The organism is Occallatibacter sp., assembly GCF_049510455.1.
GTDB lineage: Bacteria > Acidobacteriota > Terriglobia > Terriglobales > Acidobacteriaceae > Telmatobacter.
This window is the reverse complement of record NZ_JBEKYX010000011.1, coordinates 1-56,463: the sequence shown is the minus strand read 5'-3', so window position 1 is coordinate 56,463 and position 56,463 is coordinate 1. Positions and strand designations below refer to the sequence as shown.

Annotated in this window: 48 protein-coding genes; 20 read left to right on the top strand and 28 right to left on the bottom strand. The window is 59.1% G+C overall.

The features are described 5' to 3' along the window. Nucleotides 1-221: 221 nt before the first annotated feature. The 5 genes from ABSG47_RS03710 to ABSG47_RS03690 all read right to left on the bottom strand — a co-directional run bounded on the left by ABSG47_RS03710 (nt 222) and on the right by ABSG47_RS03690 (nt 4,191). The gene (locus ABSG47_RS03710; RefSeq protein ID WP_424166544.1) at nt 222-1,208 is read right to left on the bottom strand and encodes a threonine ammonia-lyase; all 987 of its coding nucleotides are present in this window, start codon (nt 1,206-1,208) and stop codon (nt 222-224) included. Then, nucleotides 1,208-1,657, bottom strand: coding sequence for a type II toxin-antitoxin system VapC family toxin (locus tag ABSG47_RS03705; RefSeq protein ID WP_424166541.1), 450 nt, complete (start codon nt 1,655-1,657; stop codon nt 1,208-1,210). Before ABSG47_RS03705 ends, ABSG47_RS03710 begins: the two co-directional genes overlap by 1 nt. Continuing rightward, nucleotides 1,658-1,915: a hypothetical protein gene (locus ABSG47_RS03700; protein ID WP_424166538.1), complete on the bottom strand. Its 258-nt coding sequence runs from the start codon at nt 1,913-1,915 to the stop codon at nt 1,658-1,660. 68 nt (nt 1,916-1,983) lie between these two features. After that, on the bottom strand, nt 1,984-2,517 hold the full coding sequence (locus ABSG47_RS03695; protein ID WP_424166535.1) for a hypothetical protein: 534 nt from the start codon (nt 2,515-2,517) through the stop codon (nt 1,984-1,986). 18 nt (nt 2,518-2,535) lie between these two features. Then, a complete protein-coding gene (locus ABSG47_RS03690; protein WP_424166532.1) occupies nt 2,536-4,191 on the bottom strand; it encodes a ribonuclease J in 1,656 nt (551 codons plus the stop codon). An 83-nt stretch (nt 4,192-4,274) separates the two neighbouring features. On the opposite strand from ABSG47_RS03690, the gene ABSG47_RS03685 reads away from it, so the two are divergent. Next, entirely contained in the window at nt 4,275-5,198 is a 924-nt protein-coding gene (locus ABSG47_RS03685) for an alpha/beta hydrolase (RefSeq protein WP_424166529.1), read from the top strand. A gap of 16 nt (nt 5,199-5,214) precedes the next feature. Here the strand turns inward: ABSG47_RS03685 and ABSG47_RS03680 are convergent, their stop codons facing one another. Then, nucleotides 5,215-5,748, bottom strand: a complete 534-nt coding sequence (locus ABSG47_RS03680; RefSeq protein ID WP_424166526.1) for a hypothetical protein — start codon at nt 5,746-5,748, stop codon at nt 5,215-5,217. Nucleotides 5,749-5,815: 67 nt separating this feature from the next. After that, entirely contained in the window at nt 5,816-5,968 is a 153-nt protein-coding gene (locus ABSG47_RS03675; protein WP_424166523.1) for a hypothetical protein, read from the bottom strand. A gap of 198 nt (nt 5,969-6,166) precedes the next feature. Between ABSG47_RS03675 and ABSG47_RS03670 the strand changes: the two genes are divergently transcribed. From ABSG47_RS03670 to atpC, 8 genes are all read left to right on the top strand, one after another. After that, entirely contained in the window at nt 6,167-7,813 is a 1,647-nt protein-coding gene (locus ABSG47_RS03670; RefSeq protein WP_424166520.1) for a S10 family peptidase, read from the top strand. 313 nt (nt 7,814-8,126) lie between these two features. Beyond that, nucleotides 8,127-8,585, top strand: a complete 459-nt coding sequence (locus ABSG47_RS03665; RefSeq protein WP_424166517.1) for a F0F1 ATP synthase subunit B — start codon at nt 8,127-8,129, stop codon at nt 8,583-8,585. Continuing rightward, nucleotides 8,582-9,301, top strand: a complete 720-nt coding sequence (locus ABSG47_RS03660; protein WP_424166514.1) for a F0F1 ATP synthase subunit B — start codon at nt 8,582-8,584, stop codon at nt 9,299-9,301. The genes ABSG47_RS03665 and ABSG47_RS03660 overlap by 4 nt, the downstream gene beginning before the upstream one ends. Nucleotide 9,302: 1 nt before the next feature. Further along, nucleotides 9,303-9,845, top strand: coding sequence for an ATP synthase F1 subunit delta (gene atpH, locus ABSG47_RS03655; RefSeq protein WP_424166511.1), 543 nt, complete (start codon nt 9,303-9,305; stop codon nt 9,843-9,845). Between the two features lie 188 nt (nt 9,846-10,033). Further along, nucleotides 10,034-11,569, top strand: a complete 1,536-nt coding sequence (gene atpA / locus ABSG47_RS03650) for a F0F1 ATP synthase subunit alpha (protein WP_424166508.1) — start codon at nt 10,034-10,036, stop codon at nt 11,567-11,569. Between the two features lie 9 nt (nt 11,570-11,578). After that, complete coding sequence (locus ABSG47_RS03645) at nt 11,579-12,646, top strand: F0F1 ATP synthase subunit gamma (protein WP_424166506.1); 1,068 nt, start codon at nt 11,579-11,581, stop codon at nt 12,644-12,646. A gap of 333 nt (nt 12,647-12,979) precedes the next feature. After that, the gene (atpD, locus tag ABSG47_RS03640; RefSeq protein ID WP_424166502.1) at nt 12,980-14,422 is read left to right on the top strand and encodes a F0F1 ATP synthase subunit beta; all 1,443 of its coding nucleotides are present in this window, start codon (nt 12,980-12,982) and stop codon (nt 14,420-14,422) included. A 103-nt stretch (nt 14,423-14,525) separates the two neighbouring features. Continuing rightward, the gene (gene atpC, locus ABSG47_RS03635) at nt 14,526-14,948 is read left to right on the top strand and encodes an ATP synthase F1 subunit epsilon (protein ID WP_424166500.1); all 423 of its coding nucleotides are present in this window, start codon (nt 14,526-14,528) and stop codon (nt 14,946-14,948) included. A gap of 73 nt (nt 14,949-15,021) precedes the next feature. Here atpC and ABSG47_RS03630 read toward each other — a convergent pair whose 3' ends face one another. After that, nucleotides 15,022-16,464 carry an alpha/beta hydrolase family protein gene (locus ABSG47_RS03630; RefSeq protein ID WP_424166497.1) on the bottom strand — a complete coding sequence of 481 codons (1,443 nt, stop codon included), beginning with the start codon at nt 16,462-16,464 and terminating at the stop codon, nt 15,022-15,024. A gap of 111 nt (nt 16,465-16,575) precedes the next feature. Here ABSG47_RS03630 and ABSG47_RS03625 point away from each other — a divergent pair, with 111 nt between their 5' ends. Both ABSG47_RS03625 and ABSG47_RS03620 read left to right on the top strand, forming a co-directional pair. Then, the gene (locus ABSG47_RS03625; RefSeq protein ID WP_424166495.1) at nt 16,576-16,884 is read left to right on the top strand and encodes a hypothetical protein; all 309 of its coding nucleotides are present in this window, start codon (nt 16,576-16,578) and stop codon (nt 16,882-16,884) included. A 124-nt stretch (nt 16,885-17,008) separates the two neighbouring features. Further along, the gene (locus ABSG47_RS03620; protein ID WP_424166492.1) at nt 17,009-17,332 is read left to right on the top strand and encodes a hypothetical protein; all 324 of its coding nucleotides are present in this window, start codon (nt 17,009-17,011) and stop codon (nt 17,330-17,332) included. Nucleotides 17,333-17,380: 48 nt separating this feature from the next. On the opposite strand, the gene ABSG47_RS03615 is transcribed toward ABSG47_RS03620, so the two are convergent. The 4 genes from ABSG47_RS03615 to ABSG47_RS03600 form a co-directional block, all read right to left on the bottom strand. After that, the gene (locus ABSG47_RS03615) at nt 17,381-17,707 is read right to left on the bottom strand and encodes a metal-sulfur cluster assembly factor (protein ID WP_424166490.1); all 327 of its coding nucleotides are present in this window, start codon (nt 17,705-17,707) and stop codon (nt 17,381-17,383) included. Between the two features lie 5 nt (nt 17,708-17,712). Beyond that, nucleotides 17,713-18,591 (bottom strand): polyprenyl synthetase family protein, encoded by an 879-nt coding sequence (locus ABSG47_RS03610; protein ID WP_424166487.1) that lies wholly within the window; start codon nt 18,589-18,591, stop codon nt 17,713-17,715. 52 nt (nt 18,592-18,643) lie between these two features. Further along, nucleotides 18,644-20,329 carry a YfhO family protein gene (locus ABSG47_RS03605; protein ID WP_424166547.1) on the bottom strand — a complete coding sequence of 562 codons (1,686 nt, stop codon included), beginning with the start codon at nt 20,327-20,329 and terminating at the stop codon, nt 18,644-18,646. A 122-nt stretch (nt 20,330-20,451) separates the two neighbouring features. Then, a complete protein-coding gene (locus ABSG47_RS03600) occupies nt 20,452-22,923 on the bottom strand; it encodes a penicillin acylase family protein (protein ID WP_424166484.1) in 2,472 nt (823 codons plus the stop codon). A gap of 259 nt (nt 22,924-23,182) precedes the next feature. On the opposite strand from ABSG47_RS03600, the gene ABSG47_RS03595 reads away from it, so the two are divergent. After that, nucleotides 23,183-24,010, top strand: coding sequence for a hypothetical protein (locus tag ABSG47_RS03595; protein ID WP_424166481.1), 828 nt, complete (start codon nt 23,183-23,185; stop codon nt 24,008-24,010). A gap of 451 nt (nt 24,011-24,461) precedes the next feature. Here the strand turns inward: ABSG47_RS03595 and ABSG47_RS03590 are convergent, their stop codons facing one another. The 3 genes from ABSG47_RS03590 to ABSG47_RS03580 form a co-directional block, all read right to left on the bottom strand. After that, nucleotides 24,462-25,079 carry a hypothetical protein gene (locus tag ABSG47_RS03590; RefSeq protein WP_424166479.1) on the bottom strand — a complete coding sequence of 206 codons (618 nt, stop codon included), beginning with the start codon at nt 25,077-25,079 and terminating at the stop codon, nt 24,462-24,464. 142 nt (nt 25,080-25,221) lie between these two features. Continuing rightward, nucleotides 25,222-25,461 carry a cold shock domain-containing protein gene (locus ABSG47_RS03585; protein ID WP_424166477.1) on the bottom strand — a complete coding sequence of 80 codons (240 nt, stop codon included), beginning with the start codon at nt 25,459-25,461 and terminating at the stop codon, nt 25,222-25,224. 208 nt (nt 25,462-25,669) lie between these two features. Then, complete coding sequence (locus ABSG47_RS03580; RefSeq protein ID WP_424166475.1) at nt 25,670-26,269, bottom strand: NUDIX hydrolase; 600 nt, start codon at nt 26,267-26,269, stop codon at nt 25,670-25,672. A 296-nt stretch (nt 26,270-26,565) separates the two neighbouring features. Between ABSG47_RS03580 and bshC the strand changes: the two genes are divergently transcribed. Continuing rightward, nucleotides 26,566-28,188, top strand: coding sequence for a bacillithiol biosynthesis cysteine-adding enzyme BshC (gene bshC, locus ABSG47_RS03575; RefSeq protein ID WP_424166473.1), 1,623 nt, complete (start codon nt 26,566-26,568; stop codon nt 28,186-28,188). Between the two features lie 511 nt (nt 28,189-28,699). On the opposite strand, the gene ABSG47_RS03570 is transcribed toward bshC, so the two are convergent. From ABSG47_RS03570 to neuC, 5 genes are all read right to left on the bottom strand, one after another. Beyond that, nucleotides 28,700-29,179, bottom strand: a complete 480-nt coding sequence (locus tag ABSG47_RS03570) for a hypothetical protein (protein WP_424166470.1) — start codon at nt 29,177-29,179, stop codon at nt 28,700-28,702. 118 nt (nt 29,180-29,297) lie between these two features. After that, on the bottom strand, nt 29,298-30,122 hold the full coding sequence (locus tag ABSG47_RS03565) for a class I SAM-dependent methyltransferase (protein ID WP_424166467.1): 825 nt from the start codon (nt 30,120-30,122) through the stop codon (nt 29,298-29,300). Nucleotides 30,123-30,645: 523 nt separating this feature from the next. Next, nucleotides 30,646-31,518, bottom strand: coding sequence for a 2,3,4,5-tetrahydropyridine-2,6-dicarboxylate N-succinyltransferase (locus ABSG47_RS03560; RefSeq protein WP_424166465.1), 873 nt, complete (start codon nt 31,516-31,518; stop codon nt 30,646-30,648). 277 nt (nt 31,519-31,795) lie between these two features. After that, nucleotides 31,796-32,137: a hypothetical protein gene (locus tag ABSG47_RS03555; protein ID WP_424166463.1), complete on the bottom strand. Its 342-nt coding sequence runs from the start codon at nt 32,135-32,137 to the stop codon at nt 31,796-31,798. A 205-nt stretch (nt 32,138-32,342) separates the two neighbouring features. Next, the gene (gene neuC, locus ABSG47_RS03550) at nt 32,343-33,575 is read right to left on the bottom strand and encodes a UDP-N-acetylglucosamine 2-epimerase (protein WP_424166461.1); all 1,233 of its coding nucleotides are present in this window, start codon (nt 33,573-33,575) and stop codon (nt 32,343-32,345) included. A 108-nt stretch (nt 33,576-33,683) separates the two neighbouring features. Here neuC and ABSG47_RS03545 point away from each other — a divergent pair, with 108 nt between their 5' ends. Then, nucleotides 33,684-37,097, top strand: coding sequence for a CRTAC1 family protein (locus ABSG47_RS03545; protein WP_424166459.1), 3,414 nt, complete (start codon nt 33,684-33,686; stop codon nt 37,095-37,097). Further along, nucleotides 37,094-38,497 (top strand): amidase, encoded by a 1,404-nt coding sequence (locus tag ABSG47_RS03540; RefSeq protein ID WP_424166456.1) that lies wholly within the window; start codon nt 37,094-37,096, stop codon nt 38,495-38,497. The genes ABSG47_RS03545 and ABSG47_RS03540 overlap by 4 nt, the downstream gene beginning before the upstream one ends. A gap of 65 nt (nt 38,498-38,562) precedes the next feature. Here the strand turns inward: ABSG47_RS03540 and ABSG47_RS03535 are convergent, their stop codons facing one another. Both ABSG47_RS03535 and ABSG47_RS03530 read right to left on the bottom strand, forming a co-directional pair. Continuing rightward, nucleotides 38,563-40,428, bottom strand: a complete 1,866-nt coding sequence (locus tag ABSG47_RS03535) for a hypothetical protein (RefSeq protein WP_424166454.1) — start codon at nt 40,426-40,428, stop codon at nt 38,563-38,565. Between the two features lie 269 nt (nt 40,429-40,697). Then, entirely contained in the window at nt 40,698-43,472 is a 2,775-nt protein-coding gene (locus ABSG47_RS03530; RefSeq protein ID WP_424166452.1) for a PIG-L family deacetylase, read from the bottom strand. 202 nt (nt 43,473-43,674) lie between these two features. Here ABSG47_RS03530 and ABSG47_RS03525 point away from each other — a divergent pair, with 202 nt between their 5' ends. Beyond that, nucleotides 43,675-44,184, top strand: coding sequence for a hypothetical protein (locus ABSG47_RS03525; RefSeq protein ID WP_424166450.1), 510 nt, complete (start codon nt 43,675-43,677; stop codon nt 44,182-44,184). Between the two features lie 81 nt (nt 44,185-44,265). Here the strand turns inward: ABSG47_RS03525 and ABSG47_RS03520 are convergent, their stop codons facing one another. From ABSG47_RS03520 to ABSG47_RS03510, 3 genes are read right to left on the bottom strand one after another with little or no spacing between them, the layout of a single operon-like run. After that, nucleotides 44,266-45,549, bottom strand: coding sequence for a carboxypeptidase-like regulatory domain-containing protein (locus ABSG47_RS03520; RefSeq protein ID WP_424166448.1), 1,284 nt, complete (start codon nt 45,547-45,549; stop codon nt 44,266-44,268). An 8-nt stretch (nt 45,550-45,557) separates the two neighbouring features. After that, nucleotides 45,558-46,235 (bottom strand): ribonuclease HII, encoded by a 678-nt coding sequence (gene rnhB / locus ABSG47_RS03515; protein WP_424166446.1) that lies wholly within the window; start codon nt 46,233-46,235, stop codon nt 45,558-45,560. A 33-nt stretch (nt 46,236-46,268) separates the two neighbouring features. Continuing rightward, nucleotides 46,269-46,592 carry an antibiotic biosynthesis monooxygenase family protein gene (locus tag ABSG47_RS03510; RefSeq protein WP_424166444.1) on the bottom strand — a complete coding sequence of 108 codons (324 nt, stop codon included), beginning with the start codon at nt 46,590-46,592 and terminating at the stop codon, nt 46,269-46,271. A gap of 162 nt (nt 46,593-46,754) precedes the next feature. Here ABSG47_RS03510 and ABSG47_RS03505 point away from each other — a divergent pair, with 162 nt between their 5' ends. Next, nucleotides 46,755-47,210 carry a hypothetical protein gene (locus ABSG47_RS03505; protein WP_424166441.1) on the top strand — a complete coding sequence of 152 codons (456 nt, stop codon included), beginning with the start codon at nt 46,755-46,757 and terminating at the stop codon, nt 47,208-47,210. A gap of 85 nt (nt 47,211-47,295) precedes the next feature. Here the strand turns inward: ABSG47_RS03505 and rplS are convergent, their stop codons facing one another. Then, the gene (gene rplS / locus ABSG47_RS03500; protein WP_424166439.1) at nt 47,296-47,673 is read right to left on the bottom strand and encodes a 50S ribosomal protein L19; all 378 of its coding nucleotides are present in this window, start codon (nt 47,671-47,673) and stop codon (nt 47,296-47,298) included. Nucleotides 47,674-47,757: 84 nt separating this feature from the next. Between rplS and ABSG47_RS03495 the strand changes: the two genes are divergently transcribed. Continuing rightward, a complete protein-coding gene (locus ABSG47_RS03495) occupies nt 47,758-48,225 on the top strand; it encodes a hypothetical protein (protein ID WP_424166437.1) in 468 nt (155 codons plus the stop codon). Here the strand turns inward: ABSG47_RS03495 and ABSG47_RS03490 are convergent. Continuing rightward, nucleotides 48,215-49,297: a dienelactone hydrolase family protein gene (locus ABSG47_RS03490; protein WP_424166435.1), complete on the bottom strand. Its 1,083-nt coding sequence runs from the start codon at nt 49,295-49,297 to the stop codon at nt 48,215-48,217. The genes ABSG47_RS03495 and ABSG47_RS03490 overlap by 11 nt on opposite strands. 126 nt (nt 49,298-49,423) lie before the next feature. After that, the gene (locus ABSG47_RS03485) at nt 49,424-52,183 is read right to left on the bottom strand and encodes a glycosyl hydrolase 2 galactose-binding domain-containing protein (RefSeq protein ID WP_424166433.1); all 2,760 of its coding nucleotides are present in this window, start codon (nt 52,181-52,183) and stop codon (nt 49,424-49,426) included. A gap of 97 nt (nt 52,184-52,280) precedes the next feature. Between ABSG47_RS03485 and malQ the strand changes: the two genes are divergently transcribed. Both malQ and ABSG47_RS03475 read left to right on the top strand, forming a co-directional pair. Further along, the gene (gene malQ / locus ABSG47_RS03480) at nt 52,281-53,819 is read left to right on the top strand and encodes a 4-alpha-glucanotransferase (protein WP_424166431.1); all 1,539 of its coding nucleotides are present in this window, start codon (nt 52,281-52,283) and stop codon (nt 53,817-53,819) included. A gap of 75 nt (nt 53,820-53,894) precedes the next feature. Further along, on the top strand, nt 53,895-56,132 hold the full coding sequence (locus ABSG47_RS03475; RefSeq protein ID WP_424166428.1) for a hypothetical protein: 2,238 nt from the start codon (nt 53,895-53,897) through the stop codon (nt 56,130-56,132). Nucleotides 56,133-56,463: the final 331 nt, after the last annotated feature.

Genomic DNA, 56,463 nt, shown 5'->3' with positions numbered 1-56,463 from the left:
TCCAGCTTGCGGTCGCGTTCCGCGTGGATTTCCTGCTGACGCCCCGCCAGCACATCCTTCGGCGTGACGTAGCCGATGGCACTGTTCAGGCGGACGTTGTTGTAATGCTCGACGTAAGCCTGGCGGGTGGCCCCGATCCCGCTGCGCTCCAAGCGACACTGAGGGTGCCTCCGGTCCCTAGCCTTTGGGGACCGGGGATGGAAGCCATGGGACCGACGTGCTTACGGAGCTTCCGTAAGCACCTCAGCCAATTGCCTCGGGTCCACATTGCCGCCGCTCACCACCGCAACCGCCTTGTGGTACGCAGGCAGTTCCGCCGCATGAAAGAGCAGCGCCGCGGTCGTCACAGCTCCGCTCGGCTCAGGAACCAGCCGCGTCGTAGCCACAATCGCCCGCATCGCAGCGCGAATCTCCGCCTCAGTAACAGTAATGATCTTGTCCACGTACGCCTGAATGTGTGCAAAGTTCCTCACGCCCACGCTCTGCGTCCGCAGCCCATCCGCAATCGTCCGGCTGGTCAGCTCCGCGGGCCAGGTCACAATCTTTTTCGTCCGAAAGCTCTCCGCGGCATCGCCGGCCAGCTCCGGCTCCACGCCAATCACTATCGCCTTCGGGTTCAGCAGCTTCACCGACGTCGCCACGCCGCTCAGCAGGCCCCCGCCACTCACCGGCGCAAGCACCAGATCCACATCCGGCGCCGACTCCATAATCTCCAGCCCGCAGGTTGCCTGCCCGGCAATGATCGCCGGATCGTCATACGGCGGCACCACAACATACCCATGCTCGCGCACAAGTTCCTCGGCCTTCGCCAGCCGCTCGCTTGACGCCACACCCACATCGACAACCTCAGCCCCCAGCGCCAGCGTCGCCGCGCGTTTAATCGCAGGCGCATTCGACGGCATCACGATCACCGCCTTCGCACCCACCGCCCGCGCCGCATAAGCCACGCCCTGCGCATGATTGCCGCTCGAATAGGTAATCACGCCGCGCCGAACCTCTTCCGGCGTAAGCTGCAGAATCTTGTTCGCCGCTCCGCGCAGCTTAAAGCTGCCAATCGGCTGCAGGCTCTCGGCCTTCAGCCAGACATCAGCACCCGCGCCCTCAAACGGAGCGCGCACCAAAGGCGTCTTCACGGCGACATTAGCAATGTGCTCTGCCGCCGCATAAATCTCGTCAATCGAAACAAGCCGTTCCGTAATCATGTGCATTATTGAACCTCGGCTGGATGCAGCGCTTCAATGAGCGTATAGCGCGCAAAATCGCGTGTGTTGAAGGTGAGAATTTTTCTGACTCCGTGAACCTGCATCGCTGCCACAAGCCGTGCATCGTGTACCTGAACCCCACGGATGGAGTGCGCAACGAGAAGGTCACGCCAAACGCGGTATACATCGTGATTGTCGAGGAGCAATTGCAAACTGGTTTCGATGTATTTTGCTCTTGCATCTGCTTGTTCAATCGACAACTCGTAGCCGTTATTCTTAACTGGGCGAGTCAGAACATTCCAGAATTCGCTCAGATTCTGAGCCGTGTAGCAAGGCGCCCCGCCAGCATTCACGAGGTGTTGAATAGAGTTCTTGATGAGGCTGTATTCGGAGGCCTCGTGCTGTACCCAGCGAATAAGAACGTTAGTGTCCAGAAGAAAGAGCCCGCCTGCCATCTACAAGCGTTCCTCATAATAGCTGGCGCGGTCATTCACCTCGACAGGCAGAATCGGAAAATTCTCCGATCCTTCTGAAAGCCTCATGGACAACTGTTCTATGTCTTCCGCTGTCAGCTTCTGCGTTGCGGTTGGATCAAGCGGAAGATCATTCTGGATGAGCTTATGTACATAGTCTTCAGGCGCCATAGCATAGAGCCGGGCTTTTGCGGCAAGGTGTTCTTCCTCTTCCGGTCCCAGTTCAATCTGTAGTGTCATATTGCATCTTCTCCCGCTCCATTATCGGCGCATCTCCGCGGAAATAAAAGCGCAATCCGTAACTATGCTCATGGAAGATATTTTGCCGGAAGAGGCGTCTCCGGCGTCTCGGCCTGCCACAAAATCGCCTGCACCTTCCAGCGCGTACCGTCATAAACAGCCTGAATGCTGTTGATGCCGCGCGCAAACGGCGCGGGATCATTCAACGCATGCCGCGATTCATACGTGGACCAGATATGCGCCAGGCTTCCGTACTGTTCCACCTTGTTCACGGTGCCCTTCTCAAAGAAGTTGCCAGGCGCGCGCTTGGCGACCGCGCTGATCCAGTCCTCTACCGTAAGATTGCGCGCCGAGTAAGTCGGTCCATCCTTCGCCTTGCTGATCGGCGAAAGACGCGCATCCGGCAGAAACATCTCGCGGAAGCACGCGCGGTCTTGATCGTATGGCCCACTGACATTGGCGTAGACCGCTATGGCCAGATCGTCCAGCGTCTTGGTGGAAGGGCACGTCTTTGTTGGCGCAGAAGCCGTACCAGCCTGGGCAAAAGCGACCGGACAAAGCGCGGCAGCGGAGAGAGCAAGCAAAACCGCAATGCGTTTCATGCCGGGATTGTACAGCAGCTATATCTCCAGAATCACCGGCATAATCAGCGGCCTTCGTCCCGTCTGCTTCTGAATCAGCCGCTTCAGATCCACGCGCACTTTTTCCTTCACCATGCCGTAGTCGCTCTTCTGCTCGCCGCTCAGGCCATCCAGCGTCTTCAGCACCGTCTGGCGCGCCTCTTCGGTAATGTCCGCGCCGCCAAAACCGCGCATCACCACCTCCGGCGACTGCTCCACCTGTCCCGTGCGCTTGTTGATGGCCAGCACCGCAAGCACAATACCGCCTTCGCTCAGGATGCGCCTGTCGCGGATGACCACGTCCTCAACCACATCGATCGACGAGCCGGAATCGATCAGTACACGCCCCGCCGTCACCTTGTCGGCCTTGCGCGCGTCGTCTTTCGTCAGCTCCAGTACATCGCCGTCTTCAATGACAATGGCATGTTCCACAGCACCCGTCTCCATCGCAATCGCCGCGTGGCGCCGCAGGTAGCGGTAATCGCCATGCACCGGGATAAAGAACTTCGGCCTGACCAGATTGATCATCAGCCGCATCTCTTCCTGGCTGCCGTGGCCGCTCACATGAATCAACCCATGCGACCCATCGTCGTAAATCACATTCGCATCGCGCCGATACAGGTGGTCAATTACGCGGAAGATACCCTTCTCGTTGCCGGGAATAATCCGCGAGCTGAGAATGACCGTATCGCCCTTCTCAATGCGCGCATGCTTGTGATTGTCCACCGCGGCGCGGCTCAGCGCGCTCATCGGTTCGCCCTGCGTGCCGGAGATCAGAATCATGAGCTGGTCAACTGGGTAGTCTTTCATCTGTCCCGGATTGATAATCAGCCCATTCGGCACATCAATGTAGCCCAGGTCCTGCGCAATCTCCGTGCTCTCCACCATCGACCGCCCGATGATCGCCACCTTGCGTCCATGCGCCCGTGCCAACTCCATCGCAATCTGAATGCGGTAAATCGACGACGAAAAGCAGCTGAAAAACAGCTTCTTCTGCGTGCGCGAAAAAATCTCATCCAAACGCGGCCTTACCGCGCGCTCACTCGGCGTATAGCCCGGCCGCTCCACATTCGTCGAGTCCTGCAGCAGCGCCAGCACCCCGCGCTTGCCGTATTCGGCAAAGGTATGCAGATCGAACGCGTGGTTATCGAGCGGCGAAAGATCGATCTTGAAGTCGCCTGTGTGAATCACAACTCCCGCAGGCGTCTCAATCGCCAGCGCCACGCAGTCCACCAGCGAGTGCGTCACGCGAATCGGCTCAATCGTAAACGGCCCAATCGAGAACTTCGCCTTCGGCTCAATCTCGATCAGCTCCGTCTCGTCCAGCATGTGGTGTTCTTCCAGCTTGCCTTCCACGTATGCCAGCGTGAACTCCGTCGCATACACCGGAACCTTGATCTCGCTCAGGATCCAGGGCAGCCCGCCAATGTGGTCCTCGTGCCCGTGCGTCAAAATAATGCCGCGCACGCGCTGCTTGTTCTCCACCAGGTAGCTGATGTCGGGCACAACAATGTCCACGCCCAGCAGTTCCGATTCAGGGAACATCAGGCCGGCGTCGATCACGATAATGTGGTCTTCCCATTCGAGCGCCAGGCAGTTCATGCCAAACTCGCCCAGTCCGCCCAAGGGTATGATTTTTAACTTATTAGTCTGCATCTGTCAGATTTGATCCTATCACCAGAATCAATTTCGCTATTTCAACCGCCTATAATCGGCGTGCTATGAAAATCCCTCCCCGGTTGAAGCGTTTCCTTCCCGTGCTGCTCTTATGCTCGGCAGTTTATGCCCAAAAACAGCCTTGCACCACCGCCGGCACAGACAACGCCTTCCTCGGCATTCAAACCATCCGCCTGTGGACCGGTGACGCCCCCGAGGCCAAAGGCAAAGCCTGTGAAGATACGCCCACGCTGACGGTCTTTTTCCCCCGCTCCGGCGTCGCCAACGGCTCCTCGGTCATCATCCTGCCCGGCGGCTCCCACATGCGCCTTGCCGGAGACCTCGAAGGCCGGGAGATCGCGGACTGGTTCACCGCCCGCGGTATCACGGCATTCATCCTGCAATATCGCCTCGGCAGCAATGGCTATCTCTTTCCCGTTCCGCTCTACGATGCCCGCCGCGCCGTGCAACTCGTCCGCTCCCGCGCCGCTGACTACCATCTCGATCCGCATCGCGTCGTCATCATCGGCTTCTCCGCCGGCGGCCATCTCGCAGCTCTGGCTGCAACCAGGCCCATCGCGGGAAAAGAAGATGCTGCGGACCCCGTCGAGCGCGTCTCCAGCCGTCCCGATTTCCTCGTCCTCGGCTATCCCTGGATCGGCGCCATCTCCATGGATTATTCGCACCTCAACTACTGCAAGCTGATGAAAGTCGAAGACCGCTGCGAGGCCCTGACGAAGGAGTTCTCACCGGACCTCTTTGTCACCAAAGACACGCCGCCCACCTTCTGGTATCACACAGCGGACGACAACACTGTCCCCATCGAACAAGGCTTGCGTTTTTACGAAGCCCTCCTCAAGGCCGGTGTCTCCGCTGAAGCCCATATCTTCGCGCACGGCTCGCACGGCAGCGGCCTCGGCAAAGGCAATCCATCCCTCGACCAGTGGCCGCAGCTTCTGGAAACGTGGCTGCGCGCTCAGGGGATTATTTCAGAGATGAGACGCTGACTGATGGAATACTGAGCTACGTCCACGGATAGATATTTTCTTTGATTCCAAGAGACTTCTGTTGCCAGTCCGGGAGGCGAAAAACGCCTAGAATTTGGCGGAGGTCAATCACGCAAATCTGGACATGGGTTCGGTCGTGAAATCCGGCTTCTTCATAGAGTGGCTCACCCTCGGCAAATAAAGCACGCACAGTTTGATATGGCTGAACCGTAGGGTCTGATTCAGCCATCTTCTTACGGGCACGATGCAGATGCTTAATAACCGCACAATCCAGGTTACGCTTACCTTTCTCGACGCCTGTGTTGGCAGGAAGTTGCTCGCCAGTCAACTTGTGTAACTCACTCAGCCCTTCGTGGGCTGATCTAACCGCTTCGATTCCTTCTTGAGTTGTGAGGTCTAAGCATCGGCCAGGATCAATTACCGCACTTACAATTGAGGGTAGGTTGATTTTGCGCCAAGGGAGTTGAGCCCACCGGTATGCGCGAATGGGGTCGTTTTCCCAGAAGTAAACGCCGGGTCCCAACCAATCGTAGGAGTTATCTGCGGGCATAAACTCAGAACCGCCCAGAAGCTTCTGGGCGGTCTCAACACTGCAGCCATGAAAACCAAGTACGAGATTATTCAGGCTGACGGAACTCCTTGGCTAGTTTTCCACTCTTGTCGAAATAACCGTCGCTCATAAATAAATCAATCGCCTTTTCACGCGAGCTGTTTTCCTCGGTTAGTTCTTTTAATGCCTGCTGGAGTTTTACGCGTTCCTCGTGTCCCATTGGAAACTCCTTGCTGGTTAGTTTAACTGAGTGCTATTAACACGCTAATTGCATTTTAACAACTATAGAAAGATTGTCGAGTATCCGCATAGAGCCTTCTGCGTCTTTTCAGGGTGTATCGTCGTCCGTATAGCAACCATTTCCAATCCAGCGGATTTTCCTTACGCCGCTCTTAATCCCTTTGGAGGCTTCTGAACGATGAAAGCATGGTATCGGCCCAGTGTGTCCCAACCCAGTGTTTCCCACATACGTGTGTTCCATATAGGCGCGTCCCATATCGCATCCGTTGCGGCATTTGCCCTGATCTTTTCCACCGGCATAGCGCAGGCGCAGCAGTCCAATCCTCCCAACCCTGAAGCCCGGCAGGTCCGCCAGCTGGGCCAGGCCGCAGCAGACGAAAATGGAGAAAAACCCGCGCCGATTCCGCCGGAGAAGTCCTCCGTCACGCACCACACCATGACGCTCGGCGGCAAGCAGCTCACCTACACCGCCACCGCAGGCACACTTCTCGTCCGCGATCAGGACGACAAGCCCTACGGCAGCATCTTTTACGTGGCGTACACACTGGACGGCGCGGAAGCCAAGTCCCGCCCGGTCAGCTTTCTCTATAACGGCGGCCCCGGCTCTGCCACGCTCTGGCTGCACATGGGCTCATTCTCGCCCGTCCGCATCCAGACAGACAGTCCCAAAGCCACCGCCGGCCCGCCCTTCAACCTGGTCGAAAATCAGGAATCGCTCCTGGACAAAACCGACCTCGTCTTCATCGACGCGCCGCTCACCGGCTACTCCCGCGCCGTGGGCAAGGGAACTGCCAAGGATTTCGCCGGTGTCGATCAGGATCTGCGCGCCTTTGACCGCTTCATCACGCGCTATATCACCGTCAACCAGCGCTGGAACTCGCCCAAGTTTCTCATCGGCGAATCCTACGGCACCACCCGTTCAGCGGCCCTGGCAGACATGCTCGGCGGCGACGGCATCCAGTTGAACGGCGTCGTGCTCATCTCGTCGATCCTGAACTACAACATTGAAAATCCCGGCTTCGATATGTCCTACATCGGCAACCTTCCCAGTTATGCCGCCGCGGCCTGGTACTTCAACAAGATACAGAACAAACCGAAGAGCCTTCCCGACTGGGTGCAGCAGGCCCGCGAGTTCGCCGCCGGCCCCTACGCCACGGCTCTTTTCGCCGGGCATAACCTCTCCGATGCGGAACTCGATTCCGTCGCCAAACAGGTGAGCCACTTCACCGGTCTCAGCGTGGATTACGTCAAGGAAGCCAACCTCCGCATCAGCCCCACGCGCTTCCGCAAAGAGGTTCTCCGCGACGAGCGCTTCACCTTGGGCCGTTACGACATGCGCTTTGAAGGCGAGGATCTGGACGCAGCCGGCGAAAATCCCACCTACGACGCCTCCGACAGCGGCATCGGCGGAGCCTTCATCTCCGCGCTGCACGACTATCTTCAGCGCGAGCTGAAGTACGAAACCACCGATTCCTACAATCCCAGCGCCAACACTATCGGCGAGTGGGACTGGCACCACCGTCCCACCAGCGGCGGCTTCGGGCGCGGCGGCCAGCAGACTGCTCCTTACGTCGCCGGCGATCTGGCCGGAGCCATCCGCAAAAATCCTCACCTGAAGGTCTTTTCGGCCAACGGATACTTTGACCTCGCCACGCCGTTCTTCATCACCGAGTACGATCTCTCACACATGCAGCTTCCGCCTGAGCTGCGCGGCAACGTGCAGTTCGGCTATTACCCCTCCGGCCACATGATCTACCTGAATGTAGAGGCTTTACACAAGCTTAGAACGGACCTGGAAGGGTTCATTACGAGTGCCGTGAAATAGCGCCGGAAAGTGAGAAGCGGGCAACCGATTGGGGAGTGGAAGGATTTCCCCAAACCGATTGCCCGCTGGACCCTGAACCGGGTCTAGGTGGTACAACCAGTGTAGGGCTGTTTCCCGTAAAAGCAAGGGAAATCTTAAGAAAATTTCAATCTTTTCATCTCCGCAATCACCCATCCGGACCCCGCCACGCCAGATACCCTTCAAAGCCCCTTTCCGCATTGACCTTAACCACTCCCGCCTGATACAAAAAAGTGTTGTTCCATCCAAAACCGGCTGATGTACATGGCCACCTGATCGAACACCGAAACCCAGCATGAACGACATCATTCAACAAGTCGGGACACTTCTGCTCGGAGCCGTGCCTACGGTTCTGCTCTTCATCGCGCTGGTCCTGGCATATCAGTTTCTGATCCAGGGGCCGCTCACGCGCACCCTCGCGGAACGCCGCGCTCGCACCTCCGGCGCGGTGGAAGACGCTCACAAGGCAATTGCCCGCGCCGAACAGCGCGCTGCTGAGTACGCCGAAAAGCTTCGTCAGGCTCGCGTTGAGATTTTCAAGGCCCGTGAGCAGCGCGTCCAGCAGTGGACCGCGGAGCGCGATGCCGCCGTGAATGAGGCCCGCAAAGCGGCCGGGGTAAAGGTAGCCCAGGCCAAGGACGCCATCGGCGCCGAAGCCGAAACCGCGCGCCAGACGATACATGCGAGCGCCGGCGAATTGGCCAGCCAGGTTGTTCGCGCCATTCTGCCTCTGGCCGCCGGGGGGGCGCGTTGAAATTCAAGCTGAAACGTGTTTTCGCCCCGATTCTTTCGCTCGCCTTGCTCGCTGCTTTCGCAGCCGTGGTTCCTGCACAGGAATCGGCAGCCCAGCCCGCGCCCGCTGCCACACAGTCCGCATCGGATCCGTCTCCCGACCAGGTCAAGGTCAAAGACAGAAGCAGCCAAAGCAATGTGGAGAACTTCACCCACACCAGGCTCGTCCAGTCCATCGGCAAGGCAATGGGTCTGAGTACCGATGCCACGGCCAAGCTTTTCCTGTGGCTCAACTTCGCCATCATCCTCTTCGCCATCGTGATTCCGCTGGCAAAGATTCTGCCTAAGATCCTCCGCAAGCGCCGCGAGACGCTCAGCAAGAGTCTCGAAGAAGCCCGCAAAACCACCGCCGACGCCAACTCCCGTCTCAGCGCCGTGGAAGCCCAGCTCTCAAAGCTCGACCAGGAAATCGCCAAGATCCGCACCCAGGTTGAAGACGAGATCAAGAACGACGAAGCCCGCATCAAGTCCTCCATCGGGGAGGAAAGCGCCCGCGTCGTCGCTGCCGCCGAGCAGGAGATCGCCGTGGCAGCCGCCCAGGCTCAGCGCAGCCTCAAGGCCTTCGCCGCGGACCTCGCCATCGATCAGGCAGTCAAGCAGCTTACGCTCACCGCTGAAAATGACCGCGCATTGATCGAGGAATTCGTCAGCCAGACTGGCAACGGAGGAAATAACTAGCATGTCATCTGCATTTGCCTCCCGTTACGCGCGCGCCTTTGCGGATGTCGTCGGTTCGGCGCACCTCAACACCATTGCTATCGACCAGCAGTTGACCGATTTTCTCGCCACCTGGGACGGCAGCACCGAGCTGCGCTCCACCTTTGAGAATCCGGCCATTTCCGCTACCCAGAAGATCGCCATTCTCGACAAGCTCAACACCAAACTCGGCCTCCAGAAAGAACTGCGGAACCTCATCGCGGTGCTCATTCACAACGACCGCATCGTTCACGTGAAGGAAGTAATCGCGGCCTACCGCGCCGAGCTCGAAGAGCGGCAGGGAATTCGCCAGGCCGAAATCACCACCGCCCGTGAGCTGCCGGAAGACGAGCGCACCACATTGCTCATCGGCGTCGGTAAGCTTGCCGGAGCAAAGATTCAACCCACCTTCAAGCTGGACAAATCCATCCTCGGCGGCACCGTAGTCCGTATCGGCTCCACTGTGTATGATGGCTCCGTCCGCGGAAGGCTGGAGAGACTCAAGGAAGTATTAGTCGCGGGCTAGGCCTGCGACAGGGATCGGGGGTCAGGGATCAGGGGTCAGGAAATACAAGACGCCGGATTGCTGAGCCAAAATAAGTCTGGAACTGAATGAAGGGGAGTGGAAGTTAGCGGTTTTAGAGATCGAAATTTCGCGGCAGCAAAGGCGGAACTGATCCCTGATCCCTGACTCCTGATCTCTGAGGAATAGAAATGGCTCAAATCAAGGCAGACGAAATTACACAGCTACTGCGCGAGCAGATCGCAAACTACGACTCCAAGGTGCAGGTCGACGAAGTCGGCACAATCACCTCGCTCGGCGACGGCATCGCGCGCATTCATGGCCTCGACAAGGTCATGTCCGGCGAGCTGCTCAGCTTCCCGCATAACATCGCGGGCCTCGCGCTCTCGCTTGAAGAAGATCAGGTCGGCGCCGTCATCATGGGCGACTATACCGAGCTCAAGGAAGGCGACGAGGTCAAGCGTACCGGCAAAATTCTCTCCGTGCCGGTCGGCGATGCCATGATCGGCCGCGTCGTGAACTCGCTCGGCCAGCCGATTGACGACAAGGGCCCCATCGCCACCACATCCACGCTGCCCGTCGAGCGTCTCGCTCCCGGAATCATTGACCGCCAGCCTGTCCGTGAGCCTATGGCCACCGGCCTCAAGGCCATCGACGCCATGATTCCCATCGGCCGCGGCCAGCGCGAGCTCATCATCGGCGACCGCCAGACCGGCAAGACCGCCGTGCTGCTCGACACCATCATCAACAACGCCAAGAACGACCTCGTCTGCATTTACTGCGCCATCGGTCAGAAGCGTTCGTCCGTCGCGCAGGTCGTACAGACACTCACAGAAGCCGGCGCCATGGGCCACACCATCATCGTCGTCGCATCGGCCTCTGAGCCTGCTCCCATGCTCTACCTCGCTCCCTACGCCGCCACGGCCATGGGTGAGTACTTCCGCGACAACGGCAAGCACGCGCTTGTGATGTATGACGATCTCTCCAAGCACGCTATGGCCTACCGCGAAATCTCGCTGCTCCTGCGCCGTCCACCGGGCCGCGAAGCCTATCCCGGCGATGTCTTCTATCTCCACTCGCGCCTCCTTGAGCGCTCTTCCAAAATGAGCAAAGAGCGCGGCGGCGGCTCACTCACCGCTCTGCCCGTCATTGAGACACAGGCTGGTGACGTCTCGGCCTACATTCCGACCAACGTCATCTCCATCACCGACGGTCAGATATTTCTTGAAACCGACCTCTTCAACTCCGGCGTCCGTCCAGCCGTCAACGTCGGTCTCTCGGTCTCCCGCGTCGGCTTCTCGGCAGCCATCAAGGCCGTCAAGCAGGTCGGTTCCACGCTCAAGCTCGATCTCGCCCAGTACCGCGAGCTGGCCGCCTTCGCGCAGTTCGGCTCCGACCTCGATCCGCTCACGCAGAAGCAGCTCAACCGCGGCCAGCGCCTCACGGAACTCCTCAAGCAGCCCCAGTTCCAGCCGCTCACCTGGCAGCAGATGGCGATTGTGCTTTTTACCGGCACGCAGGGCTACCTGGACGATCTCAAGATCAACGAAATCCGCCCCTTTGAAGACGGCCTGTACAAGTATTTCGAGTCCGCGCAGTCGGCTCTAGTCCAGTCCCTGACGGAAAAGAAGCAGATCGACGACGACATCCGCGCCGGGCTGCACGCAGCTCTCAAGGAATACAAGGAAAACTTCAAGGCCACGCAAAAGGAAGCGGTCACCGCGTAACGGAAGACTATGGCAAACGTACTTGATCTCCGACGGCGCATCCGCAGCGTGAAAAACACGCGCCAGATCACCAAGGCCATGAAGATGGTCTCGGCGGCCAAGCTGCGCCGCGCGCAGGAGCGCATGGTCTCCGCGCGTCCCTATGCCCAGATGATTGCCAGCGTCCTTGAATCGCTCACGCGCCGCATCGACATCTTTGACGAGCAGACCGGCAACCTCGCGCATCCGCTCTTTGCCGTCCGCCAGGAGAAGCGCGTTCTCCTCGTTGTCATCAGCGGCGATAAGGGCTTCGCCGGAGCATTCAACTCCAACATCCTCAAGGCGGCCTTTAATTTCATCGAAGGCGCCGAAGCCGGCAAAGAGATTGACATCGAAGCCGTAGGCCGCAAGGCCCGCGACCTGCTCCGCCGCCGCTTTCCCGCAGCCGAGTACACCGAGGCCACCGAGGAAACCCGCTCGACGCGCCAGTCCCGCAAGGGCCGCGTCGAGGTGACCGGAGACCATCCCGGCATGTTGCTCAAGCTTGAGTCCGACCGCGTCCTGGAACTGGCCAAAAGCATCATCGACCGCTACGTGCATGAAGAGATAGACGCCGCTTACATCGTCTACAACGAGTTCAAGTCGGTTATTCAGCAGCGCGTCGTCGTCGAAAAGATTCTCCCGCTCATCAAGATCGGAGACCAGCAGATCACCGAGTCGGCAGAGCCCACCGCGGAAGAACGCGCGCGTGCCGGTCAGGCCGCTGCCACTTCCGGCGTGCCTCTCACAGAGGCCGATACCCACGAGGCCGAAGAGGAAGACAAAAAATTCGGCACCGCCAACGTTGACTACATCTATGAGCAGCCACCGGCTGAGCTTTTTGAAGCGCTGCTCCCACGCTACATCGCGGCTATGCTCTTCCACGCCATGACGGAGTCCGTTGCGGCAGAGCACGCCGCTCGCATGACGGCCATGGATTCGGCCACCAACAACGCATCCGACATGATCGACTCGCTCACGCTGCACATGAACCGCGTGCGCCAGGCCGCCATCACCAAGGAAATCATCGAAATCGTTTCAGGCGCCGCGGCGCTCTAGGGTTTGTAACAGGGCACGGCTTTAGCCGTGCCGAAGCAACACAAAGTTTCGTAACAGGGCACGACTTTAGCCGTGCCAAAAGCAAGCACAAAGTTTTGTAACAGGGCACGACTTCAGTCGTGCCAAAAGCAAGCACAAAGTTTTGTAACAGGGCACGACTTCAGCCGTGCCAAAAGCAACACAAAGTTTCGTAACAGGGCACGACTTCAGTCGTGCCAAAAGCAAGCACAAAGTTTTGTAACAGGGCACGACTTCAGTCGTGCCGCAAACACAGCAATAAAGTACGCGGGCTTTAGCCCCTGAGGGATGCGCCCTCAGACAAGAAGGCAAAAAATGGCAGAAAACATTGGCAAGGTAATCCAGATCTCCGGTCCCGCGGTGGACGTGCAGTTTGAAGAAGCAACCATGCCGCCCATCTATCAGGCGCTGCGCGTCATCAGCGACGGCTTCACTGTCCCCACGCCCATCAACGTCGTCCTTGAGGTCCAGCAGCACCTCGGCGAAGGCCGCGTCCGCACCGTCGCCATGGAAGCCACGGACGGAATGGTCCGCGGCATGAAGGCCATCGACCTCGGCGGCCCCATCAGCGTTCCCGTCGGCAAGGAGACTCTCGGCCGCGTGCTCAACGTCATCGGCGAGCCGGTTGACGACCTCGGCCCCGTCGGCGAAAAGCTCCGCCGTCCCATCCACCGTCCTGCGCCGCTCTTTGACGAGCAGTCCACGCATGAGGAGATGTTTGAGACCGGCATCAAGGTCATCGATCTCATCCAGCCCTTCCTGAAGGGTGGCAAGATCGGCCTCTTCGGCGGCGCCGGCGTCGGCAAGACCGTCGTCATCATGGAGCTCATCAATAACGTCGCCAAGAACCACGGCGGCTACTCGGTCTTCGCCGGCGTCGGCGAGCGCACCCGCGAGGGCAACGATCTCTGGCTCGAAATGACCGAGTCCGGCGTCATCAAGCCCGGCAAGTGGGAAGAGTCCAAGTGCGCCCTGGTCTACGGCCAGATGACCGAGCCGCCCGGAGCGCGTCTCCGCGTGGCGCTCACCGGCCTCACCGTCGCCGAGTACTTCCGCGATGAAGAAGGCGCGGACACGCTGCTCTTCATCGACAACATCTTCCGCTTCACGCAGGCCGGTTCTGAGGTCTCCACGCTTCTCGGCCGCATGCCCTCCGCCGTGGGCTATCAGCCCAACCTCGCCACGGAAATGGGCGAGCTGCAGGAGCGCATCACGTCTACCAGCAAAGGCTCCGTCACCTCCGTGCAGGCCGTTTACGTGCCCGCCGACGACTTGACCGACCCCGCGCCGGCAACCACCTTCGCTCACCTCGACGCCACCACCGTGTTGAGCCGTCCGCTCTCTGAGCTTGGCATCTATCCCGCCGTCGATCCGCTCGCCTCCACCTCGCGCATTCTCTCGGCGCGCATCGTGGGCGATGAGCACTACGACGTAGCCCAGGGCGTAAAGAAAATTCTGCAGCGCTACAAGGATCTGCAGGACATCATCGCCATCCTTGGTATCGACGAGCTTTCCGAAGAAGACAAGCTCACCGTCAACCGCGCCCGCAAGGTGCAGAAATTCCTTTCGCAGCCCTTCCACGTGGCCGAGCAGTTCACCGGCATCCCCGGCAAGTACGTCAAGATCCCTGACACGGTCCGCAGCTTCAAGGGCATCATCGAAGGCAAGTACGACGACATCCCCGAGCAGGCCTTCTACATGCAGGGTTCCATCGAAGACGTGCTCGCCAAGGCCGAGTCGCTCAAAGCAACGGCGTAAAAGCAGAGATCAGGGGTCAGAGATCAGGGATCAGTAGGTTCGCAGCAAGCGCAAGTTTCTTCTGACCCCTGACCCCTGATCCCTGGCGACTGAAAGGAGCCGCATGGCAGATTCAACCAATCAACTCCGCGTCCGTCTCGTCACCCCGGAGCGCGTCCTCTTTGAGTCCACCGCCGCAGCCGTCGAGCTGCCCGGCCGCACCGGTTATATGGAAGTGCTCTACGGCCACGCGCCGCTGCTCACGGAACTTGGCGCCGGCGACGTGCGCCTCCACGGTGCTCCAGAAGGCGATGCAATCTACAACGTAAGCTGGGGCTTTGCGGAAGTGCTTCCTGAGCGCGTGACCATCCTTGCGAACGATGCTCTCAAGCCCTCTGAGATCGACGTCAAGCGCGCCAACGAGCAGCTCGAACGCGGCCACAAGCTCTGGAATGAAGCCGGCGACAGCGAAGAAGCCTACGACAAATCCCTCGAAGTCATCGCCGAAGCCGAAGCCAAGCTCGCCACCGCCGCAGAAAAGCACTAAGTTGTATGCAATCCAACAAAAAGCCCCGCTCTCGCAGCAGGGCTTTTCGTTTATGTATTGAACGCGAGAAAATCTACTGCTTCAGCACCCAGCTCGCAATCTTGTCCAGCACAGCAGGCGAGATCGTCTCCTCAATCTCCACATATTCGCTCGGCGCTCCTGACTTCGCTGTCTGAAAAAGATGGTTCAACCCCGGCAGCTCATCAATCTCGTAATGCTTGTTGCCGCCCTCTTCAAGCGCCTTGCGAATCGCCGGCAGGTTCTGCTTCGGAGGCACCTGTAGATCGAGTGAGCCATTCAGCGCCAGCACCGGGCACTGCACCTTACGCAGCGACGTCGCCGGATCGTAGGTAAAAAAGTACCGGAACCACACCGATGTCAGTTCCTTCACCATCGTGCCGACCTGCGCTTGCGGAACCTCGCTGCCCATCTTTGCGCGAACTTCTTTTTCTACAACCGCATCGTCCTTTTCCCGCTCCACCAGCTCGATGAACGCCTTTTCGCGAACCGCCTGCCTGTCCACTTCATCCGGCGGCAAGCCCATGACAATCGCAATCAGCCGGTGCTGCTCCACCAGAAGCTGATCCCCCGGCACGCCGGGCCCGGCCATCAGCACAATAAAATCCACGCTTTTGTTCCGCGCTGCGACAATCGGCGCAATCGCGCCACCCTCGCTGTGCCCAATCAGCCCAATGTGATGCGGATCGGCCTCGGAGCGTGTCTTCAAAAAACGCAGCGCCGCCTCGGCATCGTTGGCAAAATCCGCGGTCGTCGCCAGCGGGTATTTCCCGGTAGATTTCCCCACTCCGCGTTTGTCGTAGCGCAGAACAACAATGCCTTTCCGCGTCAGGTAGTCGGAAAGTACAAGAAATGGCTTGTGCTCCAGCAGCGTCTCATCGCGGTCATTCGGGCCGGAGCCGCCGATCAGCACCACCGCCGGAAACGGCCCGTTACCCTGCGGAACGGTCAGCGTCCCGGCAAGCGTGACTCCCGCCGCGAGACCGGGGAAGGTCACATCCTCCTCGTGGTAGGGGTACGGCTTCACCGGATTCTGCGGCCTGCGCCGCTCCAGCTCCGACTGATCCTTGACGCGCTTGAGCGAAAGAGCCAGCGGGGTGCCGAGTTGGGTAAAAGTGCCGTCCATGTTTGAGCCATCGGCACTCAGCTTGCCCTCATAAGAGCCTTTCAGCACCTTGAACTCCATCGTCAATGAACCGCCGCTTTGTGTAACGCTGTCGGCGGTAATCCATTGCTGGCTTTGGTCCGGACTCTGTAACTGCGCCGTCAGCCCCGCGGAGCCATTCGCAATCTTGATAATGATGCGCAGGTCGAACGCGCCCGTATTGATCGATCCGGTCCAGGTTCCGGCAATCGAAGTCCCCGTAATCGACGCATCGTTTGCTGCCGCGGAAGCCGGAGGCTTTTCTCCGGAGGTCTGAGTTTGAGCGCTGCCCGATGAAACAAGCAGGGCCATAAGAACAGTGAGAAAAGAAAAACGACCAAGCGCCTTCGACATATTGCCCCCATGTTTCTGACTTAGTGTACGATTGCGCCTGCCGCGCAATTCCGATCTTGCTACACACGCCCTGTGCAAGGCGGCGGCGGAAAGCCTACAATTCTTCTTGCAATGGCTAAAAACGAAGACAAAACGCTGGAAGTCGCCTGCCCGGATTGCGGAGCCATGATCCGCATCGATGCCTCCACCGGAAGCGTCATCAGTCACACGCCCGCGCCGCGCAAGCGCACCTTTGAGGACCTCGAAACCGCTGCCCGCGCCATGCGCGAACAGGATGAGCGCAAGGAATCCATCTTCCGCCAGAGCGTTGACGCCGAGCGCAACAAGGCCGATCTGCTGGAAAAGAAGTTTGCTGAAGCTCTTCGCAAGGCCAAGGACGCCCCCGAAGGCAGGCCTCTGCGCGAGTTCGACCTGGATTGAGAAAGTCTGGATTAAGAAATTCAGGATTGAGAAGCTGGGACTGAGAAACTGGACTGAGAAAACTATCTGTCCGTGGAATGAATCTACTTAAACGCGGAGCAAATTTTATAGCAGGAGAAATCCCATGAGCGTCATTCCCATACCCCGCCAGCCAAACTCTGCGCCCGGCACGGAGAACCAGCCCTCACCCACGTTGCGCCTTGCCGCCGGCGGAACGCTCTTGGCAGGCGCGGTGCTCCTGCTGGCAGGCCAGCGCAAGGCAGGCCTGGCCCTGACCGCCGCCGGAACTGCCCTCACGCTGCTCCATGAGAAGGAAACCACTCTACGCTGGTGGGCGGCTCTGCCTGTTGTGATGAGTAGCGCCCAGCGCATCATCGGCAAGGCGCAAACTGCCATGGACGAGCTGGATGCGCACCGCCAGAAACTCCGCGGCCTGGTCCGCAGATAACTTTCGCAGATAACGTCCGCAGATAGCTGGTCCGCAGGTAGCCGACCTTCAGATACCGAGCTGCCGCCGTCCCGCCTCGCTGATGCGGTGCGGAGTCCACTTCGGCTCCCACACCAGGTTCATATCTACTTTTGAGATGTCCGGAATCGCCATCAGCCGGTTGTGAACCTGCTCAAAGATGAGTCCGCTTGCCGGGCAGGCCTGCGTAGTCAAAGTCATAGTAACTTTGACATGCTGCCGTGGCCACTTGGGCGTGGAGTACGGATCAGGCGCAGTTTCAATGCCGTAAATAAGCCCGAGATCGACAAGATTCAGCTTCACTTCAGGATCAAAGCAATCCCGCAACGCGGTCAGGATTTCAGCGTCTGACAACATGGCTGCTAATTCTGCCGTTCCACCAGGTAGCGCGCCACAGACTTCAGCCCATCCGCCTGGCTGCCAAATGGCGCAAGCGCGGCAAAGGCCTCATCAATCAGCGTAGCCGCATCCCGTTGGCTCTGCTCAATGCCATATATCGCCGGCCAAGTCGCCTTTTCAACCGCGAGATCCTTGCCGGCGGTCTTGCCCAGATGCTCGGAATCCACCGTCATGTCCAGCACATCGTCCACAATCTGAAAAGCCAGCCCTGCCTTGCGCCCAAAGGTATCCAGCGCCGCAGCTTCCGCAGCAGTTGCTCCGGCATACACGCCGCCCGCCACCACGCTCACGCGAATCAAAGCTCCGGTCTTGGCCCTGTGAATTGCTTCCACCAGCTCCGGCGTAGGCTTCGAGTGTTCGCTCTCGATATCCAGCACCTGTCCGCCAATCATGCCATCCACCGTGCCCACCGCATTCGATACCAGCCGCATGATCTGCACGGCAGCCTCTGCCGCAACCGGCAGATTCGCCAGTACCTCAAACGCCCGCGTCTGCAGCGCATCTCCGGCCAGAATCGCAATCGCTTCGCCAAAGACCACATGGCATGTGGGCTTACCTCGCCGCAGATCGTCATTATCCAGCGCCGGCAGGTCGTCATGAATCAGCGAATAGGTGTGCAGCATCTCAAGCGCTGCGCCAAGCTGAGCAATTCCATCAGGCAGCTTGCCCGCAACGGCCACAGCCGCCTGCATCGCCAGCACCGGCCGCAGCCGCTTTCCTCCGGCAAAGGTCGAGTGGCGCATCGCGCCATGTATCGACGCGGGAACCGTCTCCGCGCTGGGCAAAAGCGTCTCAAGCGCGCGATCCGTCAGCTCCGCGCCTTCCTGAATCAGTGATTTCACATCCGTGGGCATCTCAGTCATGATAAACGAACGGAATGTAAATCGCAGTGAGCTACGTCCGTCGTCCGGAACGCCGCCCTCGCTGCTCCACAAACGCCAAACCACCGGCCCCCAGCAATGCGACCAGACTGATCCAGCGCCCCAGCTTCACATCCGGCGTCGTCGTCCAATCCATCGTCACATCCAAAAATCCCGCCGGAACCGGAACCACCATCAATCCATCGTCACGGTTCCCTTGGTCCGTCACCGGCGCGGCATTCACGCGTACGTTCCACGCCGGATAACGCCGCAGCCGCAACACCAGGTAGCCCGCATGAGACGCCATGCCTCGCACGCGATGGTGCTCCTCGCCGCCTGTCGCAATGACCGGAAACGGATCGCAGCTTCCTTGCTCGGCACGCCACGCCGGTTGCGGATCGTCCGCGTCCGGCTCACCCAGTTCTGTCGTCGCATCGCTCACCAGGCATGCTACCGGCAGCTTCTGAGCCACCAGCGTATTGTCCGCGCCCTGCGGCGCATATTCGTCCGTGCCGATAAACCCCTGTCCCTGTTCATACACATGCGTCATTCCGGCAACGGAATCCTCATCGTCGCAAACCTGCTGAAAGCGCGTTCCCGCAAACCAAGCCACCCCTGCGAACGCCGCGGCGCTAACACAAACCAGCGTGATGCGGCCACGCTGTGTCTGCGGCCACACGGAGCATGCAAGAAAGATGCCAAGCGGCGCTTCCAGAACCACCAGCCAGCGCCACGGAAACTGCAAAAAACCGAGCTTCGGCAGCAGGTTCCATACCGGCAATGAAATGGGAAGCTGCAGAAACAGCACCGCAAGCGGAATCAACGCGAGCGGAAGCCAGACCTTGCGCTCGCCGGGCATTCTCTTCCGCAGGATGCAAATCAGAAAGCCCAGGCCGAACATCACAAGCATGGTCGCGGTAACAAGCGAGGTCTTATATAGCTCGACGTCATGATCCTTCAGCGCCGCGCTCGCGTGACGCGCAAAGATAAAGCTGTTTTGCACCTGCAGGCCAGGATCGTTGACGGCCTCCCGAATATCGGCCCAGCGCTGCTCCACCGCCGCGGGAACCAGATAGAACGCAGCCAGCCCCAAACCGAGAGCAACCGCAACCGTGGCGCGCAGCACCGGCGTCCAACGCCTCCGCATCACGGCCAGCACAATCGCAAACGCAGCCAGCAGATAACAGACCATCACGCCAACAGGCGCATTCGCCAGCCATGAAGCGGCAATGGTCAGAGCCAGCCACAGAGTGGACCGCTTCTGCCGCATCGCAAACAGCAGCGCCAGCGGAATCGTGCATCCCCCCACCAGCTCCCCGTATGCCGATCGCTCATACACGCAGAAGAGCGCATAGCCTGAAAAAATCGCCAGGCATCCGGCCAGAGTTGCTGCGCCTTCCGTCAGCATCTGCCGCGCCAATGCGCGTACCCCCAGGCCGGTCCCAAGGAGTAAAAGAAACGTCAGAGCCACCGGTGCAGCCTGCCAGCCCAACACGGCTCCAAGAGCCGCACCCAGCATCCATGTCAGCGGAGGATAAAACAGGAACCGCGGCTCACCCGCGCCAAAATTCGGGCTCGAAGTCCAGTGCGGATACAAGACTCCATTCCGCCACGCCTCGCGAGCATCCATCCAGCTCGCGAGATGAAAATCGAAGTCATGCCCACAGGAGAACCCGCGCAGTAGCAGCGGCGCCGTCGCAACTGCGGCAGCAAGAATCATCAACGCGATGCCACTATCCCACCCTTGCACAAAAATGCCGCGCAAGGATGATGCACCCGCCTTTCCCGACCCCTGATCCCTGACCCCTGACCCCTGACCCCTGATCCCTGACCCCTGTTTTTTCACGGCTCAAGCCGCAGCGTATGCCGCGCATTCGCTGCCACCGCCGCCTCCGTAAATGGCAGCGCAAAGGTCGTTCCGCCGTAATAATCCTTCCACTGGTCACGGAAGTATTCGCTGTATGGATTGCCGCTCTCGCCCAGTGAAATGTTTTCGGTCGATCCGTCGATGCTGCTCCAGTCCATGGTGAACCGCTGTGAAGGGCCAAATGCTTTGCCCACCTGCTTCACCGTTGTGCCGCCGCCGCTGAGCGGCAGCGCGCCGGTGCCGGCGATGTCGGTTATCCACGGCAGAAACGGGTGCAGCGGATGCTCAATGTCGATTACGTGCCAGCTTCCATAAGTCCATTTGCTCAGGTCGGCCGGTGCGTTGCTGTTCTTCAGACCGCGCCGCACCGCTTCGGTCAGCACATCGTCCCAGGTCTTGTACCCCCTGGGGAGCCAGTCTGCTTCGCCGTGCATCACAATCTCTTCCTGAGCAAAGCTTCTCTCTGACCAGCGGTAATCCGCCGTGAGGTCGCCCAATTTCGGTTCGAGAATCAGCGGCCACAGCGCGTCGCGCGCTTTGGTGACGACCGTTGCCGCTGCTGAATCTATCGTCATCTTTCCATCCCAGCTTCTAAGAAGGTCCGCGGCTTGCTTCAGCCTTTTGTCATTTGGCGCTGAGTGGTCCAGCGCGTATGCAAACCTGTGTCCTATCTCCTGGTCTACTTCGCTGTAGATGTCCGTCTGCACCGCCAGCATATCGGCAGGCGTCAACTTATCGCGCCCTTGCAGCAGCTTGTAGATGCGCTCCGCGCGATATGGGTCCGCCCATTCGAGTGTGAGTTTGTACGGCGATTTGTCGGTGGTCACATTCGCATTCGCAGTTGCCAGAAAACCGCTTGGAGGATCGACGGAGTTGGGTAACTGATCGAAGGGGATGTATCCGGCCCATTCATTCTGTCCATTGTGAATGGCTATGCCTGTCAATCCTGCCGGGCGCACCGGCACCTTCCCGATCGCGTGATACGCCACGTGCCCCGCGTCGTCCGCGTACACCACGTTCTGCGTTGGCCAGCTCCATTGCTGTAACGCCGCGGAAAACTCGTTCCAGTTCGTTGCCGTGTTCATTTCGTAAATCGGCAGGGAGTTCAACGCGGGATCATATAACGTCCACTTCAGCGCAAGTGGTCTTTTCTCACTCTTCAAGAGGGGATTCAGCAGCGGCCCATGAGCTGTCTCCTGCACATCCACTATCACATCCGCCCCGCCGCGCACAGGAATCGTCTCGTGGCTCACATGCAGCGGCTCCCACGTTCCATCCGGAGCCTGATAGTTTCCCTTGCCGTCCAGCTTTTCTATGTACAGATCCTGCACATCCGCATACAGCGCCGTAAATCCCCACGCAACGTGTTCGTTGTGTCCTTCAATCACGTATGGCATTCCCGGCAGCGTCACGCCCGCCGCATGGTATCCGGGAGCCTTCAGGTCCGCCATGTACCAGATATTCGGCACCGTGATGCCCAGGTGCATGTCATTCGCCAGCAGCGGCTTTCCGCTCGCCGTGTGTGTGCCTGCAACCACCCAGTTGTTCGAGCCAACTCCGCATGCATCGCAGTCCGGCAATCCCAGCGTCTGGCGCAGCTCATGCACGCCCACCGCCGCTGTCGTGCTGTCATCATCGTCATCCTTCGCCGCCGGTGGAACCGGCTGCGGCTTGGTCATATCGACCACTTCTCCCGTCGGCGGCCTGTCGCGCCACGAGCCTACGGGATACAGATCCGCCTCCAGCTTCGCTGCATTTGGCAGCTTGCTCAACTTCGCCGAAATCGCGTCGTGAACCAGCTTCGTATCCCAGTGCGAGTCGAGATCGCTGATCATCATTGTGCCGATGAGGATCGAATCTTCCCCTGTCCACTGCCTCGGCGAGTAATGCAGCAGCTCGAACTCGGCGGGAAGGGATTCGCCGTGTTGCGCGATGAACAGATTCACCCCCCGCGCGTATGCTTCCAGGCCAGACTTCTCATTCGCGGAGAGGCCCGCATAGATCCGATGCGCCGCTCTGCGAAATCCCAGCACCCTCTGCGCCTTGTCGTGTACCAAAAGCGATCCGCCCAGTATTTCGGCCAGCTCGCCGCCTGCGTGACGCCGGTACAGGTCCATCTGCCACAAACGGTCCTGCGCCGTAATGTATCCCTGTGCCGTGAAAAGATCGTCCTGCGTAGCCGCCTCAATGTGCGGCACGCCGTGCGCATCTCTCCGCACCGTCACCGGCGCGCTCACCGCGCCACTCAGATGAATCTCGCCATCGAGCTGCGGCAATGCCGCCTTTGCCGCGCTGCGCAGCCACAACGCGCCTCCTGCTGCGGCCAGCGCCACAAGAAAAATCAGCGCTGAAAGGGCATACAGAACAAATCGCAGCCGGCGGAACCGCTTGCGGCGCGAAGCAAATGGGGGAACGGGTGTGGAAGCGGCGAAATCCATGCTGGCCATAGGTCACTGACAGAATACCGCGCAGGCGAAACCTCGCCCGTCCAATTCCGCCGGAATCGCATTTCGCAGCCTTCGCGCAATTTTCTTTCTATAATTCCCCAGAATTCCTCTAAACTACACGGCAAGCCTCTTCCAGCGTTTTTCTCGCGCGTAAACGTAGTTCTCATTGGCCTTGTGCCACGTCTAATAAGACGGAACACAAGCCCGAATCCTCTACCATCACGCGGCCCCACAGCCGCAAGGGAGTACACGCCGCATCATGAGCGATTCCATCGAACCCACTCCATACAGCACGCCGGTCGCGCTTATTGTCGCCGTCGTAGCCGCGCTTCTTGCCGCCCTGGGCGGCCTTGCCTGGTCTTACAGCCTCAGCGGCAAGCTCGTCACCACGCAGGCCGACCTCGTTGACGCCAGGCAGAAGAATGTCCAGCTCGCCGCCGATCTCCGCGAGACCAACGCGCGCCTCCGCGTCACCAGCGAAGAGACCGCGCAATCGCTCGGTCTTACGCAGAAGCAGATGGACGCGCGCGCCCAGCAGATCATCGTCCGCGAGCAGGCCGAAAACAAGCGTCTTGAAGCAGAGCAGCAGCAGACCGCCCAGCAGGTGACCGCCGTACAGACCGATGTATCGACGGTCAAGACGGATGTGGGCGGCGTGAAAACCGACGTCGCCAAGACGCAGACCGATCTCGCCGGCGCCATCACCCAGCTCCAGAGCATGAAGGGCGATCTTAGCGATCACTCCAGCCTCATTGCGCGCAATCGCGACGAGCTTGAAGTCCTCAAGCACAAGGGCGACCGCAACTACTACGAGTTCACCCTCAACAAAGGCGATAAAAAGCCTGTCGGAACCGTCAGCATCGAGCTTAAAAAGACTGACACCAAGAAGGCACGTTTCACCCTCATCGTTTACGCCGATGACATGAAATACGAAAAGAAGGACCGCAACGTCAACGAGCCGCTCCAGTTTTACAGCGGCAAGGATCGCGGCCTGTTTGAGATTGTGGTAAACACCCTCAACTCAAAGAACGCGATCTCCGGTTATCTTTCCACGCCCAAGACCAGCCCCGCTCCGGCGGGATTGTAATAGCGGAGGGCAGGCGACAGTTCGCAGCAAGTGCTGCCGCCTGCCGGCAGTGTCTCAATTTGAATTGCTTTGAAATGGCAAGGCTTTACAGCTTACGGAAAAACTCAAATCGGACCGGCTTTGTATCAGGGCACGAGTTTACTCGTGCCGTAACTATCGCAAAAACGTGTCCGGGCTTTAGGGAAACTCTGATTAAGTGGCACGAACGGTAGTAGGTCACGGCTTCAGCCGTGACATAAATGCAGCAAAATCAATGCGGCTTTAGCCGCTGAGGTATGCTTCACGGACTTAATCAGACCTTCCTTAGCCCCCGAGGGATGCATTTGCAGCGTCTGACGAATCGACTTCGGCTTGCTTTGTAACAGGGCACGACTTTAGTCGTGCCGAACGGCCATAAAAATGAAATTGGGCTTTAGCCCCTGACGCGGTTTCTTCAAACTGAGTCACTGCCTCACTGCACATTCACCCTCATCGGGCCCGGCAAAATCAGGTCCGGCTGATATTGCAGGCTCACCGTATAGTTCATTCCCTTGTTCGCAGTCCACTCCGCTTGCGTCAGCCGGAAGGCTGCCACAATGTCGCCTTCCAGGGTCTGCCCCGGCGCAATCGTTATATCTCCGGGCAGAGGCGTGCCATGCAGAACTGCCAGGTCCGGGTTTGCCTGGAATAGCCGCTCATAATCATGCGGAATCGCTGCATAGCTTGTGTGGATTCCATCGTCCAGCGTCACATTGGTCATGATCTGGCGCACAAACAGCGGATTCTTGCTCTGATTATGTACCTGGATGTGGCTGAAGACCAGCACCTGGTCGAAGGGCTCCTTCGGCATCGGATTGCCCGCCGCATCCATTCCGCTCGACTCGTGATGGACAAAATGCACCGTAGCGCGCGCCACCTGTCCCGTGGCCGCAGGCATCTCTTTCGTCACCAATGCGTACGCCGCTACGGCAATTGAAACTACAATCGCCGCAATCGCTGCGGCCCACACAATATGGCTGCTGCCGCGAGTAAAATCCTCGCCGCGCGCCGCATCGTCCAGGTCAGGGGAGTTCTGCTGCAAAAGGCTCATGGCGAACCCATAATACGCCTCTTCGCCCAAAGCTGTACCGGCGTATGGAGGAAATCGGCTTGTGAGCCCCGCGCGGCAGACCTATCCCCAGCGCCCGCACATCCGGACGCACCGCAACATTGCCGCCGCATGGCGGCTCGGCTCACGCCGCGGTATGCTGCACGGCTGCGGCATCTCTCAGGCGAATCACTGCGTCGGCCTGAGCGCCCTTCTGACCCTGCACAATGTCGAACTCCACATCGTCGCCTTCTTTCAGGGTCTTGTAACCGTCCAACTGGATTGCCGAGTAATGCACGAACACATCGGGACCGTCATCGCGCCCAATGAATCCATAACCCTTGGCATTATTGAACCACTTCACTTTCCCTTTATGTTGAGCCACAGGAGGCTGCCTTCCTTGCGTCGTAATGAGAACTTCGCGAGCCGGGGGACAACTTCAATTCTGCCGGCGATGCTCTATTTCTACTGACGTTGCAGCCTGTTCAAAGGTTGATGAAAGGTTCCTCCGCGTGGTGCAGCAGGTGGGACGGCTCTGCTGCTTATTCCGCTAACGCCAAGAATTTACGCAAGATGAAATTTTCCTTCCCGCGCTACTTTTTCTTCAGCTTTCTGGCATAGAGCATCGTGCCCACCAGCGTCTTGCCGTCCTTGATCTCGCCCTTGGCAATCTTCTTCAGCAGCTCGGACAGCTTCACCAGCCGGAAGTCGATCTTCTCATCCTCTTCCGGATGCGCCTCGCCTGCAATCAGCCCCTCGGCCAGGTACAGCTTCATCGATTCGCCCAGAAAACCAGGGCTCGCCCAATACTCGATCAGCAGCTTCCACTTCTTCGCGCGATATCCGGTCTCTTCTTCCAGTTCCCTCTGCGCGCCCGTCAGCGGCTCCTCGCCGGCGTCCAGCTTGCCCGCCGGCAGCTCCCAAAGATATTGCCCCGCCGCATGCCGGTACTGCCGCTCGATCACCACCCACGGGTCCTTCTTGCTTTTGGAGGAATCGATGGCCAGAATCACCACGCTGCCGTTATGCCGCACCACCTCGCGCGTGCCTTCATTGCCATCCGGCTCCACAATGCGGTCGCGCGTCACGCGGAACAGCGGCCCCTGGTAAGCCACCTCCGAGCTGAGCACTTCTGCTACCTCCGCAGGCTTCTTCGTCGCCTTTTTCTTTTGCACTGCCGCCTTTTTTGCCATAGGTGTTCTCGTTCTCCTCCGCGCAAAATTCTCCGGTCACACCGAGTATACGCACTGATCCCTGACCCTCCCGTTCCTGGGTACTGGCTCAGTTTGAATTGTTTTGTAACAGGGCACGACTTGAGTCGTGCCGAAAATCCGGCTGATAAAGTCTTTGGGCTTTAGCCCCTGTGGGATGTTTTTCAAACTGAGCCACTACCCCGGCTCCTGGTCTCGGTATCCTGCCTTTCTGCATCCCACCCCCCTTCCGTGTCATCCTTATTTCAATCACGTCTGTTCAAAGGGTTCCCAGAAAAGTGTCCGCAGAGTCGACAATCGAGTGTCATCCCATCACCATCGCGCCCGGCGCATCCCGGCTCTTTGCGGATTTCTGTGCTGGAGCAAGCGAGGTGCGTCCTTTCTACGCCACAGCACTGGCCGGCAATTTCTGGCGGCAAGCCTCTGCCCGTCCCGCTCACTGGTCCCGCATTGTTGATCTTCTGGCGGCGCAGAATCCCTCAGCCGCCGCTTCCATCGCCGCTCTGCGCGCTGGCGCCGGAACAGTCCTCACCGGCCAGCAGGTCGGTCTCTTTGGTGGACCGCTTTTCACCGGCTTCAAGGCTGCCACCGCGCTGGCTCGCGCCCGCCAGGCCACAGTCTCAGGCCAGCCCCACGCAGCCATCTTCTGGCTTGCCAGTGAAGATCATGACTTCGCCGAGATCGATCACGTCACCTTCCCCGGCCGTCATGAGCTCAAAAAGCTCGTCTACTCCAGCAAGCCCTCCGCAGCCGTCCCCGTAGGCTCCATCGTCTTCGATGAAACCATCGCGCCTCTGCTGGACGAAGCCGCCGAATGGATCGGCTGGTCCGACGCTTTGGAAGCGCTCCAGGCCGCCTATCGCCCCGGCCGCACCTTTGCCCAGGCATTCGCGGACTTCTACTCCAAAGTCTTCGCCGCCCAGGGTCTTCTCGTCTTTGACGCCGCGTCTCCGGAAGTACACAATCTTGGCGCGCCGGTTCTGCTCGCCGCCATCGAGCGTGCCGATGAGCTGCACGCCGCGCTGCTCGACCGCAATCGCGCGCTGACGGAAGCCGGTTACCACGCCCAGGTTGCCGTCGGCGCTGGTTCCAGCCTGCTCTTTCTTATCGATTCGGAAAGTGGAGTACGCCAGTCTCTCAAGCGCACTCCGCCCACCGCCGCCGAGCCGAATGGCCTCTGGCAGGCGGGCCGCAATCGTTACTCCACCTCCGAGCTTGCCGGAATTCTCGCCTCGGAGCCGCATCGCATCTCACCCTCGGCGCTCCTGCGCCCTGTCTTTCAGGATTTCCTCTTCGGGACCTCGCTCACCATTGGCGGCCCGGCGGAGATTGCCTACTTCGCGCAATCTGCCGTCCTCTTCGAGCGCATCCTCATTCCGCTGGGAGGCCGCGTCACGCCTGTCCAGGCGCGATTTTCCGCCACGCTCATTGAGCCCGCCATTGGCGATCTGCTCCGCCGCCACGACCTTGCTCCCGAGCGCATCTTTTCGCAGACCAGAGACAGTCTGGCCCAGCTTCTTGCCGCCCGCGCCATGCCCATTGAAGGCAAGCGCAAGCTCGCCGCCGCCGGAAACGCCCTTGACGCCGAGCTGACCGAGGTCGAGGAGTGGATGAGCCGCCTCGACGAGGGCCTCGGCCGCTCCGCCCGCACCGCGGCCGGCAAAATGCGCTACCAGATGAACCGCCTGCGCCGTCTGGCCGCCGGCTTCCAGCTTGAAAAGGAGGCCGCGCTGGGCCGCCACGCGCAGACGATCGTGCAGGCGATCTTCCCCAATGGCGCGCCGCAGGAACGCGTCCACAGTGCCGCATACTACTTTGCCCGTCATGGCCTCGGGCTGGCCGAAGAGATGGTGACGCGCGCCTCCAGCGACAGCCCCGGCCACACGATGATCTGGCTCTGAGGGGCTCGCGTTCCGCGGTATGCCTGACCCGGCAAAGTCCACGTTACTTTCGTGCAAAATATCCTTCAGATAATTTGCATGGAATTACGCCCTTTTGTGCCATGCTCATAATAAGCGGCAAAACAGCGGCCCGATTCCAGGATGGAATCGGGCCATCTTGTTTTCCACAGGCCGGTCAGACCAGTCTTTTTGGAAACCCGGTAAGTCCTTTAAATCGGAAGAAAGCATAGAAAAGGCGAACAAAACCGTACGCGCTGAAAATGCGCATCAACTTGTTTATAATCAATAACCTGCACAACCTATGTTCAATTTGTTTTATTTTTTTGGTAACCATCTTCTGTTATTTAAATGGTAAACATAGTTCGTTTTTCTCTCCGCTAACTTGCTAACTCGCTATCGCGCGAAGCGCGGCTAACCCGCTAAAAAACAAGACCCAATGCTCAAGGCACCTCCAGAAGCGCAGTTTTGCGCCCAAAGACATCCAGGGAGTGATGCATATAAATCCCATACATCAAGGTCGCTTCACGCTCTTACGGAACTGTTCAATCACAGCATGTGCGGCGGTGGGCCAGGGAGTATCGGGCTGGCCAAAGTAGCTCTCTGACCAGATGAGCTGACCGGGATTTGACGAAGACGCCTTGTAATAGACATTGATGGTGGCTAGCTTGCGGTCGGAGGGACCGAAGTAGACGCCGCTCGGATCGGGGCTTGTGAGAACAAAGGCGAGATCGGCAGAGTCAGGCTGTACTGTCTTGCCGAGCGAAGCTGCAAGCTGCTGTAACTGCTTCGATGTGCCTGCGGCAAGCCGTGGAACCTGGATCGATATCGTCTTCGCAGTACGAAGGAGCTGGTCGAAGGTGTGACGGTCGCAGTCGTAGGTGTTTCCATGCTCCGTGCAGGCGTGGACCTCGATTTGCGTCTGGGCTGCTGGGGATTGCCGCGTTACGCCGCACAAAACTGCGGTCAACGTGATGACGATGATCCTTTTCATGATCGCTGCCCCCGGATTCGCGTGATTTGCTTCCGGCGTCAATCCATATCTTCTTGCGATTGACTGAAGAGAATGAGGGGAATTTCAACTTTTCCGAAGCAGATTCATGTTGGTCTTATCACATGAACGGTTGCCATTGAGTTCCCATTTTCGGTGCGACGAATTCCCCTTTCGGATTCTTTCTTCGCTCAATCACCGTCAGGAAAGGGTACTGATGGATTGCCTCGATCGCGTCCTGGATCGTGGTGGCGCGAGATGAGACAGCTTTCTCGTTCAAATTTGAATTAATTACAAGTTCGGACGCGTTCAAGTGCTGCTCAAGCCCCTGGACGTACGAAGCAAACCTATTAAATTCACCATGAATGTCTTCACATAGGTAAACTCCTCCCGGATTGAGATGTGGCAACATTTCTTCCAGGGTTACGATCTGTTGTTGTGGGGAATGTCCTCCGTCGTCGATCACGATGTCTACCATACCGACTTCCTGTTTAAATCGGTGCCAAAACTCCCGGTCGGCTTGGTCTCCGATGAATACGCGAATCGAACCGTTCTCGTATGATTTGCAGGCAGGTTCAATATCGACACCAACAATCTGACACTTCGGCCCAAAATAATCTTTCCACATCTGCAGGCTGCCGCCACTATAGATGCCGATCTCCACAATGGTGATGTCGCGGCCTCGAAAACTCCGGAAATGCCGCTCGTATATATCGAAATAGTGATCCCACTTAAAAATCCCGTGCCCTGTGTGGTGAGCCTTAAAGTATTCTTGCAGGTAATTCGAACCTGTATCCGGATATTCAGGTTTACCCGGATTAGCCGTCCACTGAATTTGATTGCGCCAGGCGAAATATCCGTTATAGAAGGCGAAGACGTGTTTCAAAAATTGTTTTGCACGCGGTGGAATCGCGGAAGTAATGCTTGATTTTAAGCTCGAAGTCATTAGCGGTAGGCTATCATAGCCTCTGCGATTCGCTGGCTTCAGGGAATGTCGTTGCCACTTCGATTCAGTTGACTAAATCAAGTTCTAGGTGCGGATCAAGGCCTGAGCGGATGTTGTTGGCGGTTGATCGCCAAACCGGAAATTATTCTCAACTGTCGCTAACAGGTCAACGCACTCATCGAGTTCCCCCGAGGGATCGAAGCCCCAGTCAGTTCGGTCGCACCAATGAGCCGCTCATGTGCGGGGGACGCGGTTTGCAAGGATCGTCTCTACGGTGATCAAATTGAGATCGTTTGAGTTCAAGACCTGCTTAGGTCCGAAGTTGCAAATCAGATGTGAATCTGGTTCTGAACGGTGTTATCGCCTTGTAAAAGCGGAAACAGAATTTGGGTTCGTTAAGGGTTCGATAAGCGTTTCCGAGGGTTCCAAAAGCACTTTTGAGGCCAGCCGAGCAATCGGTTACGGGCCACGTGCCCCCTTTCAAAGAAACTTCAAACTGAGACACTACGCGAATGATGTCAGGCTATCGCAGCAGGTCTTCGAGAGTCGTGCTGAGGTCGGTCTTCTCGTCGCGGTACTTGACGATGACCGGGGCGTAGAGGCTGAGGCCCCACTCCGCGCCTTTGCCGCGAGTCACAGCGCGGGAGCCGGGAACGACGACAGCGTTGGGCGGGATGATGAGCGGCAGTTCTTCCGTAGCGCGGATCACCGTGCCGTTGACCAGATCGAAGACCGGGGTGCCGCGGGTGAGGATGGTGCCTGCGGCAAGCACGGCTCCGGAGCGGACAAGGGCGCCTTCATAAACGCCGCAGTTGCCGCCGACAAGCACGTTGTCCTCAATAATGACCGGGCTGGCGCTGACGGGCTCAAGCACGCCGCCGATCTGCGCCGCGGCGCTGAGGTGAACGTTTTTGCCGATCTGGGCGCAGGAACCGACCAGTGCGTGCGAGTCAACCATGGTTCCTTCGTCGACGTACGCGCCGGCGTTGATGTACATGGGAGGCATGCAGACCACACCGCGGGCAAGATAGGCTCCGGCGCGAACGGAAGAACCGCCGGGGACCAGGCGGATGCCGTCGCTCCCGGAAAAGCTCCGCACGGGAAATGTGTCCTTGTCCACGAACGTGAGCACGGTCTCCGCTGTTTCCATTGAGGCCGACGGATAGTTTGTCAGCTTGCCGAGGCGGAAGCCCAGCAGAATGCCTTGCTTGACCCAGACATTGACGCGCCAGCCGATGGGCGAAGCGGGATCGGGAGAAGCGGCTCGGATTTCGCCGCGTTCGAGAGCGGAGCGGAAGCGGGAAAACGCATCGCGGGCGGAGGGATCGTCTGCGGCGGAAGCGCCTGCGGCAAAATAGCGCTGAATAACTTCTTCTAAGATTTGAGGGGTCGTCATACCGGCTTAAGTTTATCAACCGGAATCAGGAGGAAGGCTGTGACGCGGGATTGGCACTGAGGTTAAACCATCCTTCCCGGAAAAGGCACGAGAAGGATGGAGCGGCAGTGTCTCAATTTGAATTGCTTTGTAACAGGGCACGACTTCAGTTAGTCGTGCCGATTTAGTCGTGCCGAAACGGCCATAAAAATAAAATTGGGCTTTAGCCCCTGCGGGATTTTTTCAAACTGAGACACTACCGATGGAGCACACAGGGAATGTGTGGGTAGAGAGAGGCTTAAGCGGCCACGATGGCTCGAAGCTGCGGGCGCGCCGGTATTTCAGCCGTTGCCGGCTGCAACTTGTAAGCGTTCTCTCCGGTGGGAATCATGGCTAGACGTACTGCGACGCGGTGACGGTTTTCGTGCATCATTTTGGTATCCAGCCAGGCGCCGAGCCGGGGATCGTTAATCTCCGGTTGGCCCTGCCAGAAGTCAGGGTTGAGTTTGCATTCAATCTTGAGATGACCCAGATTGAATTCGATGGCCGAAAGATTGCGCGGGAAGTAGAGGCGGACGTTTTCAGCCCCTACGTACAAACCGCAACGGCCGAGACCTTTGCTTTGAGCTTCGACAATCATGGTAAAACCTGCCTTCGACGATTCTTGGGGGCTCAGGAGCTATCGGCAGAAACTTGCGAGCCTGTAGTGAAATCTTCAAATGCCGGAATTTGAAACACCGGAAGTCCGGTATTGGAGGGCCCCACAGGCGACTTGTTTTTCATGCGTGCCGCTTTAGTAGATGCTGGCTTATGGCGTCAGGGTTCGCGGATTGCGACGCAATCTCTCATCGAGTAGGAAGCAAGGGATGTTCCTGGATGGGCAGAGAAGCGTGCTGCTTGATGAGCAGTCCTTCGAGCGGAGTTTCGGCCAGGACGCGGGCGATGATTTGAGAGGCTGTGCCGTTGCCGTAGGGGTTTTCCATGCCGCGCAGCGTGGCGCGGAAATCCTGAGATAGTGCGCGGCGCAGGGCTTCGAGAATGAGTCCGGCATCGGCTCCTGAATTGGCTGGAACATCGATGGTGTTCGAGGCACGCTCGCGGCCCTGCTGGCGCATGCCGGCGTTGACCACCGGCAGAGCAAAGGATGCGGCTTCCATGATGCCGCTGGAGGAGTTCCCGATCATGGCATCGACCTGGCCGAGCAGGCTCCAGTAGGTGATGGGGTCCAGGTTAACGAAGAGGTAGGTGTTGGGGCGCGTCTGCGCCAGTGCGCGAGTGCGTTCCATCAGGGCCAGGCTGCCGGCGTCGGAGTTGGGGTAGACAAAAAGAAGCTGGCCCTGATGTGCGGCCAGAGCGGAGAAGAAGGCGTCGGCCTCAGCATTGGTGTCGGCAAGGATGGTGACCGGATGCCAGGCCGCAAGGGTGGTGGGTGGGACCAGGGAAATGCCAAGTCTGGCTTCGAGGGCGGAGCGATCGAGTAATGCGGAGCGGCGAAGGTGATCGAGCGAAGGCGCGCCGGCGTGATGGACGCGCCAGGATTCCTCGCCCATGGCGATGACGCGCCGGCGGGCGGTTTCTGTGGACGTGAAGTGGATGTGCGCGAGCTTGGTGAGTGCGTTGCGGACCGCGTCATCGATGGCGCCCTGGCTGATTTCTCCGCCTTCAATGTGTGCGATGGGAATGCGGAGTGCGAGCGCGGCGGAGGCTGGCGCGAGCATCTCGTAGCGGTCGGCAATGAGCAGGAGCAGATCGGGACGCCAGTTGGTGAGCGCATCGGCGAGCCCAAGAATAGCGAGCCCGATGGTTTTGGCCATGCCGGTGTCGGTGTCGGAGCTGAGCAGGCATTCGATGCGAGCCTGGATGGGGAAGCCGTCGCGCTCGATCTCGCGGATTGTGCTGCCGAAAGCAGGCGAAAGATGCGCGCCAAGGGTAAAGACGCCGAGTTCGACGTCCGGCCGCGCGGCGAGTTCGCGGAGCGGCCAGTAGAGATGGCTGTAGTCGGCACGGGAGGTAGTGACGACGCCGATGCGGCGCTTGCGAGTGTCGAGAGAGCCGCTATTTGCGGAGGGGGGATTCACAGGGGAAGTATATCGATTGCATGGAGTCGATGTGCTGCGATGACGGCGGTCAGCGGCATTGCGAGTCGCATACACTGGTAGGGTTTTTACGAGAGGGATATAAGAGCGGTGAGAGCAGGAAAGAGCGCGGTTTGGGTGCTGATGTCGGCGGCGATTGCTGCGGGGCATGCCCAGATACAAAGCGTGGCGCATGAGGAAGCCGTGCGGCTGAATAATCGCGGCGTGGCGCTGATGAGTCAGCAGGCGAGTGCCAAGGCTGTGGAGAGCTTTGAGGCGGCGCGCAGGGCGGACCCGAAGCTGGCGCGGGCGGCGATCAACGATGGCATTGCGCTGATGACTCTGCAAAAGCTGGATGAGGCGAAGGCTGCTCTGCGGCAGGCGGTTGAAGTGGACCCAAAGAGCGCGGCGGCCTGGTACAACCTGGGGCTGGCGCAGCATGCGGGCAACGAGATGGAAGATGCGCTGAAGAGCTTTCTGGAAGCGACGAAGTTAGATCCAACCGACGCGGATTCTTTCTACTTTGCAGGCGCGTGCTACCAGGAACTAAAGCAGTACGACGAAGCAATTGCGGTGCTGAAGAAGGCGCTGGAGATTGATCCGATGCATGCTTCGGCGGAGTTTGGATTGGCGCGGGCGCTGCAGCGGGAAGGAAAGACGGATGAGGCGAAGGGACACTTCAAGCGATTTCAGCATTTGACGGGCGCGAAGATTTCAGCGGCGATAGGGCTGGCTTATGGGGAGCAGGGACGGCTCTCGTTAGTGATGCCGGTGGAACTTCATGAAGCTCGACCGCGTGCCATGATCCCCGTCAAGTTTGTGGCCAGGATTATCCATGAGGCTGGTCCTGCTACAACGGGTGGGGCTTGCATGATTGACGCAACCGGTTCCGGCGAGATGGATATTGTGCTCATGCAATCCGGTCCGCAGGCCATGACTGTGCTGCATCGTGCAGAAGGTGGAAGTTTTGTGCAGTTGGATTTAGCTGCATCAGGTCTGCAGGTTGCAGGTAACGCCATTGCCTGCGCTGTTGGTGACTATGACGGCGACGGATTGAACGATCTGGCGGTGGCGCTGGAGGATGGCGTGCTGCTGTTTCGGAATCTGGGGCATGGGAAGTTTCAGAACGTGACGGCGGAAGCAGGATTGACTGCGCGCAACCGCCCAACGGGAATCACCTTTGTCGATTACGACCATGATGGGGATCTGGATCTGCTGCTGACAGGGGCTCCGCTGGCCGAGGGCGGTACGCCGAATGTGTTGTGGCGCAATAACGGCAACAAGACATTTACGGAGTGGACGGAACCGACAGGGCTGGGCGGGAGTGGGAAGACTGCGGCGGCGATTCTGACGGACTTCAATAACGACCGCGCGGTGGACCTGGCGGTGACGGGCGATGGAACCGCGCCGGTGATCTATGTGAATCCTCGCGAAGGGAAGTATCCGGCGAAGACGCTTTACGATGCGAAGCTGCCTGCGAGCGTAGGCATTGCTGTCTTTGACTTCAACAAGGATGGCTGGATGGATATTGCAGTAACGCACGACGGTGCGCCAGGTGTGACGCTATGGCGGAATGTGGAGGGCAAGCGGTTTGAACGCGTGGAGCTACCGCTAAAGGGCGCGCTACGCGGGTGGGGATTGACGCCGATTGACATTGATAACGATGGGTGGATCGATCTGGCGGTGATTGTGGAGACGGCTGCGGGGCCGCAGGTGCGAGTGCTTCGCAATCAAGGTGACGGCAGCTTTGCGGATGTGAGCGCGGCGCTGGGCTTGGATGCAGTGAAGCTGACCGCGCCTCGTGGGTTGATTGCCGCAGACGTGTATGGCGATGGGGCGGCAGATTTGATTGTCACGCAGGAAGGCGCTGCGCCGGTGTTGCTCAAAAATGTGGGCGCGCAGAAGAATCACTTTGCGCGGATCGATTTGACAGGCCTGGCGGATAACAAGACGGCGCTCGGCGCAAAGGTAGAGGTCTTTGCCGACGGGCAATGGCAGAAGTTCGAGGTTGCGGGCGCGAGTGGCTATGCGACGCAGGGGCCTCCGCAGGTGCTGGTGGGGTTGGGGCAGGCTGAGGGGATCGACCTGCTGCGGATTTTGTGGCCGACGGGCGTGCTGCAGGATGAGATTGATTTGCCGCACAAGCCAGTGATTGCGCTGAAGGAAGCGGACAGGCGTGGCAGCTCGTGCCCGGTGCTGTTTGCGTGGGATGGGCACAAGTACAGATTAGTGACGGATGCGATTGGCGCGGCGGTGGTGGGGCACTGGTTCACACCGTCGCGGCGCAACACGCCGAATCCGGGCGAGTGGATCAAGGTGAATGGCGCGAATCTGGAGCCGGTGAATGGCAGGCTGAGCCTGCGGTTTATTGAGCCGATGGAAGAGGTAAATTACGTTGACCAGTTGAGGCTGGTGGCGGTGGATCATCCGGAGAATGTGGAAGTCAATCCGGACGAAAAGTTTCTGGACGATCCGCCTTTTGCGTCGGGGCGCGTGGTGGCCTCTAAGGGTGCGCGTTTGCCGGTTGGCGCGTGGGATGGTGAGGGTCGCGATGCGATGGATGCGCTGAAGAGCCGCGATCACAAGTTTGCGAGTGGGTTTACTCCAACGCCCTATGACGGTTTTGCGAATCTGCATGCATTGACGCTCGATCTGGGTTCGCTGGATGCGCAGTCCCCGCTGCGGTTGTTGATGACGGGGTATGTGAACTACTTCAGTGCGACTTCTCTGTATGCGGCGTGGCAGGCGGGGATCAAGCCGATTGCGCCGTACGTGGAGGCCGAGATGCCGAATGGTGAGTGGCGGCGCGTGACAGAGGAGGCGGGATTTCCGGCAGGGATGGAGCGGACGATTGTCGTCGATCTGACCGGCAGGATTCCAGCGGGAGTGCGGCGCATCCGGTTGATGACCAACCTGGAGATTTTCTGGGACAACGTGCTGATTGATCGGAGCGGCGATGCCGAGGCTCGCGCGCAGGAAGTACCGCTGGCCGCGGCCACGCTGCATTTCCGCGGCTACCCGAAGCAGATTGAGGGAGCCAGTTCTGGCGATCTCGATTACGACTACAACCGCGTGAGTTTGACGGGGCCGTTCCAGCACCAGCGCGGAAACTATACGCGGATGGGCGATGTGACGGAGCTGATCAAGGGAATCGACGACCGCTATGCGATCTTTGGCAGCGGTGAGGAGATTGCGGCGGACTTTGACGCGGCAAAGCTGCCTGCGTTGCCGGCGCATTGGAAGCGGGATTACTTCTTCTACGCGAATGGTTTTGTGAAGGACATGGACTGGTGGGATGCTGCGCCGTTTACCGTGGCTCCGCTGCCGTTCCATAACATGAGCGCGTATCCGTACGGTGCGCAGGAGAAATTCCCGGACGATGCGAATGCGTTGAAGTATCAGCTGGACTGGAATACACGCTTCGATTCGGGTGAGCCGGTGCGGTCGTACCGCTTTGATTACCGTGAGCTGCCGTCAACCCCGAAGGAAGATGGCGCGACGAGCGCGGGAGCGGTGAAGCCGTGAATGAAATCGCGTTGCAGTCTGCAATGCGGCAGTTGGAGTCGTTGCGCTCCGGCGCAATAAGCGTTTCGGAACTGGCAGAGGCGCATATTGCACGGATTGAGCGGTTGAATCCATGCCTGAACGCCTTTGCGGATTTTGATGCGGAGCGAGTGCGTGTGCAGGCCAGAGCTTTTGATGCCATGCCGGAGCCGCGCGGGCCGCTGCATGGACTGCCGGTGACCGTGAAATCGTCGATTGCGACGGCCGGGTTTCGCTGCGAGATCGGGAGCTTGCTGAACAAGGGCGACATTCCGCGCGAGGATGCGGAGGCCGTGGCTCGGCTGCGCGCGGCGGGGGCGCTGATTCTGGGCACGACGAATTGCCCGGAGTTTCTGATGGCCTATGAGACTGCGAACCTGCTGCATGGGCGCACGTCGAATCCGTGGGATCTGGAGCGGACGCCTGGAGGGTCGAGCGGCGGCGAGTCGGCGGCGATTGCCGCGGGGCTTTCGGCGGCGGGGTTGGGAAGCGACAGCGGAGGTTCCGTTCGAGTGCCGGCGCACTTTACCGGTATCGGCTCGCTGAAGCCCACGCCGGGACGCGTGCCGGGGCGCGGGCATCTGCCGCCATGCGTGGGACCGTTCTCGACGCTGGGTGCGATTGGGCCGATGGCGCGCGCGATGGAAGATGTGGAGCTGCTGTTTCGTGTGTTGAGTGGGCAGGATGCGAGCGATCCGGCGAGTCCGCCTGTGGCTTTGCGTGCGCACTCGCTCGACGAGCTTCGGGCATGCAGGATTGGTTTTTTTGAGGACGATGGCATTGTGCCTGTGACGGCGGAGACGCGCGCGGCGGTGCAGGCCGCGGCTCAGGCGTTGCGGGATGCGGGCTTTCGCGTGGAGCCGTTCCGGCCACATACGCTGGAGCAGTTGCGGAAGCTATGGAACATCTTTTTTGTGCAGTGCGGGGCAATGTTTTATGAGTCTGCGATTCGCGGGAAGCGCGAGCGGCTAAGCCCGATCTTTACGGAGTTTCTCGGCATTGCGGGAGCTGCAGGTCCGCTGACGGCTGCTGAACTGTTGAATGCGTGGGCGGAGCTGGATATGCTGCGCGCAAAGACGCTGGAGGCCATGCAAGAGTATCCGGTTTTGCTGTGTCCGGTGGCGAGCGTGCCTGCGTGGAGGCATGGCGAGCGCTCATGGAACGTCGAAGGAAAGACTGTGGCGTATCTGGATGCGGTGCGCTACACGCAATGGTTCAATGTGCTGGCGTGCCCGGCGGCGGTCGTTCCTGTCGGTCGGTCGCCCGAGGAATTGCCTATCGGCGTGCAGATTGCGGCGCGGCCTTTCGAAGACGAGATTGTGTTGGGTATTGCGAAGATTGTAGATCGTGAATTTGGATTCCGCCCGCCTCCGCTTGCTTAGCTTCAGCACAAAAGAAGAAGGGCAGCTCTTGCGAGCTGCCCTTCGTTGTTAGCTCTGCCTGTTGACTACGGCAGGTAGTAGCGGAAGGAGGTCCAGAACATGTTCTCGATGCCCTTGGGAGCGTATCCGGACAGGTTGGCCCAGATTACGCGGCTGGCGTAGCTGTACTGGATGCCCTGACGCAGACGGCCGTGGGATCCCTTGTAGATGTCATACCAGTAGCCCAGGGTACCTTCCTGAACGTCGCGGTTGACGCCGGTGCAGGAGCTGCCGCTGGAGGGGATGGTTGGCGCGGTGGGGGTGAGGTTCTCAGTGCCGCAACCGGAGTTGCTTTCACCAATGCCGTAACCGCCCGCCTTGCCGGCCGAGTTCTCATAGAGCCACTTGCCGATATAGTCGACACCGTAATTGGCGTAGATGTCCAGGCGTGGTGTGGCATGAAATTCGAGCGTGCCGAGTGCCGAGAGGCTTTCGAGAGGCTTGAAGCGGCCATCCGGTCCGACGGTGACGTCGGCAACGGTTGAGTCGCCGTAACGGCCGGTGCCGTGGCCGTAGAGAGCCTTCACGCCGAAGTCGAGCATGTGGGTGATGGGCATGCGCGCGCTGCCGCCGATGCCGCCGCCCCACTGGGTATCGTTCCAGGGAGTGCCGCTCGTACCCTCATAGATGCGATCGCGGAAGGCGCGAGTGATGCCGATGATTTCATAGTGGCCGTAGCCGGGATCGATAGCGATCTTTGCGATGAAATCGGGAACCGGATTGATGGCGTAGGTGGTCAGGTAGCCCGGAATGCAAGTGACGCTGACCGGTGTGGTGGTGCTGGTGGACGTGCAGGCTTCACTGCTGATGGCGCCGTTATAGGCGCCGCTGCTGGTGCCGGGATTGCCCCAGATATAGCTCACGCCCGGGTTGAGGGTGATGGTGCCGCCAGGCGAGAGAACCTGCGGGTTTTCCGCTGCGATGCCAATGGCGAGCTTGTCGCCGAAGGACTTGGTGACGCGGAAGCCGTACTGGCGGGTCCAGACGAAGCCGGCGTTATAGTTCGGGTCGATGGTCTGCGGCGTCTTGATGTCGCTGGAAAGATTCGAAAGCCCCTTGGCGTCTTCGGTAGCCAGAGACCACATCTGTCCGCCGGCAAAGCCCCAGCCGCTATTGGTAATAGCCTGGCCCCAGATGACGCGCTGGCGGAAGACATAGCTGTTGGACTGGTTGTTGTTCGAGGTTACGCCAGTGCCGAGCCAATCACCCTCGAAGTAGCCCCGGATCGTGCCCCAGTCGACCTTGCCCTCAGCGAGCAGCGAGACGCGCGACTGGCGGCCTGTGCCGTAGAACTCGCTCAGGTGGTATGCCTCAGCCTGCGGGAAGGGAATGGAGGTGAACGGTGTGGGAATGTCGGATCCAGTGGAGTGCGGACGCCACACGGTCTCAGCCGCGGTGAAGCCGCCGGGAGTGATCGCGATGCCCTTGTAATGAAGGACATTCGGGCTCTCAATCGACTGCTTGATCTTGGTGGTTTCATCGGAAACCGTGGTGGCAAGCGACACTTGGTTGGCCTTCAGGTCATTGACTGTGCCCTGCAGCGCGCTGACGGCTGCGGCATTGTCGGCCACGCCGGCTGCAGCCGCATTCGCCTTGTCGGCAGAGGCCTGGGCGTCGGCTGCCTTCTGCTGCGCATCGCGCAGTGCGGCGTCCTTCGCGGCTAGATCGGACTTCAGGCCGTCGATCTGGCTCTGCAGATCCTGACGAAGCTGTTTAATCTGATCTTCGGTGGCTGCGCAGCAAGGAGCGTCAGCCTTCTTGGCTGCTGCCGCCTTGTGCTTTTTGGGCGGAGTAGCATCACTCACAGGAGTTGGGTCAGTCGCATAGGCAAAGCTGCCAATTGCGCTGGCTGCCAGTGCGATCGCGGCAACCGATTTCAGTTTCCAGTTCATTGTGCCTCTCTTTATTAAATACGGCTTGTTGCTTTTCACACACTGCTTATGCCGGGCATTTTTGTACTTCCCCCGATGCCCGCTATGCGCTTCCATCGCGAACGCAAAGAATGCATGTGCGACGAGAGATCCCGTCGCTTTCCGGTTGTTTCAGGTTCAAGAGTGGCAGGGAAAGATGAAAATATGACGAATTTACAGGGATTTAATAGTTGTAATGGATTAGTAATAAAAAATTTACACGGCCTTAACCCGAAAATTGCCGGGAGCGACTATCTTGCCGCTCCGGCGCTGAGGAGATTGGCGAAAAGACGATAGGAGCCGGGTACAAGTTCGGAAAGCTGCCGGTAAAGCGCATAAGCAACGTAAATATATGTGCCTTTGCCCGGATGGGTGACGATAAGGCCGCCACGCTGCGGGTCCTGGCCGGCATCGGCGGTTTCGGTGAGTGCGGTGTAGCCAGGATCCCAGGTGTCGAGGAAGGAATGGCCGCGCTCCTCAACCCAGCCATCGAAATCGGCTGTGGTGATGATGTTTGGCGAGCGGAGGAGTTGGTCCTGCGGCATGAGGAGCTTGACAGGCGCGCTCTCGTCGACGACATTTTCAGGCCGCGAGCCCATGCTGATCGGCAGCGGCGCGGGGAAGTTGCCGCGCTGGTACTGCACGATGAGGTTGCCGCCGTTGCGGACGAAGGCATCGAGGCGTGCTTGATTGGAGGCCAGTTCAGGGCGAGTCTGATAGGCGCGGATGCCGATGACGATTACGTTCCAGGCGGAGAGATCGGCTGTGGCCAGCTCAGAGGGTGAGAGGATATGCGGCATGACGCCCATGGCTTCGATGGCTTCAGGAACGAGGTCGCCCGCACCCATGATGTAGCCGATTTTGAGGCCGGGTGCGAGCTTGACGTCGATCTTGCGTGTCTTGAGCTCGGCGGCTCTGTAGAGGTTGTAGGGGCGAAGACCGGGGTATCCAATGCTCCTCCAGCCGCTGGTATATGTGGCCCCGCCGGATTGGACTACGGCTTCTACTGTATATGCGCCGGACTGCGCGCCATCCGTGGTGACGGAGAAGAGAATGGGCTCAGTATCACCGGCAGATTTGCGGGCGAAGTTGGCTTCAGTAGGTTCGGAGTGCCAGCCTGCGGGGAGCTTGAGCGAGACGGTGCCTACTGCGGCGGCCTGTGTGTGTACGACGACTTTGACAGGCAGCGGGCCGCCGTCGAGGGGAACGATGCGGGCTTCGGGCGTCATGCTGACGCCGATGGCGGGCGTGACGACGAGCGGCTCGTAGACGCCGCCTTCACCGGTGACATGCTGAAGGGTTTGAACGACGGCGCTGATGCGGATGGGCGTGCCATCGAAGGTGTATTCCACCTCGGCTTCAAGCGGCCAGGGCGCGAGGGAACGGCCACGCCAAGCGGGATTGGAAATGTCGTAGTACGGCTGCTCTGTGGTGGGGCGTGTGAAATAGGGCGCGGTGGGCGCGGCGTTGGCTGAGGCTTTTACGCGGAAGAGCGTGTCGTTTGATGGAGATTTTGTGTCGGTTTCTGTGGACCAGGAATCGCCGGCGTGGCTTTCCAGCCATGCTTTGGATAGCGTTGCTGCGGTTCCGGATTGCGTGGTGTGAATACGGACGCGGAAGTCTTCGCCGGGAGAGACGCTGGCGGGTGTTTCATCCGCGGATGCGCCGCGGCCACCGCCGCCTCCTCCGCCGTTGGTGCGGAAAGCGATGAGGTTGAGACCAAGCAGTTCTTTGAGGGCGGATTGGAACTCGTCGATTTTGTAGTCGAGTTCGAGTAGGAGGCTGGCTTTAGCTTGGGGTGTGAGATCTGTGGCAGAGGCGATGTGGGTGCGGAGATCGAGGGTTGGCTTGTAGGCGGCGGCGATTTGGCGGGCCAATTCACCATTAGCACGAGGAGCGGAATTCATCGCAATTGCGCTCAGACCATTGCCGATGGATTGAAGAGCAGCATTGAGCCACTGAGGTGAATTTGTGCCACCGAGACTGGCGAGGTAGAAGGCGCTACTGGGGATGCGCACTTTGGCATTTTCAAAGAGCGTGTTGTTGCTGCTTCGGGTTTCCCCTGGCGCTTCAAATCCGTGAGCGACGGCCCAGAGGTGATAGCTGGTGGTAGATGGGCCGCTAAGTGCCGGGCTCGCGCCGCCATATTGCGACTTCTGCATGCCCCAGCCTTCGCGGGCGATCTGCACAGGGCTGCGACCGAGGATAGGATCGCGGTCGCCGACCTGAATGGTGACATCGGCTGAGAGCGCATGGTCGATGGTTTCGCCGGTGACGTAGTTTTTGAAGCGCGCGGGAGCCCATTTGCCGGTAGCGTAGTCAAAGATTCCCTTGTCCGTGATGGGCGCAAAGGGAACCATTCCGTAGACAGCGAACGGCTGCCAGGGTTCGATGCCGTCTTTAAGCTGTTCGGGAAAGACTTTGGGATCGGCTGCGGCTTTGAAGACTTCCTGCGCGATTTCGCCGGAGACTTGATGGTGACCGTGGCCGTCACTGACTGCTCCGACGAAGGTGGAGACAATGACCTGCGGCCTCATGCGGCGCACGGCGAGGACGGCGTCATAGAGGACGCGGTTGTGGTTCCAGCGTTCGAAGGATTCTTCCTGCGTTTTGGAGAAGCCGAAGTCGGCTTGTGTGCCCCACATTTGCGTGACGCCGTAATACTTGTCGGCGGTGAGCAGCTCATTGGTGCGGATGAGGCCAAGCGCGTCGTAGGTTTCCGCGCCCATGGCGTTCTGGCCGCCTTCTCCGCGGGTGAGCGTGTAGAGGATGGTGCGAACGCCCTGGACGCGGCTGAGGTAGGTGAGTAGGGGACCGTCTTCGTCGTCGGGGTGGGCGACGATCATCATTACGCTGGCTGTTGTGTTGAGACGGCGCAGAGATTCTTCGAGGGCTGCGGAGCCGCGGTCTTCGGCGAGCGGAAGCGGGATTGCGCTGGCTTCATGCGGCGCGATGGCTGCAGGGTCGGGACCCTGGGCTTGCGCGACTGCTATGAAGGCTGCTGAAAGGAAAGCTACTGCGCTCAAATGGACTATACTGGTGCGCGCCGAGGCACGCTGCACTCTCATCGCTGGCAACATACGTGGGGTCAGTTTACAACCTGGTGCGCGGCACGCAGCCGCTCCATCGCGTGGGTGTCTAAGGGGAGCTGATGTTTAACAGCTGTGGCGATCAGGTGGCTTTCCTCTACAATGGCATGAATCTGTGGAAGTATGACTGAGAAGCGGAATGGCAAAGGCGGCAAATCCGGAAGAGCAGCTCGCGTTATTTCTGGCGAAATACACGCCGGAAATCGGCTCCCTGGCTGAGGCAATTCTGGGCGAGATGCGGCGGCTTTATCCCACTTCCATCGAGCTTGTGTACGACAATTACAACGCTCTCGCCATAGGCTTTGCGCCATCGGAGAAGACCTCCGATGGAATCTTCTCGATTGCTGTCTATCCCAGATGGGTGAGTCTGTTCTTTCTACAGGCCGCAGGGCTTCCTGATCCGGAGAGAATTCTGAAAGGAAGCGGCAGCGTGGCGAAGCACGTCGTGCTGCCTTCGCCCGCGATGCTGCGCGACCCCGCAGTGGCGGAGCTGATGCGGGAGGCGACGGTTCGCGCGCGGGTTCCGTTTCCTGCCAGAGGCGAGCACAGGATCGTCATCAAGTCCGTCTCCGCCGTGCAGCGCCCGCGCCGTCCGGAAACAAAGCCCGCTGCGAAGAAAGCCGCTCGAAAAACGCCGTCGGCTTCATGAAAATCGGCAGCGAGCGCGAGCCGATGACACATTCCCATATTGTGCTGCTTAGGTTGCCGCCTGGATCGTCTGCCTGTGAAGCTATTGCTGCGGCGGTCCGACTGTGACGGTGGGGATTGAGACAGATGAGGCGGTCGCGCCTGATTTTTTTGCGGGTGCATCGGGTACTTCGAGTGCGATTCCGGTTAGCTCTCCGTGTACGTCGATGGGAATTTCAGAGGAAGCGGACTCATCTATGCTGACGTGGGGTGCGAAGTCGAAATCGCCGGTCTCGATGAAGACGCCAAAGCTGCCACTGATGGTGCCGTTGCCATCTTCTTCATTGGCGGGTGCGGGATCTGCCGATGCCTGAGCCTGCAGGATGTATGAGCCTTCGGGAATGTAGTTCAGTTCGAATTCCCCGTTTACAGCGACGGCCATGCGTGCGAACTCGCGTGTATCAGCATAGAGAAGACGCAACGCTGCCGTTGGTGGTGGTTGACCTGTGCGCTTAAGGATGACTCGGCCGTGGACGCTATGGAGTTTGCTGAGCGGGATGGTAATGTCGGCTTCCGCGTTGGATTCGCCGCCAGCGATCTTGATTGTCTTAGCCTCGCTGGCTCGTGCGGTATCTCCGTAATACATCACGAGTCCGCCAGAGGGAGTGGACTTCACAAGCTCTATTTCGGGACTATCCGGCGGTGCAGTACCGGATGCTGTCGAGAGTGTGGTGCTGACGAGATATTCGCCTGGAGCAAGACCTACTGCGCGAAAGTGTCCATGATCATCGGTGACGCGCGCAAATGCATCGTTGAGCACGATTGTCAGGCCGAACAGATCATCCGCTGCTTTAGATTTTGTTGTCACTGCACCGGGCCTGGGTTTGGGCCGGATATTCATATGCAGGCCGATGGCAGGGCTTCCATCGTCATACAAAACGGTGCCTTCTAACACGGCGGCGCGGTCAAGGTGCACTGCAATGGTGGAGGCTTGTTGAGCGGAGATTGAAACTGTGAGAGCCTGCGCTTCGAATTGTTTTCGTTCGTCTGCGTTGAGACCGGCCAGGTCAGAGCTTTTGGCGAGAGGGAAAGTATCGAGATAGCCCGCATATTTTACGGAAACATAATACGTTCCTTCGGGGAGCCTACCTATGGCGAAACGTCCGTCGAGGTCGCTCTGCGCCATAAAAACCTGGTCGCCTTGCTGGCGGTTTGCAGGCAACAGCGAGAGCTGCGCAAGCCTTGCAGGGGCATTCGAATCTCCGCAATAGATCGTTCCGGTGACTGCGCCTCGCGGAGGCTGGGACTTTGTGGCATGCTGCTGCTGAGAAGAGCCGGATGCAGTGTACGCAACGGCAAAAAGCACGATTCCGGCAATATGGCGCATAGGCTTCTCTACAGATTGAGATCGATGGCCGATGAAAATGAGAGCAGGGTCTGTGCTACAGGGCTCCAGTTCTTGCGGTGCAGAGGCGTGGGGCCAAGGCGCGTGAGAGCTTCAAGATGAACGGCGGTACTGTAACCCTTGTGCTGCGCGAGACCATAGCCGGGGTATTGGCTGTCGAGCTCGACGATGAGGCGGTCGCGATGGACCTTGGCAAGAATGCTCGCCGCGGCAATGGAGACGCTTGTCGCATCGCCCTGGATCACGGATTGCTGGCGGCAGGGAAATTCAATGGTTGCGATGGTGTCGATGCCATCGATGAGCAGATAGTCCGGCGTGAGGGCAAGTTGCTCAATAGCGCGGTGCATGGCGAGCAACGATGCCCGGCGTATATTGATGCGGTCGATGGTCTCGACATCGACTGCGGCGATGGCCCAGGCGACGGCCTGCGCGCGGATCTCGACGTCGAGTTCGTTGCGCTTTTTCTCGGTGACTTTCTTTGAGTCGTTCAAGCCCTGGTCTTGCAAGCGGCAGCCTCTTGGCAGAATGACCGCGGCGGCGACGACTGGCCCGAACATGGGCCCACGGCCGACTTCATCGATCCCGGCGATGCGCAGTGCACCGTCGCGGCGAGCTGCATTCTCATGCTTCCAGCCACAGACGGGATTTTGCCGGTTGAGTCGGGCCATGCAATCAGTATAGTGAGCGGCCGAAAGGCGGGATCATCCCTTCTCGAAGGAGTAATCGCGTTCGACACGGCTTATGCGCACCTTGTAGCTCTGATACCAGCCGGCGCGGCCCTGGCGCTGAGCGGCGAGATGATCAGAGTCACGCTTCCAGGCGGTGATGGCATCCAGGCTTTCCCAGTAGGAGACGGTGATGCCAAGATCCTCGCGAGCAGATTCGATGCCGAGAAAGCCAGGCTGCTGAGCCGCGAGATGGATCATTGCCTCGGCCATCTCTCCGTAGCCGTTATCGCCTTCTGTTCGTAGCGAGGTGAAGATCACTGCGTAATACGGAGGTAACGGAGTGGGTGCGAATGTCATCTAAGTCCTCCATGGAGAATGCACGCTACAAATTCTCTTGTTTCACCGCGTCTTCGGACGCATATCCGGTTTAAAGAGCACAGGGCAGGCATCAAGGATGCCGGCTTTGTACGTAAGTTGCACGCTTAGAGGTAATTACAACCCCAATGGAGGAATCGTACGATGAAATTGAGCAAGATTATCATAATGTCAGGAATGCTCTTTGCGCTGTCCCTGGGCAGCGGAATCGCCGCTCATGCCCAGGAGCACCCGCAATATCTACATGCACTGAGCGATCTTCGCCTGATGCGCTCGTATCTTGATAAGCAAACACCGGATGAGCACATGGACGACGAAGCCAATAGCGCCATCCGGGAGATCGATGCTGCCATCGAGCAGATCAAGGGCGCATCCATCGATGACCACAAGGATCTTCACAATGAGATGCCGGTGGATGCGAAGTTAACCTATTCGGACCGCTTCAGAAAAGCACGTGAGTCCGGGGATGCCGCATGGCATGACGTAGACCAGGCGGAAGACAATGGCTCGGTCAAGGGCCTGAAGCATCGCGCGCTCGATCACATCGAGAAGGCGAACCACATTGTCGATCACATGATGAAGCGCTATCAACACAAATAACGTTTTTAAAAGCGCAAAGAAAACCCCGGCGTTGTGGCCGGGGTTTTCTTTGGGTGAAGCGAAAAGCTGAGAGGTTTCGGCTTTCTTAAGCCTGGGCTCTCTTTGCGGCAACTTCGCGATCGACTTCCTTGAGACGCGCTGCCTTGCCACGGAGTCCGCGGATGTAAAAGAGCTTGGCGCGGCGGACCTTGTAGCTGCGGATCTTCTCCACGCGGTCAACAACCCTGGAGTTGAAGGGGAAGATGCGCTCAACGCCCTGTCCAAAGCTCATCTTGCGGACGGTGAAGGTGCCCTGGGGGCCGTTGTTGATGGCGATGACGAGGCCTTCAAAGGCCTGGAGGCGTTCCTTGTCGCCTTCCTTAATCTTGACCTGGACGCGAATCTGGTCGCCGGGAACGAACTTGGGCAGATCGGTGCGCTTGAGCTTATCGGCCAGGCGCTGCATTACTGGATGGATGGACATAGACTCTTCCTGCGTTTGAACTCAGAACTTTTAGTTTAACAAACATTGAGCCTTTGTGCCTATACCGCAGAGTATATTGGCGGGATGGACGAGAAACGAGCGTTTTTGCGGCATACTCTGGCCACGCTTGCGTATCGCGCTGCGCGGGCTGTGACAGGCGCGCCGGACGAGTTTGCGAGCTTTGATGGCGCGGGACGGACGCCGGGACAGATTCTGGCGCACATGGGCGATCTCTTCGACTGGGCGCTGAGCATCTCTCGCGGCGATGAGAAGTGGCATACCTCCGAACCGCTGCCGTGGGCGGAAGAAAAGCAGCGATTCTTTGCGGCGCTTGAGGCATTCGATGCGTTGCTGGCTAGCGATGAGCCGCTGCAGGCTCCTGTTGAGAGGCTGTTCCAGGCACCGGTGGCCGATGCGCTGACGCATACCGGGCAGATTGCCATGCTGCGGCGGCTTTCGGGCTTCAAGAAGCCGGATGAGGACTTCTACCAGGCGGAGATTGCCGTGGGACAGGTTGGGGAAAAGCAGCCGGCGCCGGTTTTTACGTTTTAGGGCGATCTGCCGAGTCAGCCTGTGACAGGTATCTCCGCATCCAGCCGGTGACCAGGCTGCGCATCTCCGGGGTTTCCTCGTGGGCGCAATCGAAGAGCTCGATGCGGCAATCCTGCTCGCGGCCATACTGCCGGTAAAGCGGCAATAGATGATCGCGAACCTTCTCGACCCCGGCGGGCGGCGTCAGTGGGTCCTTGCGGCCATTGACGCTGAGGTGAGGCCGAGGAACGATCAGCTCGTTGATGGCAGCGGTATCGAATTGCTTGAGCAGCGATGGGACAAAATAAGAGATGCTGTGGCCGCTAAGATTGTGCGCGGCGATCAGCGAATCGTAATCGGTGAGGCAACAGATATCGATGGCCATTTTGACGCGAGGATCGAGTGCGGCGAGCCACCAGGTTTTGGTTGCGCCCATCGACATGCCGGTCGCGCCCAGCCTTTGCGGATCCACTTCCGGCCGGCTTGCGAGGTAAGATAGGGCGCGGAACTCGTCGAAAAGCATCATGCCCCAGAGCACCTGGCCGCGCCAGAGCGCGAGCTTGAAGGCGTCTTCCTCTCCGCGATGGCCGTTGGTGTCGTGCTGGCGCTCACCGAAACACCAACTGTCGATGGCCAGGGTGACAACTCCCATTTCCGCCAGCACAGGAGCATAGGCGGGCTGAACGCTGGTTCCTTTGAGCAGTTGCTCCTTGCCGAGGTCGTACATTCCTGCGTGCCAGTGAATGAAGAGGAGACCGGGAGCGGGGCGTTTGAGCTTACGGGGGATCAAGAGGAGAGCGGGTACTGGTTCCATCCCATTCAGGTCGAGGACCAGCCGTTCGAGGGTGTACTGGTCGTGTTCTTCCCGGCTGACAAGTTTGGGCGGTGCGGGCTCATGCTGCCAGGGCAGCTCGCCGAGGAGGCCCCAGAGATCGGCGCGCCGGCGCTGCTGATATGCGGAGAATGCGGTTTCCGGTTCGGCGGCCAGGCTGCCGGCAGCGGAGTTCAGTCCGAGGGAGATGCCGCCGGTCAAAAGCGCGGATCGAGATACGAACTGGCGGCGGGTGATGTTCTTTTCTTCGCGGATCGGCATGGCAGATCATTCTATACAGCGTGCCCGGTGACCCCGGTCGCTCAGGATGTTACCTGTTGGAGGGGGGAGACCCACCCTTGCGACAGAACAAAGTCGCAAGGGTGGGGGCACGGAAGCTGTGCTGGGCTACTGGCGGAGGCCTTCGGTCTGGAAGGGAAGGCCGGTGATGGGTGAGTTGGCTGGATCGGCGCTGAAGTTGGGTGCGATGGAGACGCCTTTGGCCGAGGCTTTTGAGACTGAGGTGTTCCAGCCGTCGAGGACGATGAGTGCGTCTTCACCGTGGAGGTCTTTGAGGTCGGCTTCGATCTCGATCGTGCGGCTCTCGCCGGGCGGGAGCGAGACGTAATTGGTGGAGTAGAAGACGGGCAGGACGCGGGCGCCAAAATCGGATCCTGAGTTGCGGCGGAGCTGGACGTGCGCCATGAGTGCGATAGATTTGGTTGGATTGTTGAGCGTGACGGTGAAGTGCGCCGTGCCAACTCCCTCCTTATCCGTCTCGTCGTGGCGCGAGATGGTTGGTTCCAGCGTGACCGCAGGGAGCTTGTTCAGGTCGGTCAGGTCGTCGTTTTGGGCTGTGGCTGGCTTGGCTTCGACAACGTCGGGTGTGCGGCTGCTGCGCCAGTAGAAGTTGGTAGAGATGAGCTTGCCGGTCGAGTCCTTGAGATCGAGCTTGATGAAGTTGACGTTGGAGATGGCGCTGGATAGCTCAAGCTGGCCGAGTGTTGTGGCTGTGGCGGCGGGAGCTTCGACGGGCCAGTCGCGTTCCCAGGCTACGCGGCCGTCGAGGTTGTAGACGGTGGCGTGCGCTGTGGCTTTGGTGAGTGCATCGGGAAGGTTGTTGATGACCTGCACGAAGTTGGAGCTGGGGCCATCGGATTCATTGAGCTGGATGTGCTGCGGCTCGGCGGCGCTCTGCACGGCGAAGAGCGAGGAGTTGGGCTCGTAGTCGTAGTGGTAGAGCTGCCAGACGAAGCTGGGCTGCGCTGGGTGGCTCATCCAGGTGATGATGGCCGTGGTTGGGTGGAAGAGCTGGGCGTTGCGGCCTTCGTACATGGAACGGTAGGCCTCGTAGTTCATGAGCTGGGCCTTGCGGACGAAGTCGGCGAGATTGGAGATTTTGCCGTAACGGGCGGTGATGATGCCAGGATATTTACCGCCTTGGACTGCGCCGTTGGCGAAGTCATGCTCGGCCCAGGCGTCGGTGATCATCTCCCAATCTTTTTTGTCCAGCATGCCGTGAACGGATTCGAGAGTGGGGACGGACATGGTGCCTGTTTCTGTTTTGAAGAAGTCGTCGCCGATCTTGTAATACTCGCGCGGAGTGCGCCAGTGGTATGGGCCGTTGGAGCGGACGCCGCCGCCGGAGGTCGAGCTGGGCTGATAGCGGCGCGTGGGCTCGAGCTCCGCCATTAAGACGCGGAGGCGGTCGTCGATCTCCTTGGGCGGGAAGCCTTCATTGCGCGCGCACCAGAGCATGATGGAGGGATGGTTGCGGTAGCGCAGGATCTTGTCGCGCACATTGGCCATGTAGGTGTCGAGGTCGGTGGGATTGGGGCCATCGGATGGGTTGGGCTGGAAGAATTCGTCCCAGACCAGGATGCCGTACTTGTCGCAGAGCTCGTAGAAGTCTTCGTTAGTGGACTGGCCGACCCAGTTGCGGATGAGATTGAGGTTGGCGATCTTGTGCATGCGGATCTGGGCTTCGAGGCGCTCGCGCGGGATGCGCTTGAGGGCTTCGTCGATGCCCCAGTTGCCGCCGCGGATGAAGACGCGCGCGCCGTTGACCGAGATGGTGAGGTTTTCGGAGTCGGGGACGGAATAGGTGATTTTGCGGACGCCGAAGGTGACGTCTGTCGCGTCGGAGACGTGCTTCCGCGAGTCGAGGAAAGTCAGATGGACCTTGTAGAGGTTCTGCGGGCCATATCCGTTGGGCCACCAGAGGCGCGGGTTCTGGATGTGGAGCGCGGGGGTGGTTTTGGGATCGAAGGTGACTTTTTGCGTGGAGTGGGCGGGGATTTCTACCGGCTGCTCAAATTTGATGTTTTCGATCTGGCCCTGGAGGACGCCTTTTTGCGGGGCGTCCGTGACGTTTTCCACCGTGGCCTGAATAGCTACGTCGGATGAATCGGTCTTGGGGAGCGGGAGATCGGTGGTGACGAGCGGGTCTTTGATGGTGACGTCGCCGGATGCGGATAGAAAGACTTTGCGCCAGATGCCGGTGTCGCGGTCGCGGATGGCGGGGATCCAGTCCCAGCCGATGGTGGAGAGGAACGTTGGACCGTCGATGGCGGTGATGCCGCCGTTGAGGCCCATGCCGGCTTTGAGGGTGTGCTCGTGCGGGACGCCGGGGTGGGGCTGGGGTGCGACCAGTACGGCTATGACTGCTTTTTCTTTAGGCTTGACTACGGCGGTGATGTCGAATCTGCCGCGGATGAAGGCGCCTTTGGTCGTGCCGACCTGCTGGCCGTTGACCCAGATTTCAGAGGAGTAGTTGATGCCGTCGAAGTTGAGCCAGATGCGGCGGCCTGCATATATGGATGGAACGGTAACGACGGTGCGGTACCAGTACGGGGTCTTATTGAGCGACTCGGGGATGACTTCAGGGCGGTTGTTTTCGCCGAAGAGCGGCTCAGGGTAGGTTTTATCGGCGGCGAGCGAGGTGAGGACGGTTCCGGGAACGACGGCGGCGTGCCAGTCTTTTGGCGCGTATCCGGCGGAGGAGATCTGCGCGCCGGTTTCGGTGACTTTGGAGGAATCCTGTAGCTGCCAGCCGGAGGCGACTTCAAGCTGCGGAGGCGGGTAAGCCTGTGCGGCGGCGCTGAGGGCGGGGATGGTGAAGGAGATCATTGCCAAAGCCCGAAGGAAGCCGATGAGACGATCATGCACGGAGAGAGTCCTCACTGCGGTGTGAAATTTGAATGTACGCTGAGATGGTTTTCGTAAACCAACCAATTGTAGTCGTCTGAGCCTCCATAATGAGGACATGGATTTCGCGCGTTCCTCTGGAGTTTTGCTGCACGTGGCTTCGTTGCCTTCACGGGGGCCGATTGGCGACCTGGGGCCGGCTGCGTATGAGTTTGTGGAGTTTCTGGCGGCTGCAAAGCAGCATGTGTGGCAGGTACTGCCGCTTTGTCCCACGGGGTATGGAAATTCTCCGTACGCGGGGACGAGTGCGTTTGCGGGGAATCCGAACCTGATCAGCCTGGAGCTATTGGCGGATTGGGAATGGATCGCGCGCGAGCGGGTGGCGAAAGCTTCTGGCGGGGCGCTGGTAGATTATGGCGCGGTGGAGAACGAGAAGCTGCCTCTGTTGCGGGAGGCTGCGCGGAATTTTCTGGATCGCGGACCCAGCGATCCGAAGCTGGCCGAGCAGTGGCAGGCCTTTGCGGCGTTTTGCGCGGCGGAGGCGCATTGGCTGAACGATTTCGCCATGTATGCGGTGCTGCGCGATATGCATGGGACCGGCGCGTGGACGCATTGGCCGGAGTCGGTGCGGCGGCGCGAGACTGAGGCGCTGAAGGCACTGGTTGCCGGGCATGGGCGCGAGCTGGCGGTGGAGCAGGCGCTGCAGTTTGCGTTCTCCCTTCAATGGAATCAGCTCCGAAACGCCGCGGCGCGCAGCGCGATTCGCGTGCTGGGTGATATTGCCATTTTTGTCAGTATGGATTCGGCGGATGTGTGGACGCATCCGGGGATCTTTGAGCTGGATGAGGAGCTGAGGCCGGTGCATGTGGCGGGAGTTCCGCCGGATTATTTTTCGGCGACGGGGCAGAGGTGGGGTAATCCGCTGTACCGGTGGGATGTGCTGGCGGAACTGGGGTATAGCTGGTGGGTGGATCGCGTGCGGCGGTCTTGCCAGTTGTATGACATTGTGCGGCTGGATCATTTTCGCGGGTTTGAGGGGTACTGGTCGATTCCGGCATCGGAAGAGACGGCGGTGCATGGAGAGTGGGTAAAGGGACCGGGCATGGCGCTGTTTAGCGCGCTGGAAGCGGCGCTGGGACCGCTGCCACTGGTGGCGGAGGATCTGGGCCTGATTACGCCGGCGGTGGATGCGCTGCGGCTGGAGGCGGGCATGCCGGGCATGAAGGTGATGCAGTTCGGATTTGGCGGCAAAGGGGCGCATCCACATCTGCCGCACCGGTATACGCGCGGCACCGTAGCCTATACGGGAACGCATGACAACGACACGACGCAGGGCTGGTGGAACAGGGCGAAGGAGCAGGAGCGCGCGGCGGTGGAGGCGTATGTGGGGCCGGTCGCGGACAGGCCGGTATGGCCGCTGATTCGCGCAATAGAGGTGAGTGTGGCGGAGATTGCGATTGCGCCGGCGCAGGATTTGCTGGAGCTGGGGGATGAGGCGCGGATGAATACGCCGGCTGTGGCAGGTGGCAATTGGGGTTGGAGAGCGGCACAGGGCGCCTGGACGGCGGAGATTGCCGAGCGGCTGGCTGCGCTGGCCGAGGTGACGGATCGCCAGAATGATCCGCTGGCTAAAGGTGATGCGGCGCAAGCTGAGTAGCGGGTATTCCGGCGCTGCGGGCGGGCGTGACATGGGGTATATAGGGGTGCAAGGATGGACGCGGAGGATTCTTTCGTGAGAAAGCCGAGCCCCACGATTCGCTTTTTCCTTCTCCTGGTCTTTGTCATTTCCCTTTTGCAAACCGGCTTATCCGCGCAGGAGCGCCTGCTTCCTGATCCGGGGCCGACACTGACAGAACGATTCGGAAGAATTCCAGCTCCGGGAGTTCACCCCAGAGTGCTGTTTGGTCCCGATGAACTGCCTCGCCTGCGGCAGGTGACTCAGCAGACTGAGGTGGGCAAGTACATGCTGGGCAGAGTGGACCATTATGTGGAGGTGCTCCGCACGGGCCAACCACTCGCCGCCGAATATGAGGGACTTGTAAAGGGCGACCTGAATGCGGCCACGTATGTGAAGGAACCATTCTGGCAGAACAAGATTGGCTATGTGCTCAGCCTGGAATGTTTTGAAGCGCTGCTTCGGCAGGATCAGGTCAGGGGCCAACAGGCAGGTGCGGCTCTTGCCGCGTATGCTTCCATTCCCAGGGACTGGGTGAAGGGAAATCCCGACATTTTCCTGGCTCTCGCGTATGACTTCGATTATGTCTATATGACCGACGCGCAACGGCGCGTTGTGAGGCAGGCAATTTCTTTGTCAACTTCGGGCAAGAAGATCTTTGGGGACGACATGCCAGCGGATTGGAGAATGTCCAACTGGACGAGTGCTGGAACGAGCCTTGCGGTCACAGCGCTGGCGATTGAGGGAGAACAGGGATACGATGCCGCGCTTTATCCCCAATGCCGGCAGGTGATGGAGGACTACCTGCATTACGGGATTACACAGGCGGGCGGCGGCATCGAGGAGATGCACTACTTCAATTTCGGGATGGGCTTTGGCGGACTGGCGCTGGTAGCTTTCGCGAGACATGGCGACGATCTTTTTTCAGAACCTCACTACCGTGCGCTCCCGAATTGGCTGGTGGCTGCCATGGAGCCTTATGGGGATGCCTTCTCCATGCATCAGGACTCGCCGAACGATCAGGGCGGCAGCATCACCAACTATCTAATCCTGAAGTGGCTCTGGCCCAAAGATCTCGTGGTCGATATGGTCTGGCGCAACCGGGTGGGAGCCACCGCGGATGGACTGGGTAATTACGGAGACTGGCTTTTCATTCTGCCCTTCCCTTCAGACCCGGTTGGATGGAAGCCCTACAAAGGCCCGAATCCACACACAAAATGGGGTTTGAATGAGGCGGCAATTCCCCCCAACTATCCCGATGCGGTGAGTGGAATTGAGGCTCTGAAACTTCCGCTTACATATTGGGATCAAGAGCGTGGCCTGCAAATCACGCGAAATAAATGGGGCAGAGACGGAATGGTTCTGCATCTGGATATGAACACCGAGGCGAACTATGCCGCTGCCCACGCGCACTCCAACTCCGGGGAGTTTACGCTCTCGGCGCTGGGAAGAAAGTGGGCGATCGACCGCGGATTCCATGTTGCGGAGACCAAGGATAATTCCTGCATTCTGATTGACGGACGCGGCCAGGGCTTTTTCCCGATTGGAGGAGCCACTGTGGAGCGGCGCGAAGACCCGAACCTCACCGTGATGGCAGGCGATGCCTCGGAGCCATACCACTGGATTACACGGGCGCAGAACCGCCTCAATGATCCGGCTGTCAAGGCATTTCATTGGGAGCCGGATACCAATGGTGAGATCGTTCGCAGATTCGACGAAAATGCCACGATCACGAATAAAGCGGAGCCCTGGCACGACAAACAGGCGTCGCAGTATCCCTTTCAAGCGGTGTATAACCCGGTGCAAAAGGCGTTTCGCACGGCTGCCCTGCGGAGAAATGGATCGCATGATTATGTGCTGATTGTCGATGACATAAAGAAGGATGCGAGCAGCCATCAATATGACTGGCTGATGCAGGTGGCCGACGACCTGGAGGTCAAGAGCACGAACGGAAACTCGATTGTGCTGGGCAGCGCGGACGCAAAGGATAACCGCAGGCTGCTGGTGCGGATGATCGGCGTGAGCAGCGGAGGAAGCTGGATATTTGAAAAATACGAAGTGAAGCGCACTCCTGAATCGGGAGATACGGCTTCCTTTGGAATGGGGAACCGGCTGAGGTACAGTGTGCGTTCTGTGGAGCCGGGATTTAAAGTGCTGCTGTATCCATACCGCGAGGGCGATGCGCTTCCGGAAGTGTCGGCGAATGGGCCGCTGGAAGTGCTTTGGGCGAATCAGAAGGATGACTACGCGCTGACCATGTTACCGACGGGAAGAACTGAAGTGCGGATGCGTTAGAGCGATGTTTTGCAACTGATTCCCACAGTCAGCAGGAGCGTGAGCGGATTTTAAAATTCAACGAATGATCCGGCGCGGCTGAAATCTGCGTGCATCGTCGATCCTTAGCAGGTTTACCTTAGCTGGTCTACGAGATGGGCTCTAGTTGTTTAGTTCCTAGTCCTTCGTCATTACCAAAGTCCACCACCCTTTCGTAACCCCACCTCCTCCAGAAACTTTGCATGCAATTAACCCCATTTATGCTTTACTCAGAATCAGCAGAAGAAAGAGCTACGGCCCGAATCCCAAAAAGGATTCGGGCCGTAGCTCTTTCAAGGCAGCCCAGAAATTT

Excerpts from the sequence above, each read along its gene's own strand:
- ABSG47_RS03490 (WP_424166435.1), bottom strand. The coding sequence starts at position 49,297 with ATGCCGATCCGCGAAGAAAAGAACATCACCCGCCGCCAGTTCGTATCT.
- ABSG47_RS03670 (WP_424166520.1), top strand. The coding sequence starts at position 6,167 with ATGAAAGCATGGTATCGGCCCAGTGTGTCCCAACCCAGTGTTTCCCAC.
- ABSG47_RS03510 (WP_424166444.1), bottom strand. The coding sequence starts at position 46,592 with ATGACATTCGCACCCACTCCGTTACCTCCGTATTACGCAGTGATCTTC.
- malQ (WP_424166431.1), top strand. The coding sequence starts at position 52,281 with ATGGATTTCGCGCGTTCCTCTGGAGTTTTGCTGCACGTGGCTTCGTTG.
- atpD (WP_424166502.1), top strand. The coding sequence starts at position 12,980 with ATGGCAGAAAACATTGGCAAGGTAATCCAGATCTCCGGTCCCGCGGTG.
- ABSG47_RS03595 (WP_424166481.1), top strand. The coding sequence starts at position 23,183 with ATGAGCGATTCCATCGAACCCACTCCATACAGCACGCCGGTCGCGCTT.
- ABSG47_RS03690 (WP_424166532.1), bottom strand. The coding sequence starts at position 4,191 with ATGCAGACTAATAAGTTAAAAATCATACCCTTGGGCGGACTGGGCGAG.
- ABSG47_RS03680 (WP_424166526.1), bottom strand. The coding sequence starts at position 5,748 with ATGCCCGCAGATAACTCCTACGATTGGTTGGGACCCGGCGTTTACTTC.
- atpC (WP_424166500.1), top strand. The coding sequence starts at position 14,526 with ATGGCAGATTCAACCAATCAACTCCGCGTCCGTCTCGTCACCCCGGAG.
- ABSG47_RS03700 (WP_424166538.1), bottom strand. The coding sequence starts at position 1,915 with ATGACACTACAGATTGAACTGGGACCGGAAGAGGAAGAACACCTTGCC.
- ABSG47_RS03675 (WP_424166523.1), bottom strand. The coding sequence starts at position 5,968 with ATGGGACACGAGGAACGCGTAAAACTCCAGCAGGCATTAAAAGAACTA.
- rplS (WP_424166439.1), bottom strand. The coding sequence starts at position 47,673 with ATGTCCATCCATCCAGTAATGCAGCGCCTGGCCGATAAGCTCAAGCGC.
- ABSG47_RS03505 (WP_424166441.1), top strand. The coding sequence starts at position 46,755 with ATGAAATTGAGCAAGATTATCATAATGTCAGGAATGCTCTTTGCGCTG.
- ABSG47_RS03695 (WP_424166535.1), bottom strand. The coding sequence starts at position 2,517 with ATGAAACGCATTGCGGTTTTGCTTGCTCTCTCCGCTGCCGCGCTTTGT.
- ABSG47_RS03665 (WP_424166517.1), top strand. The coding sequence starts at position 8,127 with ATGAACGACATCATTCAACAAGTCGGGACACTTCTGCTCGGAGCCGTG.
- atpH (WP_424166511.1), top strand. The coding sequence starts at position 9,303 with ATGTCATCTGCATTTGCCTCCCGTTACGCGCGCGCCTTTGCGGATGTC.
- ABSG47_RS03565 (WP_424166467.1), bottom strand. The coding sequence starts at position 30,122 with ATGACTTCGAGCTTAAAATCAAGCATTACTTCCGCGATTCCACCGCGT.
- ABSG47_RS03525 (WP_424166450.1), top strand. The coding sequence starts at position 43,675 with ATGGCAAAGGCGGCAAATCCGGAAGAGCAGCTCGCGTTATTTCTGGCG.
- ABSG47_RS03600 (WP_424166484.1), bottom strand. The coding sequence starts at position 22,923 with ATGGCCAGCATGGATTTCGCCGCTTCCACACCCGTTCCCCCATTTGCT.
- ABSG47_RS03520 (WP_424166448.1), bottom strand. The coding sequence starts at position 45,549 with ATGCGCCATATTGCCGGAATCGTGCTTTTTGCCGTTGCGTACACTGCA.
- ABSG47_RS03645 (WP_424166506.1), top strand. The coding sequence starts at position 11,579 with ATGGCAAACGTACTTGATCTCCGACGGCGCATCCGCAGCGTGAAAAAC.
- ABSG47_RS03555 (WP_424166463.1), bottom strand. The coding sequence starts at position 32,137 with ATGATTGTCGAAGCTCAAAGCAAAGGTCTCGGCCGTTGCGGTTTGTAC.
- ABSG47_RS03535 (WP_424166454.1), bottom strand. The coding sequence starts at position 40,428 with ATGAACTGGAAACTGAAATCGGTTGCCGCGATCGCACTGGCAGCCAGC.
- ABSG47_RS03705 (WP_424166541.1), bottom strand. The coding sequence starts at position 1,657 with ATGGCAGGCGGGCTCTTTCTTCTGGACACTAACGTTCTTATTCGCTGG.
- rnhB (WP_424166446.1), bottom strand. The coding sequence starts at position 46,235 with ATGGCCCGACTCAACCGGCAAAATCCCGTCTGTGGCTGGAAGCATGAG.
- ABSG47_RS03495 (WP_424166437.1), top strand. The coding sequence starts at position 47,758 with ATGGACGAGAAACGAGCGTTTTTGCGGCATACTCTGGCCACGCTTGCG.
- atpA (WP_424166508.1), top strand. The coding sequence starts at position 10,034 with ATGGCTCAAATCAAGGCAGACGAAATTACACAGCTACTGCGCGAGCAG.
- ABSG47_RS03580 (WP_424166475.1), bottom strand. The coding sequence starts at position 26,269 with ATGGCAAAAAAGGCGGCAGTGCAAAAGAAAAAGGCGACGAAGAAGCCT.
- ABSG47_RS03710 (WP_424166544.1), bottom strand. The coding sequence starts at position 1,208 with ATGCACATGATTACGGAACGGCTTGTTTCGATTGACGAGATTTATGCG.
- ABSG47_RS03630 (WP_424166497.1), bottom strand. The coding sequence starts at position 16,464 with ATGTCGAAGGCGCTTGGTCGTTTTTCTTTTCTCACTGTTCTTATGGCC.
- ABSG47_RS03560 (WP_424166465.1), bottom strand. The coding sequence starts at position 31,518 with ATGACGACCCCTCAAATCTTAGAAGAAGTTATTCAGCGCTATTTTGCC.
- ABSG47_RS03570 (WP_424166470.1), bottom strand. The coding sequence starts at position 29,179 with ATGAAAAGGATCATCGTCATCACGTTGACCGCAGTTTTGTGCGGCGTA.
- ABSG47_RS03605 (WP_424166547.1), bottom strand. The coding sequence starts at position 20,329 with ATGATTCTTGCTGCCGCAGTTGCGACGGCGCCGCTGCTACTGCGCGGG.
- ABSG47_RS03615 (WP_424166490.1), bottom strand. The coding sequence starts at position 17,707 with ATGTTGTCAGACGCTGAAATCCTGACCGCGTTGCGGGATTGCTTTGAT.
- ABSG47_RS03620 (WP_424166492.1), top strand. The coding sequence starts at position 17,009 with ATGAGCGTCATTCCCATACCCCGCCAGCCAAACTCTGCGCCCGGCACG.
- ABSG47_RS03625 (WP_424166495.1), top strand. The coding sequence starts at position 16,576 with ATGGCTAAAAACGAAGACAAAACGCTGGAAGTCGCCTGCCCGGATTGC.
- ABSG47_RS03590 (WP_424166479.1), bottom strand. The coding sequence starts at position 25,079 with ATGAGCCTTTTGCAGCAGAACTCCCCTGACCTGGACGATGCGGCGCGC.